The following is a 55,065-nucleotide window of genomic DNA, read 5'->3' as shown; positions in this document are numbered from 1 at the left end:
AGCAGCATGCACGCGGTGAGCACCGCGGCGGGCACGATGCCGGCGAGGATCAGCGCCGCGATCGACACTTTCCCGCCCGCCGCGAGCGTGTAGATGATCATGTTGTGGCTGGTGGGCATCAGCGCGCCGACCAGCGAGGCATGGGTCGTCACGTTGACCGCATAGTCCGCGTGGTAGCCCTCCTTCTTCATCATGGGGATCATCACCGCCCCCATGGCCGAGACGTCGGCGACCGGCGAGCCCGACACGCCGCCGAACAGCGTGCAGGCCACCACGTTGGACATGCCCAGGCCGCCGCGCACGTGCCCCACCAGGCTCTTGGCCAGGTCGACGATGCGGCCGGCGATGCCGCCGTACAGCATCAGCTCGCCGGCGAAGATGAAGAAGGGGATGGCCAGGAACGAGAACGCGTTCATGCCCGACGTCATCTGCTGGAAGCCCACCGCCAGCGGCAGCCCCTCGTAGAGCAGCGTGCCCAGGGCCGACAGCCCGATGGCGAAAGCCACCGGCACGCCCAGCACCAGCAGGCCCAGGAAACTGCCGGACAGGATCAACAGCGGGATGGTCATGACCAGGAGGGCTCCACTTCGCGGCCCTTCGCCAGGGCGATGAGGTGCTCGATCGAGAACAGCACGATCAGCACGCCGGCCAGGGTGGCCGGCACGTATTTCCAGCCTTCCGAGATGCCCAGGGTGGGCAACCGGTAGCTCCACACCGAATGCACGAGGAAGGCGCAGTTCCAGGCCATCGCCGCGCCGAACAGCAGCACCAGCAGGTGGATCAGCATCTCCATCTTCAGGCGCAGCGCGTCGGGTGCGAGCACGAGGAAGGACTCCAGGCCGATGTGGCCGGCGTCGCGCACGCCGACCGCCACGCCCAGCATGGTCACGTACAGCACCAGCAGCAGCGCCAGGCTCTCGGCCCAGGTCGGCGTGGCGTTGAGCACGTAGCGGCCGAACACCTGCCAGCTGACGGCGCACAGCAGCGCGGCCAGCCCGGCGATGCCCAGCCACATGCAGCCGCGGGCCAGGCGCCGGCAGGTGCGCGTGTACCAGCCGCCGGGCGCCGAAGGCTCGACGCCCTCGGTGCCCGCCGCCTGCGCGGCCTGGGCCGCTTCCAGAGGCATTGTTCCGGCCATGGCGTCAGCGCGTGTCCTGCACCCGCTTGATCATGGCCTTGAGCTTGTCGTCCTTGATGAAGCGGTCGTACACCGGCTTCATCGCGCTCTGGAACGAGGCCTTGTCCACCTGGATGATCTCGGCGCCACCGGCCTTCACCGCGGCCAGCGACTTCTCCTCGCGCTCGTCCCAGAGCTTGCGCATGTACGGCACCGACTCGCGCGCGGCCTGGCGCAGCGCCTTCTGGTCGTCGGGCGGGAGCGTGTCCCACACCCGCTTGGAGAACAGAAGCATCTCCGGGGCCATCGAGTGCTCGGTCACGGAGTAGAACTTCGCCACCTCGAAATGCCGCGAGCTCTCGTACGAGGGGTAGTTGTTCTCGGCGCCATCCACCAGCCCGGTCTTGAGCGCCGTGTACACCTCGCCGAACGGCATCGGCGTGGCATTGGCGCCCATGGCCTCCAGCAGCGCCACCCACAGGTCGGACTGCTGCACGCGCACTTTCATGCCCTTGGCGTCGGCCAGCGCCCGCACCGGCTTCTTGGCCGTGTACAGGTTGCGCGCGCCGCTGTCGTAGTAGGCCAGGCCCACGAAGCCCTGCGGCGCGCAGGCCGCCAGGATCTCCTCGCCCACCGGGCCGTCCAGCACCTTGCGCATGTGGTCCTTGCTGCGGAACAGGAACGGCATGGTGGGCACCTGCGTCTCGGGGCAGATGTTGTTCATCGGCGCGATGTTCACGCGCGTCATCGCCAGCGCGCCGATCTTGGTCTGCTCGATCGTGTCCTTCTCGCTGCCCAGCGCGCTGTTGTTGAACACGCGGATCGAGTGCTTGCCGTTGGTGAGCTGCTTGAGCCGCTCGCCCATGAACTTCACGGCCTCGACCGTGGGATAGCCGTCCGGGTGGATGTCGGAAGAGCGGAACTCGGCGGCCTGCGCCGCGAGGGTGGTCAGCAGCGCCGCGGCCGCGGCGGCGAGGATCTTGTGCTTCATGGTGTCTCCTGGTGTCGTGGGTCGGGCGAAGGGGTCAGCGGGATCGAGCAGGCCGGCTCCGGCAGCCCGCGCACGCCGGGCCGCAGGGCGAACACGCCGCCCGCGAGCGGCTGGTCGGACAGGTCGATGCCCGCCGGCCGGATCGAGGTCACGAAAAGGGTGTCCAGCCCCGCGCCGCCGAAGGCGCACATCGCGGGCTTCTTCACCGGCACGGGCAGCGACCGGTCGAGCCGGCCGTCGGGCGTGAAGCGGTGCACCAGGCCCGCGTCGTTGCCGCACACCCAGTAGCCGCCGTCCGCATCCACCGCGGCGCCGTCGGGCCGGCCCGGCACCGCGCGGAAGTCGGCGAACAGGCGGCGCGCGCCGGGCAGGCCGGTGGCCGTGTCGTAGTCGAAGGCCCAGACGGCCTGCACCGAGGGGTGCGAATCGCTCAGGTACAGGGTGCGCCCGTCCGGGCTGAACGCCATGCCGTTGGGCGTGACCAGTCCGGCCTGCAATTCGCGCAGGCCGTGCGGCTCCAGGGCGTAGAGCCGGCCGTCGGCCGCGGCCAGGCCCATGTCCATCACCATCGTGCCGGCCCGCAGGCGGCCCTGCCGGTCGCAGCGGCCGTCGTTGAAGCGCATGCCGGGGCGCGCGTGGCGCACGGCGGCCAGCGGGGTCGCCTGCACCTGGCCGCCCTCGCCCAGCGCGAGGTGGAACACGCCCGACTCCATGGCCGCGACCCAGCCGCCGCGCTCATGCGGCGCGATGCAGCCGGCCATCTCGGGCAAGGACCATTGCGCGTGCGCGCCGTCGGCCACGCGCCAGCGGTGCAAGCGGCGGGCCGGGATGTCGACCCAGTGCAGCGCCTGCCCGGCGGCGAGCCACACCGGGCTTTCGCCTACCGCATCGCGGGCATCGATGACGAGCTCGGCGTTCATGGGGTCAGGGCGTCTCGAAAGGCCCCTGGGTGACGAACGCGCCGCCCTGGTAGAGCAGCACCGGGTCGCCGTCGGCCGGGCGCGGCTGCTGCTCGACGCGGGCGCGGAACGGCTCGGAGCTGTCGCGTGGCACGAACCCCAGGTGCGCCGCGCCGGCGTTGTCCCACCACGAGTCGCGGTTGGCCGACACGCCGTACACGACGGTGTGCCCGAGCCGGGGCGCGAACAGGCAGCAACGGACCAGCTCGGCCAGGTCGTCGTAGCTGAGCCAGGTCGAAAGCATGCGGCGGTCCTTGGGCTCGGGGAACGACGAGCCGATGCGAAGGCACGCGGTCTCGATGCCGTAGCGGTCGAAGTAGAAGCGCGACAGGTCCTCGCCGAACGATTTGGACAGCCCGTAGTAGCCGTCCGGCCGCCTGGGCGCGTCCAGGTCCAGCCGCTCGGTCTGGCGGTGGAAGCCCACGACGTGGTTGGAACTCGCGAACACCAGCCGGCGCACGCCGTGCCGCCGCGCGGCCTCGTACACGTGGAAGGTGCCGCGGATGTTGGCCTCCAGGACCTCCTCGAACGGCCGCTCCACGGAGATGCCGCCCAGGTGCACGATGGCATCGCAGTCCTGCACCAGCCGGTCGACGGCCGCCTTGTCCGCCAGGTCGCAGGGCATCACTTCCTCGCCCTCGCCCGCCGGCGCCATCTCGGCGATGTCGGACACGCGGACGATGCCCGCATGCGCCTGCAGGCGGGGGCGCAGCACGCGCCCGAGGCCGCCGGCGGCGCCCGTCAGCAACAGCCGCCGCAGCGGTCGCGTGGGGGGAGACGGGGCTTGCGGTTCCTGCGTTGGCGGCCGGGGTTCGGGATGCACTGGCTCTCCTGGTCCATGGAAGATGAAACGTTTACCTTCGAGTGCCGATCGTCGGCGGTTCGACCTTGGCCTGGCCGCTAGTCCGGCTCTTCCGGTACACCGGAACCATCGAAGTTAAACGTTTACCTGAATGCCCCGAATCTTCGGATCCCGCCGGATCGGTGTCAATCCAGAAACGATCAGGGTTTGCCCGGATCCGGCGGCCTGGCGGTCGAGTCGCGCGCCACCAGGCGCGTCGCCACCGTCTCGTGCAGCGCGAGGTTCGGCTCGCCCGCGAGCAGCGCGAGCAGGTGGCGCGCCGCCACCTCGCCCGTGGCCTCGCTGCCGATGTCCACGCTGGTGAGCGAGGGCGTGACATAGCGGCCGTAGGCGATGTTGTCGAAGCCGGCGATCGACACCTGCTGCGGCACGCGGAACCCCAGCGCCCGCGCCTCCGACAGCAGGCCGAGCGCGAGCAGGTCGTTGTAGGCCACCACCGCCTCGGGCGTCTGCGCATCGAGCAGCACGCTGGAGGCGATCCGCTCGCCCTCCTCCGCCACCGGTGCGGGCACGTCGAAGTGGCGCAGCGAAGCCTGGGTGCCCTGGAACGCGTCGCGCAGCCCCTGCCACCGGTCCTCGCTCCAGCGCGCGGCGCTGAAGCCGACGTAGCTGATGCGGCGGTGGCCCAGCTCGCGCAGGTGCCGGCCCAGCATCAGGCCGCTGGCGTGGTTGTCGCAGCCCACGCTGTGCAGGCCCGGCTGCGGCGCGGGCCCGCCATAGAACACGACCGGCTTGCCCGCGGACTCGCGCAGCCAGTCCACGACGGCACCGGGCATCCGCGCGCTGACGATGAGGCCGTCCACCTGCGGGAACAGCGCCTGCAGCAGCGCCAGCTCCGGCTCGCGGCTCTCGGCCGCGTCGGCGAACAGCAGGTTCATCCCGGCCTCGGCCGCCACGCGGGAGGCGCCCTTCACGAGGCTGGTGAAGTGCGGGTTGCGGATGTCCAGGATGACGATGCCCAGGTTCCCCGTGCGGCCCGTGATCATTCCGCGCGCCAGCGGGTTGGTGCGGTAGCCCAGTTGCTGGATGGCCGCGGTGATGCGCGCTTCCACCTCGCGGCTGAAGCGCTGGCCGCCGTTGACGAACTTGGACACGGTCGCGGTGGACACGGCCGCCGCCTGGGCCACGTCGCGGATGGTGGCGGCCCGCCGGCGCGGCGGCTTGTCCGCGGCTTCGCCGCGCGAAAGGGGACCGACCGCCTTGCTCATGGGCGCCCACTGTAATCAATCCGGCCAGGCGGGGCCGGTTCCTAGAATCCGGCGATGGACCGACGCTTCGATCATCTTGGCCTGATGGTGCGCGAACTGGACGACGGCTCACGCGTCGTGGTGAGCCGGTATGGTGGACACGTTCTCTCCTGGACCGCAGGCGGCCGCGAAAGGCTCTACCTGAGTGGCAGCGCGGTCGCCGATGGGCGGCAGCCGATCCGCGGCGGCGTGCCGGTCTGCTTCCCGCAATTCGCGAGCCGGGGCGCCCTGCCCAAGCACGGATTCGCGCGCACCAGCGTGTGGTCCGAACTGCCGTCCGCGGACGCCGGCACGATCCACCTGCAGCTCGTGGAGAACGAGCAGAGCCTGCGCCTCTGGCCCCATGCCTTCGCCCTCGACCTGCAGGTGGCGCTGCAACCGCAGGCGCTGCGGATGGACCTCGAGATCCGCAATACCGGATCGCAGCCCTGGTCCTTCACGGGCGCGCTCCACACCTACCTGCGGGTCGACGACGTGGGCGCGACGCGGTTGCTCGGACTGCAGGGCCTGCGCCTGGAAGACGCCTTGCGCCACGAGTTTTCCACCGCCGCTGGAGAAAGCCCCGACCTCTCACGGCCGATCGACAGCGTCTACCACGGGATCACCGCTCCGCTCGAACTGCAAGGCCCCGGCGCGTCGCTTCGGATCGAGCAAGACGGCTTCGCGGACGCGGTCGTCTGGAATCCAGGGGATGAAGCGGCCGCCGCCATCGGCGACATCGGCCCGGGCGAGGCGCGCCGGTTCCTCTGCGTGGAAGCCGCCCAGGTGCAGACGCCCGTGCTGGTCGAGCCGGGACAAGCCTGGTCGGGCTCGCAGGTCCTGCGCCTTCCCTGAATTTTTTCTCAAGCTTCGAGCACGAGCGAGCACGCTCCCGATTCGGCCGCTCCTAGAATCGCCGCACCCCGGGCATCCGGGGCAACCCAACCTCACCAAGACGTATATGGCAACTGCGAAGAATGCGAAGAAGGCGGCCAAGGCTGCTCCGGTCAAGACCAAGGCCAAGCCCGCCGGCAAGGCGGGGGCGAAGGCCACCGGCTCGAAGCCGGCTGCCGGCCCGCTGAAGCCCATCAAGGAAGCGTTCAACAAGAGCGGCCTGGTCAGTCACCTTGCCGAGACGGCCGGCGTCGAGCCGAAGTCCGTCAAGGCGGTCATGGCGGCCCTGGAAAGCACGATGGTCGCTTCCATCAACCGCAAGGGCGCCGGCGCTTTCGTCCTTCCCGGCCTCCTGAAGGTCACCGCCGTGGCCGTTCCGGCCAAGAAGGCGCGCAAGGGCATCAACCCGTTCACCAAGGAAGAGACGGTCTTCAAGGCCAAGCCCGCCTCGGTGAAGCTGAAGGTCCGTCCGCTCAAGAAGCTCAAGGACGCCGCGGCGTAAGCGTCCTCATCGAGGATCCGGCGGCCGCCCGGTGCGGCCGTTCGGCAGCGTCTTCCCAACGCTGGCGCTGGCGCCGGTACGCCCCGCAGCTCTGCCCCGTCCACCGCTTGAATGCCCGCTGGAAAGCGTGTGTTGGCCGACGTAGCTCAGGAGCACCGCGGCGCTACCCTGCATGCTGTGCCGGTGTCGGTGCCCATCCGACGCCTACGCGGGCCGTGGACCTTCCCGGATCACGGTGGTCCGTCCGAAAATGGCGCCGCATGGGCCAAGAAGAAGACATAGGGTCATTGCGCTCCCGCGTCGCGGCGCTCGTCGAACAGGAGAGTGGTTTGCTCAACCAGGCTTTCGAACTCAGCCGAGCCGGTGGCGACCGTCGCGGCGTCGACGCCCTGTTCGCGCAAGTGCAGGCGATCCAGGTGGAGCGCAGCAGCCTGAAGAAGCAGATCGGGGAGCTCCTGGGCACGCGCCGGCTGCACATGGCATCGGAAGTCTGGCGGCCGGGCGTCTACGACTTTCGCGCCGCAGCGGGGGGCGACAGCGTGCGCGTGCGCGTCACGGCCGAGGCGCTGGGGCTGCGGGTCGCCCTCCCGGGCCGGGCGGAGGCCGTGCGCATCGAGAACCTCGAGGGCACTTTCGACGGCCCCCTGGCCGTGGACGACCCGGTGGCGCACCAGGACGCCACGGCGCAGGCCCCCGCCCGGGGACGACCTCCGAAGAAGAATCCAGCCTAGCCGCGGGCCCTGGCTTCGCGGCCCTTACCAGTGGAGAACGCCATGAAGATCCTGCTTGCCTGCGACGGCAGCGAATACACGCGCAAGATGATCGAGTACGTGCTGAACCAGCGGGGGCTCTTCGACCAGAGCCATGAGTACACCGCGTTCAACGCCCAGATCCCCCTGCCCAACCATGCAGCCTCCGTCGTCGGCAGCCATGCCACCCACGAGTACTACGAGGAAGAGGCGCGCAAGGTGATCGACCCCGTGGTGGAGCGGCTGCATGGCCAGGGCCTGAAGGCCACCAGTGCCTGGAAGGCCGGATCGCTGGGCGAAACCATTGCCGACTACGCGCAGAAGAACGGCTTCGCCCTGATCATCATGGGCTCGCACGGCCATGGCGCGTTCGGCCGCCTGGTCACGGGCTCCGTGGCCAACCGGGTGCTGGCGCACTGCACCGTGCCGGTGCTGCTGGTCCGCTGAGGAGCAGCGGCCCGGATCTCAGGCGGATTGCGTTTCCACCTGCAGGACGTCCAGCAGGTTGCGCGCGGCGCCCAGGCCCATGTTGACGTAGGCATCGCCGGTCACGCCGCCGATGTGCGGGCTCAGGATGATGTTGGGCTCGCCATGGAAGGGATGCGGCGCCGTCATCGGCTCCACCGCGAAGCTGTCCAGGCCCGCCGCCGCCACCTGCCCGGAGCGGACGGCCTCCAGCAGCGCGCCTTCGTCGACCAGGCCGCCCCGCGCGGTGTTCACCAGCATCACGCCGCGGCGGCAGGCCTGCAGGGTCCGCGCATTGACCATGCCGCGGTTCTCGGCGGTCAGCGGGCAGTGCAGGGAGATCGCATCGGACTCGCGCCAGATCGTGTCGATGTCGACGCTGCGGATGTAGGTCGGAAGCGAGCTGGCGAAAGGGTCGTGACCCAGCACGGTCATGCCCATCGCATCGCACATGCGCGCGAAACGCTGGCCGATGGCGCCCAGGCCCACCAGGCCGATGGTGCGGCCATTCAGTTCCACGCTCTTGTGCGTCGCCTTGTCCCAGTGGCCCGCGCGCATGCGCGCATCGAGCTGCACCACCGACTTGGCGCAGGCCAGCAGCAGCGCCAGCGCCTGCTCGGCCACCGCGGCGGCGTTGGCGCCGACGGCCGCACGCACCTGGATGCCGCGTGCCCTGGCCGCGTCCTGGTCGATGGTGTCGGTGCCGCTGCCGTGCTTGGAGATGACGCGCAGCGAGGGCGCCGCGTCCATCACGGCGCCGGGGATCTTTCCGTAGCGGACGATGATGGCGACCGGATCGTGCTTCCTGCACAGGGCCACCAGGTCCTCTTCCTGCGGGGCCTTGCCCGCGTAGACGACCTCGAAGCCTTGCAGCAGCGCGAGGGCCTGCGGCGCGAGGTCGGCGCCGGTGACGACGATGGTGCCGCGGCTCACAGGCTTTCCCCTTCCTTGAGCACGCCGGCCGTCCGCAGGGCGCCGGCCAGCCAGCCCGCGCTGGTGTGGCCCTGCTGGATCTGGGCGATGCGCGCGGCCTCGTCCTCCACCTTCCTGCGCGCCTGCGGCAGCAGGCCTTCGACGCGCTCGCGCTCGATCACCACGATGCCGTCGGCGTCGGCCACCACCAGGTCACCGGACCGCACGGTCACGCCGCCGCAGCTCACCGGGTGGCCGATGCGACCGGGCACGTTCTTGGTCGGTCCGTTGGGGTTGGTGCCGACGGAGAAGACGGGATAGTCCATCTCGTCGATCTCCAGGCTGTCGCGCACTGCGCCGTCGATCACGACGCCGGCGATGCCCAGCTGCTTGCACGCGGTCATCATGATCGTGCCCATGAGCGCGGAGGTCTGGTCCGCCTTGCCGTCGATCACGAGCACGTCGCCGGGCCTGGCCAGCGCGATGGCCGCGTGGATCATCAGGTTGTCGCCGGGACGCACGTCCACGGTGAGCGCCGGGCCGGCGAGTTTCATGCGGGGACGCAGCGCGGCGATGCGGCCATGCAGGGCGCCGCGGCGCCCCGCGACGTCGGCCAGGATGGCGGCCTGGAACTGCGCGGCCTGCTGGACGAGCTCGGGGGAAACGCGTTCGAAGTTGCGGACGATGTCGGTGGTCATGGGGGGATTGCAGGAAAGCGAAGGCAAAGAGGGGCCCGGGCCGGCGCCTAAGCGCGGCCGGGAGAGGCGGTTTGCAGCAGGATTGCGCCGTTCAGGCGCGGGGAAGGCCGGGGCCGGTCAGTCGACCTTCGCGCCCGATTCCTTGACGATCTTTCCCCAGCGGGCGATGTCGTCGCGGATCAGCCTGGCGAACTCTTCCGGCGTGCTGCCGGCGACGTCGGCGCCCTGGTCGCTCAACTTCTTCTGGACTTCCGCGTCCTTGAGCACCTTGTTGATGTCGGCGTTGAGCTTGGCGACCACGTCCTGGGGCAGGTTCGCCGGGCCGAGGATGCCGAACCAGGTGACGGCCTCGAAGCCCTTGTACGTCTCGGCGATCGTGGCCACCTGCGGCAGGTCGTCCGCGCGCTTGGCCGACGTCACGGCGATGGGGCGCATCTTGCCGCTCTTGATGTGGCCCAGCAGCGTGGGAATGGAAGACACGTACAGGTGCACCTGGCCGCTGATGACGTCGGTGGCCCCCTGCGCGGCACCCTTGTACGGGACATGCGTCAGCTTGACGTTGGCGGTCTTCTGGAACGACTCGGCGGCCAGGTGCGCGACGGTTCCGTTGCCCGAGGTCGCGTAGTTGATGCTGCCGGGCTTGGCCTTGGCGGCGTTGACGACGTCGGCCAGGGTCTTGTAGGGCGAATCGGCGCCGACCACGATCACCAGCGGCGCGCTGGCCACCAGGCTGATCGGCGTCAGGTCCTTGAGGGGGTCGTACGGGAGCTTGGAGTAGAGCGTCGGGTTGATCGCCAGGTTGCTGGTCTGGCCCATCACGAGCGTGTAGCCGTCGGCCGGCGACTTGGCCGCGGCGTCCACGCCCAGGTTGCCGCCGGAGCCGGGCTTGTTGTCCACCACGAAGCGGTAGCCGGTGGTGGTCAGCTTGTTGGCCACCTCGCGGGTGATGAGGTCGGTGCCCCCCCCGGCCGGGAACGGGACGACCAGGCGGACGGGCTTGTTGGGCCACGCCTGGGCCTGCAGGCTGCCGGCCAGCGCGGCGCCGGCGGCAAATACGAAGAGGGTGCGGCGGGAAAGCTGCATGGGGGTTTGTCTCCTTCTGGAGGGCGCACCATTCGCGCCCGATGGACGAACTGTAGGTGCGCGTTGCGCACCATACAATGCCGTTTCACACAGCGGACCACGGTGCAGCATGCGCAACACATCGATCGAGGAGCCCGGCGAGCCGGCCGGCGGCGTGGTCGCCGTGACGCGCGCACTCTCGCTGATGGAGGCATTCGCCGTCGGTGAATCCGCGCTCTCGCTGGCGGAGCTCAGTCGCCGCGCGGGCATGCACAAGACCACGGCCCTGCGGCTGGCCCGCACGCTGGCGCTCAGCCAGTACATGGTGCAGACCGAGGACGGGCAGTGGCGCCTGGGACCGGCCGCGGGCTGGCTGGGGGCGCGCTACCAGGCGGGCTTCGACGTCAACAACGTCGTGGAGCCCGCGCTGCACCAGCTGGTGAAGGAAACGGGCGAGAGCGCGTCCTTCTACGTGCGAGAGGGCGACATCCGCTCGTGCGTCGCGCGCGTCGAGGGCCCGCAGTCCGTGCGGCACAACGTGCGCATCGGCGAGCGGCTTCCCCTGAACAAGGGCGCGCCCGGCCGCGTCATCCTCGCCTTCAGCGGCGCCAGGGGCGAGCCCTATGAGGCCATCCGCGAGCGCGGCTACCAGATCTCCATGGGCGAGCGGGAAGCCGAGGTGTCCAGCGTGGCGGCGCCTGTCTTCGGTTTGAACTGGCGGCTGCTCGGGTCCATGTGCATCTCGGGGCCGAGCTCGCGCCTGACCAAGGCCAAACTGGAGAAGCACGCCAAGAGCGTGATCCGCGCGGCCAACCAGTTGTCCTATGCGCTGGCCGGAAGCCGGTCGTCGGCGACGCCGGCCGCCGTCTCCCGCTGGCACCCCTGACACCGGAGGTCGAAATGGGATCCAGACTTGCACGCTGGCTGGTGCGCGCGACCGTCATGCTGGCCGTGATCGTCGCCGTCGTGGTCGCGGCGGGGTGGGTGGTGTTGTCGCAACCGCAGTTCGGCGCGCCCATGGCCGGTGCGCGGCTGGAGCGCGCGCTGGCCAATCCCCAGTACCGCGACGGGCGCTTCGTCAACTTGGAACCGGAGGCGCCGAGCAGCCCCGCGGCGCTGGGCAACTACATCGTCAAGCAGTTCTCCGGCGACGAAGTGCGCGTGCCGCCGGCGCCGCCTCCCGTGCTGGCCGTCGACAAGGCGTCGCTGGCGGCGGCGCCGCCGTCCAGCGGCCTGCGGGCCTTCTGGATCGGCCACGCCAGCACCTACGTGGAGCTGGACGGGCTGCGCTTCCTGCTGGATCCGGTGTTCTCCGAACGCGTGTCGCCGCTGCCCGTCGGCCCCGGACGCTTCCATGCGCCACCCGTCGCGCTGGCGGACCTGCCCCGCATCGACGCCGTGCTCATCTCGCACGACCATTACGACCACCTGGACATGGACACCGTGCGCCACCTGGCGCGACGCGGCTCGAAGTTCTTCGTGCCCCTGGGCATCGGCGCCCATCTCGAGCGCTGGGGCGTGCCCGCCGCCCAGATCGAGGAACTCGAGTGGTGGCAGGAGCGCACGCTGGGCAGCGTGCGCATCGTGTGCACGCCCACGCGCCACTACTCGGGCCGCGGCCTGCGCGACCGCAGCAGCACGCTGTGGTCCAGCTGGTCGGTGGTCGGGCCGGACCACCGCTTCTTCTACAGCGGCGACACCGGCTATTCCAGGCTGTTCCAGGACATCGGCGCGCGCCTGGGCCCGTTCGACATCGCCTTCGTCAAGATCGGGGCCTACGGGCCCGGCGCCTCCTGGTTCGACATCCACATGCCGCCCGAGCAGGCCGTGCAGGTGCACCGCGACGTGCGCGGCAAGCGCATGTTCCCGGTCCACTGGTCGACCTTCAACCTCGCGTACCACGACTGGGACGAACCGATCCGCCGCACCCTGGCCGAAGCCGGCCGCACCGGCGTCGAGCTGGTGACGCCGCGCCTGGGCGAATGGGTGGACGCGGACCGGGAGTTCAAGTCCACCCGGTGGTGGGAAGCGGTGCGCTGAGGCGGGCGCCAGTCGCAGATGCGGCTTTCCCGGAAGGAAATCGATCCTGCGATGAAGCACCTGCAGCGCGCGCATTTCCATAGTCCGGAGGGGCTACTGCATCCGCCACGATTGCTCCTATGGTCCGTCAGGTCTGAACGGAGGAACCATGAGGGTGACGGTCAGGGCGGCGCTGGTCGTCGCTGCTACCTTGCTCTTGACCCGTTGTGGCGGCGGAGGTGGCGGTGAGGGTGGCGAGAGCGCGCCCCCGCCCCTGACGGGCAACGCGGCGGGGCCGGGTTCCACCAGCGTTCCGGTGCCCGGCGGCGGGGGCGGCGATGTGTTCCCGCAGGCCGGCGCCGCCACCGGCCAATGGACCCGGGCGCAGAACCTGCCGATCTCCCCGGTCCACAACGTGTACCTGCCCAACGGCCGGGTCATGCTGGTGGGCCGCGTCCACAACCAGGCCCTGTGGGACCCGGTGGCCCAGTCCTTCGCGGCACTGCCCAGCCCCGGCTACGACCTGTTCTGCGCCGGCCACGGCTTGCTGCCCGACGGCCGCGTGCTTTTCGCCGGCGGCCACATCGCCGACTTCGTCGGCCTGGCCCGCGCCTCGGTCTACGACCCGCGCAGCAACAGCTGGACTCCCGCGCCCGACATGAACGCGGGCCGCTGGTACCCGACGGTGACCACGCTTCCCAACGGCGACGCCCTCGTCGTGTCGGGGTCGATGGACACCTCGATGAGCATGAACACGCTCCCGCAGGTCTACCAGCCGGCCACCAACAGCTGGCGCAACCTCACGAGCGCGCAGCTGAGCCAGCCGATGTACCCGATGATGTTCGTGGCGCCCGACGGCCGCGTGGTGGACGTCGGTCCCAGCACGACGACCCGAACGCTCGACACCCGCGGCACCGGCAGCTGGTCGTTCGTGGCGAACCGCAACCACGGCTTTCGCGACTACGGCACGGCGGCCATGTATGCACCCGGCAAGATCCTGCTGGTCGGCGGAGGCGACCCGCCGCTCGCGTCGGCCGAGGTCATCGACCTGAACGAGGCCGACCCGGGCTGGCGCACCGTGCCCCCGATGTCGGCCGCGCGGCGCCACCACACCAGCACGCTGCTGCCCGACGGCACGGTGCTGGTGACGGGCGGAACCTCGGGACCGGGCCACAACAACCCGGACGCCCCGGTGCTGTCCGCCGAGCTGTGGGACCCCGCCACCGAAACCTGGACCACGCTGGCCAGCGGCTCGGTGCCGCGCCTGTACCACTCCGCGGCGATGCTGCTGGCGGACGGGCGGGTGGCCGTGATGGGCGGCGAGCGCAGCGCCAGCGACGTCTTCCCCGACGCCGAGTTCTTCTCCCCGCCCTACCTGTTCAAGGGCCCCCGCCCCGCCCTGGGCGGCGTGCCGGCGCAGGTGGCGTACGGCCAGCAGGTCACGGTGCAGAGCGCGCAGGCCGCCACCATCGCCAAGGTCACGCTGATCCGGCTGTCGGCCGTCACGCACGCCTTCAACATGGACCAGCGCATCAACGTGCTGCCCTTCGGTGCCGGCGCGGGCACGCTGGCCATCACGCTGCCGAGCAGTGCCAACCTGGCGCCGCCGGGCTTCTACATGCTGTTCCTGGTCGATGCCAACGGCGTGCCGTCGGTGGGCAGCGTCGTGCAGCTCGGCGCCACCGCGGACTCCGCCGGCTAGCGCGGCGACGCGCGTCGCACGCAAGCCACACCGCCGGGCGGACACGGCATCGCGGCCCGTAGACTCGCCCCCGCCCATCGGGGCCACAACCAAGAACGAAACAAGGGAATTCCCATGAAGATGATCGCCATCGCCGCGGCCTCCGCGCTGCTGCTGCTCGGCACCGCCCACGCACAGCAAGCCCGCTCCGCCCTTTCCGGCGGCTACGTGGAACTGGGCTACACCCAGCTGAAGATCAGCGACGACCAGGGCGGCTCCGATGCGAAGCCGGGCGCGCTTCGCGGCATCGCCGGCTACAACCTGCACCCCAACATCGCCGTCGAAGGCATGCTGGCCTTCGGCGTGCGCGACGACGAAGCCACCGAAACCGTGGCCACGGCCGTCGGCCCGGTGCCCGCCACCGCCGAGATCAAGCTGAAGAACGCGATCGGCCTGTACGTGAAGCCCAAGTTCAACGTCACCGACGCCTTCGAGGTCTTCGGCCGCGTGGGCTACACCCGCGCCAAGTTCGAGGGCACCGCCCGTGCCACCGTCCCCGGCCTGGGCACCGTGTCGGTGAGCGAAGACGACAGCGAGAGCGGCGCTTCCGTCGGCTTCGGCGCGAGCTACCGGTTCACGCCGAACGCCTACGTCGGCCTGGACTACATGCGCTACATCAAGAAGGATGGCGTGAAGACCGACGGCCTCACGCTCGGGGTCGGCTACCGCTTCTAAGGCGAAGTCAGCGCAACGAAATGCCCACCGCGAGGTGGGCATTTTCATTTGTGCGGCGAGATCAGGAAGGGCACCACCGCTGGATGATCTCGCCCAGCACGGCGGGCGGCACGGGCTTGGTCAGGTGCTGCGAGAAGCCCGCTTCCTGCGCCCGCCTGGCGTCGGCCGGCTGGCCCCAGCCCGTCAGGGCCACCAGGGGCATGGCCTCGCCCCAGCCGGTCTGCCGGATCTGCCGGGCGACCTCGTAGCCGCTCAGGTCCGGCATGCCGATGTCCAGGATGGCGAGCTGCGGCCGCACCCGCCCGGCCAGCTCCAGGGCCTCGCGGCCGTTCCGCGCCTTGAGCACCTGGTGGCCATCGAGCTCGAGCAGCACGGCCAGGCTCTCGAGCGCATCCGCGTTGTCGTCCGCCACCAGGACGGTGTGCCTGGTCGATTCGCGCCCGCCCGCGGGTTGGCTGCGCTTCACCGCCTCCGACTCCGACGCGGCCAGGGGGAGCGACAGCGTGAAGACGGAACCCCGGCCCAGGCCTTCGCTGTGGACGGCCAGCCGGCCCCCGTGCAGTTCGACCAGGCCCTTGCTGAGGGCCAGGCCGATGCCCAGGCCGCCTTCCGAGCGGTGCAGGGCGCTCGTCACCTGCGAGAACATCCCGAAGATCTCGTGCTGGGAAGCCGGCGACAGGCCGATGCCCGTGTCCCGAACCCGGACCGTCAACACGCCGTGGGCGGCCTGTGCCTCCAGGGTGATCTGGCCGTCCGGGTCGGTGTACTTGGCGGCGTTGGACAGCAGGTTGGACAGCACCTGCGCCAGCCGCACGGGGTCGCCGCGGAGCCGCACGGGCGCCTCGGGCAGCACGACCGACAGGCGATGCCGCCGGGACTGGATCAGCGGCTGCACCGATTCCAGGGCGGCATTCACCACGTCCTCCAGGACCACGGCCTCCACGCGCAGTTCGAGCCGGCCGCGGGAGATCCGCGAAACATCCAGCAGGTCTTCCAGCAGCACCGCCATGTGCGAGGCCTGGCGGTCGATGACCGCCATGGCCCAGGACTTCCGGGCCTCGTCGGCCTTGGGCGAGGCGGCGACCGCCACCGCCTGCCGGATCGGCGCCAGCGGGTTGCGCAGCTCGTGGGCCAGCGTCGCGAGGAACTCGTCCTTTCGCTGGTCGGCCTGCCTGAGCGCATTCACCGCGTGCACCTGCTCGGTCACGTCATGGCCCTGCGCGAAGATGCCGATCACCGCCCCGTCCGCGTCGCGCACGGGCTGGTACATCAGGTCCACGAAGCATTCCCGGACTTCGCCTTCGGGCGTCTCCTGCACGTTGAGCCGAAGCGCCCGGCCGATGAAGGGCTCGCCTGTCGTCAACACGCGCTGCAGCAGTTCCTCGTAGCCCTGGTTGCGGATGTCCGGAAGCGCCTCGAATGCAGGGCGGCCCACGATCTGGCGGTGGCCCACCAGCTGGAGGTAGGCGTCGTTCACCATGTCGAAGACGAACTCGGGGCCGCGCAGCAGCGCGACGAACCCGGGCGCCTGGTCGAACCAGGTCTTGAGCGTCACCACGGCATCCTGCGCCTCGCGCACCAGGCGGTCGCGCTCGCGCTCCGCGGCGATCCTGGCGGTTTCCTCCTGGCACGCGCAGAAGAGGCCGCCGATGGATCCGTCGTCGTTGAAGATGGGGCTGTACGACCAGGTGAAGTAGGTGTCCTCCGGGAATCCGTTGCGGTCCATGACCAGCAGGACGCTCTGGTTCCAGGTCGGTGAGCCGCGCTCGATGACCTGTTGCGCCTGCGGCCCGAGCACGTCCCAGACGTCGGCCCAGGTATCTCGCGCGGGCCTGCCGAAAGCTGCCGGATGCCGCCGGCCCAGCACCGGGATGTAGGCATCGTTGTAGAGATTGATGAGGGACGGCCCCCACCAGATGAACATCGGGAAACGCGAGTTCAGGCAGATGCCCAGCGCGATGCGAAGGCTGTGGGGCCAGCCGGCTTCGGGCCCGAGCGCGGTATCGCTCCAGTCGACCTGCCGCAACTGCTGGCCCATCGCTGTCGGGGGCACTCCACGGCTTTCGGCTCCCGCCAGCAAGATCGGGCGCGCGGCCTTGTTGTTCATCGGATCAGTGTAGGGGCCGCAGCGCAGGCCCTGGCCCCTGCTCAGCGTCGTCTCGACTTCGTCCTACGCGTGCCGTGGCGCGCTGGATGACCCGCCAGGCCGATGGCGTTCGTCCGTCGCGCGGCGGAGCGCTTTTCCTAGTGCATCGCGTTGGAAGGGCCTACAAGGGATGCAGGGCTGCATGGCCATCATGCGGGCTTGGTCAGGCCTGGAGACTCAGCGCAGGACCGCCTTGCAGGATGACGACAAGTGGCCTATCGGCAAATCTCCGCCCAGCTGAAATCGTGCGTGCAGCCCTCGCGGGCCGGCCTGATGGCGAGCCCGGCTTTCTGGCTGGCCGTCATCGCCTGCGTTGCGTTCTGGATCGTCGTGGGGCTGCTGCTGGTGCGGTGACACGCGTGCCCGCGTGATCCTGGCTGGCGCGGCGGGGCCCGGATAATCCCGCCCATGATCGAGCGACTGGACCTCCTGACGCTGCGCGTGGTGATCGCGGTGGCCGAGTCGGGATCGATCAGCGCCGGCAGCGACCGCCTGCAGCTGGCGGTGGCGGCCGCCAGCGCGCGCATCTCCTCGCTGGAGGCGGCGCTGGGCATCCGCATCTTCGAGCGCTCGCCGCGCGGCGTCGAACTCACCTCCGCCGGCCGGCTGCTGGTGCAACGCGGCCGCGAGCTGCTGGTCGATGCCGACCAGCTCGCCAACGACCTGCGCGACCTGAGCCTGGGCCTGGTGGGCCACGTGCGCATGCTGGCCAACGCCTCGGCGCTGCTGGAGGTGCTGCCCGCGCGCCTGCAGGCCTTCACCCGCAGCCACCCGGGCATCCGCGTCGACGTGGAAGAGCGCATCAGCCCCGAGATCTCCAGCGCGCTGCTGGAGGGCCGCACCGACGTGGGCGTGGTGGACACGCGCACGCTGTCGCCGGGGCTGGAGTTCCTGCCGTTCTTTCGCGACCGGCTGGCCCTGGTGGTGCCGCGCGGCCACCCGCTGGCCGGCGCCGGGCCCTTGCGCCTGGCGGACCTGGTGGACCAGAACTTCATCGTGCTGTCGGGCCCGAACGCGGTCAGCACGCGCCTGTTCAACGCGGCCACGGTGCTGGGGCACAGCCTCAAGGTGCGGCTGCAGATGCGCAGCTTCGACGCGGCCAGCCGCATGGTGGCCGCCGGCCTGGGCGTGGCCGTGCTGCCGCCCGACGCGATCGCGCCGCAGCTGCAGCACCTCGCGCTGGAGGCCCTGCCGCTGGCGGAGGACTGGGCCGAACGCACGCACTACCTCGTGCTGCGCACCGGCACCGACGCGCCGGCGGCCGCGCGCACGCTGGTGCAGGCGCTGCTGGACGGCAACTGAGCCACAGCCCCGGCGGAACCGGGCAAACCCTGATTTCGCCGCTGGCGAAAGCCGGGTTCGCGCTGTCCGCTTGCCAGGGCCGCCATGCGTCCGGACACTGGCTCGCCATGAAGATCGCCACCGTCCGCGCGACGCCGCTCAACCTGCCCGTCACGGTGGGCAGCGGCACCCGCACCAAGTCCACCTTCCTGTCCCTGTGCCTGGTCGAGGTCGCCCTCGACGACGGCCGCAGCGGCTGGGGCATCACCGCCATCACCGAGGAAGAGGTGGTCGCGTCCATCGTCAACGACATCGCGTCCCACGCGCTGGTGGGCATGGACCCGCTGCGCCACGAGCAGGTGTGGGACAGGCTGTTCTGGCTGCTCGCCCCGCGCGGCCAGTCCGGCTACGCCAGCCATGCGATCGCCGCGATCGACCTGGCGCTGTGGGACCTCAAGGGCCAGATCCTGGGCCAGCCCTGCTGGCGCCTGCTGGGCGGCGCGCGCGAGAGCGTGCCGGTGTACGCCACCTTCGGCTTCGCCTTCTTCGACCGCGACGAGCTCGCGGCGGCGGCGCGCAGCTGGGTCGAGCGCGGCTTCACGCGCCTGAAGATGACCGTGGGCCACCACGGCCTGCAGCGGCGCGACGAGCCGCGCCCGCTGGCCGACGTGATCCGCGAGGACGTGGAGCGCATCCGCGCCGTGCGCGAGGCGGTCGGCCCCGACGTGCAGCTCTACATCGACGCCAACTGCAGCCTGGACTACTTCCATGCGCAGGCCCTGGCCCAGCGCATCGAGGCGTTCGGCATCACCTTCTTCGAGGAGCCGGTGGCGCAGAACGACATCCCCAACCTGGTCAAGCTGCGCGCCAAGACCCGCATCCCGCTGGCCGCCGGCCAGAACGAGGGCCTGGCCAGCCGCTTCCGCGACATGCTGGCGGCGCAGGCGGTCGACGTGGTGCAGCCCAATGCGTGCATCACCGGCGGCTTCACGCAGTGCCAGAAGATCGCCGGCCTGGCCGCGGCCTTCAACACCAGCTTCGCCAACGGCGGCGCCTGGCCGCACCACAACATGCACCTGCATGCCGGCCTCGCGAACGGCAGCCTGGTGGAATACCACTCGGTCGCGGTCGAATGCTGCAAGCTGGTGTTCGACGACCTGCCCGAGCCCACCGGCGGCATGCTGGCGCTGCCCGGCGTGCCGGGGCTGGGCTTCCGGCCCAACCGCGAGCGCGTGGCGGAACTGGCCAAGCGCCCCGGCTCGCGCGGCGCCGGCAAGGCCTGAGCCCGGCCCGACAGAAAAGCATTCCAAGGAGACAAGCAGTGAACCGCAACCTTTGCACTTTCTCGCGGCGCGCCGTGCTCGCGGCGGCCGTGGCGCTGGCCGCGCCTTTCGCGGGCGCCCAGGCCTTCCCCGACAAGCCGATCCGCCTGCTGGTGGGCTACAACGCGGGCGGCGGCGTCGACGCGATGGCGCGGCTGCTGTCCGCGCGCCTGCCGGCCGTGCTGGGCCAGCAGGTGGTGGTGGAGAACCGCTCGGGCGCCAGCGGCATGATCGCCGCCGAGCTGGTGGCCAACTCGCCCCCGGACGGCCACACGCTGCTGCTGGGCGAAAGCGGCATGCTGATCACGTCGGTGCTGCAGCCGCGCGCCAACGTCGACCCGCTCAAGTCCTTCGCGCCCGTGGCCGGCGCCTTCGTCACGCCACTGCTGGTGGTGGCCAACAACAACCTGCCGGCCAGCAACCCCAAGGAGCTGATCGCGCTGCTCAAGGCCAAGCCCGGCACCTACTCGTACGCCACGTCGGGCGTGGGTACGGTGCACCACCTGGGCTTCGAGATGCTCAAGTCGCGGTCGCAGGCCTTCATCGTCCACATCCCCTACCGCGGCGCCTCGCAGATCGTCCCGGACGTGATGAGCGGACAGGTGCCCATCGGCGTGGTGAGCGCGGCGGCCGGCCTGGCGCAGGCCAACGCCGGCAAGCTCAAGGCCATCGGCATGATGAGCACTGGCAAGCTGCCCGGCGCCGAGAACGTGCCGGCCCTCGCCGACGCCCTGCCCGGCTTCGACGTGGCCCCGCGGCTGATGGTGCTGGCCCCCGCGGGCACGCCGGCGCCCGTGATCGAGAAACTCGACGAGGCGATGCGCAAGGTGCTGGCCAGCCCCGAGATGGCGCAGGCCGCCACCAAGGCCGGCGGCATCCCCGCGTACCTGCCGCCCGCGCAACTGGGTCGCGCGCTGGCGCAGGAGACGGCCGAGTGGTCCAGGCTGGTCAAGTCGCAGAAGATCGCCAACGAATGAAAAGCGGCATCCCCACGGTCGGCCTGATCGTGCCGCCCGGCCACGGCAAGGTGCCGCAGGACGGGCCCATGCTGTACGGCGACCGGGTGCGTTTCATCGCGCGCGGGCTGGGCATAGCCGGCGTGTCGCCGGAAGGCTTCGCGCCCGTCATCGACACCGTGCTCGATCGTGCGCGCGAGCTGCGGCAGGCCGGCGCCGAGGTCATCTCGCTGATGGGGACGTCCATCAGCTTCTACCGCGGCCCGGAGTTCACCGAGTCGCTGCGCGCGAGCATGCAGGAAGCCACCGGCGTGCCCTGCACCACCATGAGCCACGCCATCGTGTCGGCGCTCAAGGAACTGGGCATCCGCCGCGTCGCGGTGGCCACCTCCTACATCGACGAGCTGAACGACAAGCTGGTGGCCTACCTCACGCATGCCGGCTTCACCGTCACCGCGATCCAGGGCATGGCCATCACCGGGGTCAGGGAAGTCGGCGAGGTCACGACCGAAGCGCTGGTGCGCCTGTCGCACGAGGTGGTGGCGCGCGACCGCAGCGCCGACGGCGTCTTCATCTCCTGCGGAGGCCTGCTCACGCTGGACGCGATCCGGCAGCTCGAGCGCGAACTCGGGCTGCCGGTGACCGCCAGTTCCCCGGCGGGTTTCTGGGACGTGGTGCGCCTGGCCGGCGTGCCGCCCGGGTCACCGGGGTTCGGCCGCCTGTTCCAGGACTTCAGCGGCAGCTGAAGTTCTCCGCGCGCTCGATGTCGCCCGAGCCGCTGTACCGCGCCACGGCCGGATAGGGGCACAGCGGCCGGGTGCGGTCCGCGGCCCAGCCGGCGGGCACCAGGGCATTGACGCCGCCGGGGTTGCCTGCACCGCGGGCCTGGGCGACGATGCGGTCGGGCGCGACGCCGAACTCGACCCAGTTGACCAGGGCCTCCAGCGCGTCGTACTGGTCGGTCGCGATGCCGCCGCTGCTGTGGTTCATGCCCGGCACGCGGTAGAACCTGGCGAAGTCCGCGGCCTTGCCGCCGTTTTCGGTGTTCAGCTCGTCGTACCAGCGCTTGGTGTCGTCGATGGAGAACACGCCGTCCGATGCGCCCTGCACGACGATCATCTTGGCGCCGCGGTCGCGCAGCCGTTCCAGCTTGGTCGGGTTGGGCGGCGTCATGAAGGACATCGAGCTCTCCGTGTACGTCGCGTTCGTGGCGAACAGCTTCGGGTAGTCGAGGTCGAAGTTGTAGTTGAACGCGAAGTCGCGGCTGGCGGTCGCGACGGTCGGGTCCGGCGTCACCTGGAAGATGATGCCCACGGCGACCGGGTCGCGCGCATTGCCGACGGAAGCCGTGAACTTCCAGCTGGCCCAGCCCGCCGTGGCCAGCCCGGGGTCGTAGGGCTGGGTGGCGTAGAGCTGCTGCCCGCGGCTGTTGACCGGGCCGTAGTACATCGCGTCGACCGCGCTCTTCTGCGCCGCGGTCAGGCAGGTGCCGTCGCGCGCACCGGAGCAGGTGGGCACGTGGGCGAAGAGGTCGAAGGCTGTGCGGCAGGCTTCGATGTCCTGCACCAGGCCGTCGGTGGCGCCATCCAGCGCATCGCAGCGGTCCAGGATCTTCTGCGCGACCATCTGCCGCTCCACCAGCGTGAAGGCGGTTTCCAGGTCGTTCAGGTCGGTCGCGACGCGGCGCCACTGCTGCGCGGAATACAGCTGCGCCGCGGCGGCCTTGGGCAGGTTGAAGCCCGGGGAGTTGGCCAGCACGCCGTCGTACTCGCCCGGCAGCCGCGCGGCGGCCACCATCGCATGCCGGCCGCCGTTGGACGTGCCGCCGACATAGGAGCGGTCCGGCCCCTTGCCGTAGGCCGCCTTGACCAGCGCCTTGGCCATCGGCGTGAGCTTCTCGACGGCGCCGTAGCCGTAGTCGACGCGCGCGATCGGGTCCATGCCGAAGAGCGGGTTCTGCGCGGCGCTGTGGCCGGCATCGGAGGAGATCACGGCGAAGCCGCGGTTCAGCGCGTTGTTCAGGGGGCCGCCGCTGCCCGCCGAGCCGACCGCGTTGCTGACCGCCCCGTCGGTGCCGCCGTTGCCCTGGTACATGAAGCGGCCGCTCCATTGCAGGGGCAGGCGCATCTGGAAACCGATCGCGTACGTCTGGCCGTCCACCGCGCTCACGCGCTCATTCATCTTGCCGACCACCACGCAGTGCGAGGCGATGGGGTTGCCGGCCACGGTCAGGGCCCCCGCCGCGGCGGTGGTGACCGAGGTGATGACCGTGCCCGGGTAGGCGAAGGCGCCCAGGTCGGCGCAGGTGCCCTGCAGTTGCGCGCCCACGGCGGGGGCCAGTTGCGGGAGGGCCTGGGCTTGCGGGACCTGCACCGCGGTCGTGGGCGCGTCGGCCACGGGAGCCGAGCCGCCCCCTCCCCCGCAGGCGGCAAGCGCCAATCCCAGCGCCAGGGTGACGGCACCGCCGGCACCGAGAGGCGAGCTACGAAGTCTCATGAAATCTCCGATCAAAGGGCTGAGTCCGTTCCGGCCTGGCGGGGGCGACCTGCCAGGCAAATCGATTCATCGCAGAAACTACTTTTCGAGCGGAAGGCAGCAACCTCACAGACAGCGCCGCGCCTTCGAACCCGCCAAACAAGTTATCTACGTGAACTAATATAGGCCTCGACAGCGCCCGGCTCGGCTGGTGGAAACCCTTGTCCGCCGTGCTGCTCACTTAGACTCGGGCCGCAATGACAGGGAACGCGGACGACCACGAACTGCCGGGGGGCCTGGACCACTCGCGCATGCAGACCCTGCTGGGCTACAACCTGGCGCAGGCCTCGATCCCGACGCTGAAGGTCTTCGAGCGGCACATCGGCAAGCCGCTGGGCGTCACCCAGGTCGAATACACCGTGCTGGTCCTCATCGATTCCAACCCGGACGTGACGGGCAAGCAGCTGTGCGCCAGCCTGAGCACGGCCGCGGCGCGGATGTCCCTGATCCTCGATCGCCTGGCCGAGCGCGACCTGGTGGCCAAGAAGCAGGGCGACGACGACAAGCGCGTGCAGCACCTGAGACTGACGAAGTCGGGCAAGGCCTTCGTCGACAAGGCGCAGGGGATCGCCGCCACCATGGAGAACGACCTGCTGCGGCCCCTCACCGGCGTGGAGAAGGCGGTGCTGATGGAGCTGCTGCGCAAGGTCGCCGCGCAGCGCAAGGCCTGACCGGCCGCGAACCTGCGCCCCGCAAGGAGCTGCCCGACATGAACCCTTCCTCCGCCGAATCCTGGCTGGTCCGCAGCGCGCCCGTGCTCGCGGCGCAAACCGCCGGCCGGCCGCTGGTGGCGCTGGAGTCGACCATCGTCGCGCACGGCATGCCCTACCCGGAGAACGTGCGGACCGCACGCGAGGTCGAGGCGCTGATCCGCGGCCTCGGGGCCGAACCCGCCACGATCGCGGTGATCGGCGGGCGCATCCGCATCGGCCTGTCCGACGACGAACTGGAACTCCTGGGCCGCTCCGGCCAGGCCCGCAAGGTCAGCCGGCGCGACCTGCCCGCCGCGCTGGCCGACGGCGCCCTGGGCGCCACCACGGTGGCCGGCACGATGATCTGCGCGGCGCTGGCCGGCATCGAGGTCTTCGTCACCGGCGGGATCGGCGGCGTGCACCGGGGCGCGCAGGAGAGCTTCGACATCTCCGCCGACCTGCAGGAGCTGGCGCGCACGTCGGTGGCGGTCGTGTGCGCCGGCGCCAAGTCCATCCTGGACATCGGGCTCACGCTGGAATACCTGGAGACGCACGGCGTGCCGGTGCTCGCCTGCGGGCAGGACAATTTCGCCGCGTTCTACACGCGCGACAGCGGCTTTCGCGCGGACTTCCGCATCGACGACCCCGCGCAGCAGGCGCGCTTCATCCGCACCAAGTGGGACCTGGGCCTGGCCGGCGGCGTGGTGGTGAGCGTGCCGGTGCCCGAGCCGGCCGCCATGCCGGCGCAGGAGATCGAAGCCATGACGCGGCAGGCGCTCGCCGAAGCCGGCGAGCAGGGGATCACCGGCAAGGCGGTGACGCCCTTCCTGCTGTCGCGCATCAAGTCGCTGACGGGCGGGCGCAGCCTGGCGACCAACATCGCGCTGGTGAAGCACAACGCCGAAGCCGGCGCCCGCCTGGCCCTGGCGCTGGCGGACACCGCGCGTGGCGCGGGCCCGGCCTAGTCGACGCCGAAGGCGTCCTGGAACGCCTGGCAGAAAGCCGGCGAGCCGCTGAGCACCAGCGTCACGGTGGTAAGCGCATCGCCCAGGCTCGGGCCCGGCGACAGGGACACTTCGCCGCGGCCCGCTTCGTAGGCGATCTGCAGGGGCGTGCCGGGCTCCGCCACGGCCTGCAGCTCGTAGTCCCACTCGCCGTCGTCGTCCAGCGCGCCGGCCGGCCCGAAGGTGCGGTGCGACCACCGCATGACGGCGGCGATCTCGTCGAGCAGCGCGGCCCGGCGCTCGGGCGCCACCGAGGCCATGGCATCGAAGCTGCCGCGGCCCGAGTCTTCATCGCTGAAGTCGAAGACGAGGTAGTGCAGCGGCATGGCGCGGCCTCGCGTGGCCCGCGAAGGCTCAGGGCGCGAACCGCGCCACCTCGGCCAGGGTGGGCATGGAGGCCTGGGCCCCGGGTCGGGTGACGGACAACGCGGCGGCGCGGATGCCGTGCGCTATGGCATCGGCCATCGGGAGCTGGGCGGCCAGCCGTGCGGCCAGCGCGCCGATGAAGGTGTCGCCGGCGGCGGTGGTGTCGATCGCCTGGACGCGGACCGCGTCGAAGTGCTGGGTGCCGGCCGCGCTGGTCCACACCACGCCGTCGGCGCCGAGCGTGACGATCACGTGGTTCGGTCCGCGTTGCAGCAGGCGGGCGCCGACCCCGGCGGCCGACGACGCATCGACGCTCGCCTGGCCATCGAGCATCCCGGCCTCGGTCTCGTTGAGCACCAGGATGTCGACCAGCGGCCAGAGCGCGGCGGGCAGCGCGTGCGCGGGAGCGGGGTTGAGCACGACGGTGGCGCCGCGCTCGCGGGCCACGGCGGCGGCGCGCTGCACGGCGTCCATCGGCACCTCCAGCTGCAGCAGCAGCAGGTCGCCGGGGCCCAGCCGCTCGACCAGCGCCTGCGCATCGGCCGGGCCCACCTGCGCGTTGGCGCCGGCGATGACGGCGATGCAGTTCTGCGCCCCGTCGTCCACCAGGATCATGGCCACGCCCGTGGGCGCCTCGGCCGTCGCGCGAACGTCCGTGACGTCCACGCCGTTGTCATGCAGGGCCGTGCCCAGCTCGGCACCGAAGGCATCGGCGCCGACCTGGCCCACCATGGCGACCTGCGCGCCCTGGCGGGCCGCGGCCACGGCCTGGTTGGCGCCCTTGCCGCCGGCATTGGAGAAGAAGCCGTGTCCCGCCAGCGTCTCGCCCGGCCCGGGCATGCGCGGCACCCGGGCCACCAGGTCCATGTTCAGGCTGCCGAACACGACGATCCGGCCGCCTGCGTGGACAGGTTTCACTTGAACCCGGAGTCCATCTGGTGGAGCTTGTCGACCCGGCGGCGGTAGTCCTCGTTGTCCTCGAACTCCGCTTCCAGGAAGGACTCGACCAGATCGTTGGCCAGCCAGGGGCCGACGATCTGGGCCCCGATGCACATGACGTTGACGTCGTCGTGCTCCACGCTCTGGTGGGCCGAGTGCACGTCGTGGCACACGGCGGCGCGGATGCCGCGCACCTTGTTGGCCGCGATGGACGCGCCCACGCCGGTGCCGCAGACCATGATGCCGCGCTGCGCCTCGCCGGACAGCACCTTGGCGGTGAGCGCCTGGGCGATGTCCGGGAAGTCCACGGGCTTGGGATCGTGGCTGCCCACGTCCACCACCTCGTGGCCCAGCTCCTTGATGTGGGCGATCACGCCCCCCTTGAGTGCCCAGCCTGCGTGGTCCGAGCCGATGACGATCTTCATGTGCTTCCCTTCGTCCCGAAGGATCAGTTGGTCATGGCGGCGGGCAGTGCCACGCCGTAGTACTTCTTGTAGATGTCGCTGAGCTTGCCGTTCTTCAGGTTGGCCGAGACCCACTCGTTGAGCTTGGCCTGCAGGCGCGGCTCGCCCTGCTTGGTGCCGATGGCCAGGTCGAAGTTGCGGATCACGAACTTCGGCTCCCAGGGCTTCTGCGGGTTCTTGGCGGTGATGGCGTTGACCAGCGCCACCGAGGTGGCGACCACGTCGGCCTGGCCGGTGGCGCCGGCGGTGACCATGGTGGCGTCGTCGTCGTAGCGCACGACCTTGTAGCCGCGCTCATTGGCCATGGCGCTCAGCTCGGTGTCCTGGGTGGTGCCGCGGGTGACGGTGACGTTCTTGCCCTTGAGGTCGGCCCAGTCCTTGATGGCGGCCGTCTTGGGCGCGCCCACCACCGACTGCAGCACGGCGTAGGGCTTGGAGAAGTCGATCACCTTGGCGCGCTCGGGCGTCACCGACAGCGTGGAGATGATGATGTCGGCCTTGCCGGTGTTGACGTTGGGGATGCGGGTGGCGCCGGTGGTGGGCACCCACTCGATCTCCAGGCCCCAGTCCTTGGCCAGCAGCTGCGCCGTCTCCACGTCGGAGCCGGTGGGCTTCATGCTGCTGTCCATCATGCCGGCCGGCGGGATCGCCATGTCGGTCGAGATGCGGATCTTCTTGGCCTTCATGATGTCGTCCAGCAGGTCGGCCTGCGCGGCCGCGGCGGCGAGGGTGAGGCAGGTCGCCACGAAGGCGGTACGGAACAGGGTCATGGTTGTCTCCTGGGTCTCTCTTGGGGTTGGAAAAAAACTAGAGGTCGCTCTGCACGAACTGGCGCAGCTCGGGAGTCCGGGGGGCGCTGAGGATGTCGGAGCTGCCCTGCTCCCACACGCGGCCGGCGTTCATGAACACCACCTGGTCGGCGATGCGGCGGGCGAAGGCCATCTCGTGCGTGACCATCACCATCGTCATGCCGCCGGCGGCCAGCTCCTCGATCACCTTGAGCACCTCGCCCGTGAGTTCCGGATCGAGCGCCGAGGTGACCTCGTCGAACAGCATCACCTTGGGCTGCATGGCCAGCGAGCGGGCGATCGCCACCCGCTGCTGCTGGCCGCCGGACAGCTGCTCGGGATAGGCCGAGGCCTTCTCGCCCAGGCCCACGCGGGCCAGCACGGCATGGGCCAGCTCGCGCGCCTGCGCCTTGTCCACGCCCTTGGCGGCGCGCGGCGCCAGCATGATGTTCTCCTCGATGGAGAGGTGCGGGAACAGGTTGTAGCTCTGGAACACGATGCCCACGTCCAGGCGCAGCGCCTTCAGGTCCACGTGCGGGTCGTCGACGCGGCGGCCGCAGACGGTGATCTCGCCGCTGTCCACGGTTTCCAGCCGGTCGATGCAGCGCAGCGCCGTGCTCTTGCCCGAGCCGCTGCGGCCGATGATGGCGGTGACCTGGCCGCGCTGCGCCTGCAGGTCGACGCCGGACAGCACCTTGTGGCTACCGAAGCTCTTGTGCACGTCGCGCAGCACCACGGCCGCCTCGCTGTTGGGGGTCGGATTCGTCATGTGATGGAAAGGGCTGCGGGCTGCGCGATCACCGCGTCGGCGGGGCGCTGCGCCGGGCTGACGCGGCGCTCCAGGCGCTGGCTCCAGCGCGAGAGCGGGAAGCACAGCGAGAAGTAGATCGCCGCGATGATCAGGTAGACCAGGAAGGGCTCGAACACCGAGTTGTTGAGGATCTGGCCGGCCCGCGCCAGTTCGACGAAGCCGACCACCGACGCCAGCGAGGTGTTCTTGACGATCTGCACCATGAAGCCCACGGTGGGCGGCGTCGCGATGCGGATGGCCTGCGGCAGCACCACCAGGCGCATGCGCTGCGTCCGCGTGAGCGCCAGGCACTCGGCCGCCTCCCACTGCGCGCGCGGCACCGACTGGATGCTGCCGCGCCAGATCTCGCCCAGGTAGGCCGAGACGTAGAGGGTGAGCGACAGGCCGGCCGCGGCCAGCGGCGACATCTTCACGCCCAGCGCCGGCAGGCCGAAGAACGTCATGAACAGGATCACCAGCAGCGGCGTGCCCTGGATCAGCTGCACGTAGCCGGCGGTGGCGATGCGCACCAGCTTCACGGGCGAGATGCGCAGCAGCGCCACCACCAGCCCGAGCAGGCCGCCGCCCACGAAGGCGATCAGCGACAGGCCCAGCGTCCAGCCTGCACCCTGCAGCAGGTACAGCAGGTGGTTGGCGTTGAGGGCGGTGCTCACAATGCGGTCCCCAGCCGGCGCCGGCGCGGGAAGAGCGCCAGCCCCAGCCCCCAGAAGCCCGCGCGCATCAGCAGCGAGAGCAGCACGTAGGCCAGGCCCACGATGGCGTAGGTCTCGAAGGGGCGGTAGGTGTCCGACTGCACGAAGTTGGCCACCGCCGTCAGCTCCTCGGCGGAGATCTGCGAGCACACGGACGAGGCCAGCATCAGCAGCACGAACTGGCTGGTGAGCGCGGGGTACACCCGCTCCATGGCCGGCAGCAGCACCACGTGCCAGTACACCTGGCGGCGGCTGAGGGCCAGGCATTCGGCCGCCTCGATCTGGCCCTTGTGGATGGAGTCGAAGCCGGCCCGCATGATCTCGGTGGCGTACGCGCCCACGTTGATGGTGAGCGCCGCGAGGGCGACGGAGAAGGCGGGCAGCTTGAGGCCCAGGCTGGCCAGGCCGAAGTACACCAGGAAGATCTGCACCAGCAGCGGCGTGTTGCGGATCACCTCGACGTAGAACGTGCTGGCGCGCCGCGCCCAGCCCAGGTTGCTGCGCCGGCCGATCGCGCACAGCGTGCCGATGGCGAAGCCGATCAGCGTCGCGCCCACGGCGAGCTTCAGGGTCATGGCGGCGCCGTCGAGGAACATCGGCCAGCGCGCCGCGACCGCGGCGAAGTCCAGAGTCATCCGCGCTCCTGCCCGCTCATCCGGTCGTAGACCCGGAACAGCGCCTGGTTGCCGTTGCTGCCCTCCCCGTGCGCGCGCGCATCCAGGTACTGCGTGGTCACCAGTGCGGTGGCCGGCAGCGGCACGTTGCTGGCCTGGGCCTGCTGCTGCACCAGGCGCAGGTCCTTGAGCATCAGGTCGATGCGAAAGCCGGCCGAGGCGTCGCCGTCGATCATCTGCGGGCCCAGCTTGTCCAGCATCCAGGACGCCGCCGAGCCGCCCAGCAGCACCTTGCGCAGCTGGTGCAGGTCGACGCCGTTGGCGCGGCCCAGGGCCAGCGCCTCGCAGATGGCCTGGATGTTGATGCCGCAGATCAGCTGGTTGCACAGCTTGACGGTCTGGCCGGCGCCGCTCTCGCCCACGTGCGTGATGGTGGTGCCCATGCCGGCGAAGAAGGGCCGGGCCTTCTCGAACGCCGCGGCGTCGCCGCCGGCCATGATGGAAAGCGCGGCGTTCTTGGCGCCCACCGGTCCGCCGGACACCGGCGCATCGATGAAGGCCACGCCGGCCTTGGCGCAGTCGGCATGCATGCGGCGAACGGCGTCCGGCGCGATGGTGCTCATGTCCACGATGAGCCGGCCTTCCGGCGGGTTGGCCAGGAGGCCGGCCTCGCCATAGACCACGGCTTCCACGTCGGGCGTGTCGGGCAGCATGGTGATCACCACGTCGGCCCCGCGCGCCGCATCCGCGATGCTGGTGGCCGCGCGGATGCCGCCGCCGGCGAGCGCCTGCGCCGCCTCGGGCCGCACGTCGTGCACGGCCACGCGGAAGCCCGCCTTGGCCAGGTTGAGCGCCATCTCGCGCCCCATGGTGCCGATGCCGATGAAGCCGACGGTGCCGGCGCTTTTCTTTTCCGAAGTCATGGGGTTGCTTCCCGGAGGGTCTGGGCGGCGGCCTGGGCGGCCAGCGTCGCCTTGCTGGGCGCGAGCGCCATCTGGCGCCGCAGTTCGTCGCCGATGCGGAAGTGCTGCCGCAGGGCCTGGTCGGCCGCATCCTCGTCGCCGCCGATCACGGCCTCGAGCAGCCGGCGGTGGTCCTCGACCACCGTGCGCTTCATCGCTTCGTCATGGTGGTGCTCCACCAGCGCGCGGCGGTCGCGGTGGGACCGCGTGAGCAGCCCGGCCATGGCGCCGTAGAGCTGGACCATGGTGTCCGAGCGGCTGGCCCGCACCAGGGCCATGTGGAATTCGAAGTCGGCCAGGCCCCCGCCGTCGGCATCGTTCACGGTGGCCTCGATCGCGTCGAGCGCCCCGCGCATGCGTTCGATGTCGGCGGTGGTGGCGCGCTGGCAGGCCAGGCGGATGGCCTGGCACTCCAGCGCGATGCGGGCCTGCATCACGTCGTCGATGGCGTCGGGCACCTGCGCCAGGGAGAAGGCGAAGACGTCGCCCAGCACCGAGACGTCGGGCTGGCGCACCACGGTGCCCACCCGCTCACGGATCTCCACCACGCCCATCATCGACAGCGCCCGCAATGCCTCCCGCACGATGGGGCGGCTCACGCCCATCTGCAGGGCCAGCTCGCGCTCGGGCAGCAGCCGGTCGCCGCTGCGGATGCGGCCTTCCAGCAGCTGCTCGCGCAGGAAGTCGAACACCTTCGCGAAGCCCGTGCCCTGGCTCTCCGGGTCGGAACGGGTGATGCTGGGCGTTTGCCCTGTCCTTGTCATGCCGTGGTTTTACCAGCGGCTTACCAGAAGCGAGGAGGGGAGTTTCCCGGGGGGTGCGCCGCTGAGGTGCCGGACCGGTGGCCGTCAGCGGCCGAGCCGCAGCAACCTGCCGCTGTCGGTCAGCAGGTACAGCGCGCCGTCCGGGCCCGCCTCCACGTCCCGGATGCGCTCGCCCAGCGGCGCAAGGAGCCGCTGCTGGGCGGTGACGGTGTCGCCGCTGACCGTGAGGCGCCACAGGGCCTGGCCGGCCAGGGCGCCGACGAAAAGGCTGCCGCGCCATTCCGGGATGGCGGTGCCGTCGTAGAAGGCGATGCCGGACGGCGCGATGGAGGACTTGGCGCCGCCGGTCCAGGCGCTGCCGTCGATCCTTTCCCAGAACCAGACCGGGTCTTCCATGCCGGCCAGCGAGTTGGGGCCGACCGGCGTGAGGGTCTCGTACTCCTGGCTGCGGCTCGCCACCGGCCAGCCGAAGTTGAGGCCCGGTCGCAGCCGGTTGATCTCGTCGCCGCCCTGCGCGCCGTGTTCGCTGATCCACAGCTCGCCGGTGGCCGGGTTCAGGGCCGCGCCCTGAACGTTGCGGTGGCCGAACGTCCAGATCTCCGGCTGGGCCCCCGCGCCGAGCGCCGGGTTGCCCGGCGCGGCCGCGCCGTCCGTGGTGATGCGGAACACCTTGCCGTGGCCGCGCGTCAGGTCCTGGGCGAAGACGCGCTCGCTGTCGGCCAGGCGCTCGCCGGTGGTGACGAACAGCTGGCCGCTGCGGTCGAAGGCGAGGCGCGAGCCGAAGTGCCCGGCCGACGCCACCTTGGGCAGTTGGCGGAAGATGACCACCGCCTGGCTGAGCGCGCGCGCATCGGGGTCGAGCACGGCCCGCCCGACCGCGGTGCCGTTGAGCGAGGGGTTGGCGGCGTCGGCTTCGGCGAAGGAAAAGAAGATTCGGCGGTTGGTCGCGAAGGCGGGATCGAGCACCACGTCCAGCAGCCCGCCCTGGCCGAAGTTGAGGACGGGCGGCACGCCGCTCACCTCGCCCAGGCGGCCGCCGGCGGCATCGAACAGCTGCATGCGCCCGGACTTCTCGGTCACCAGCAGCCGGCCGTCGGGCAGGAAGGCCATGCCCCAGGGGCCGGCGAGGCCGCTGGCGCGCTCCCGCAGGGTCACGCCCGCCGGCGCGCCGCCCAGGGGATCGGCGCCGAGGGCGCTGGGCGCTGCACCACCACCCCCGCCTCCCCCGCCGCCGCAGGCGGCCAGCATGAACACGAGGGCCGCGCCGACGAGGGCCGCCAGCGGTCGGGGGACGGGTGCAGCAGCAGCCATGGAGGACTCCTTGGCTCGGGAAGAAGACGGAGGAAAGTGCCATCTTCGGACGGTCCTCCCCTCCGTGAAAAGAGGTAGTCCGAAGGAGCCAGCCACCCCCGTTACCAAACCCAACCATTCGGTACGGGGCTGTTCCAGGCGATGGGGCGCCGTCCTACATACATGCCAGCGGCCACCGATAACCTGTGCCGCAGGTGTCGCCCGGGTGGACGGCCGGCGGTGGGTACGCAAGCCCAGCCCCCGGCCCCCTGACAACCACCCTTTCGACGGGCGGCGCCACAGAACGAAAAAGGCAGTAGAGCCAAGGAGGCCTTGCATGACCCCCGCCGACTACCGGATCGAGAGCAGCCACCCCATCCAGCACCCGTGGTTGCCCGTGAGAGAAGCCCAGCAGCATTTCGTCAGCGACCGCGCCCTGGCGGTCACCATGGCCGCCAAGAGCACGACCCTTCCAAGCGGCAAGGAGATCCGCGTGGTGCACGTGCCCACCGGCGAGGTCGTGTTCCGCAAACCCGCGGCCCCGCGGACCGAGTGGTCCGACGAGGTCTGACCGGGACCCCGCCCTTCAGGCGCGCCGAACCGAGCGGCTCAGCAGCAGCACCGGCAGCAATCCGACCAGCACCAGGGCCAGGGACGGCAGGGCCGCCTCGCCCAGGCGCTCGTCGCGCGCCAGCTGGTAGGCGACCACCGCCAGCGTGTCCGTGTTGAACGGCCTCAGCAGCAGCGTGGCCGGCAGCTCCTTCATCACGTCCACGAAGACCAGCAGTCCGGCGGCGGCGGCGGAACCGCGCAGCAGCGGCCAGTGCACGCGCACCAGCAGCGCGAGCCGGCCGGTGCCCAGCATTCGCGCCGAATCGTCGAAGCTCACCGGGATGCGGGCGTAGCCGCTCTGCACCGACTGCAGCGCCACCGACATGAAGCGCACCAGGTAGGCCCAGACCACGCCCAGCACCGTGCCGGTGACCCAGTAGACGGCGGGCACCTGCGGCGCGGCCGCCTGCAGCCAGCCGACCGGCAGCAGCAGGCCCACCACGATGACGGCGCCGGGGATCGCGTAGCCCAGGCCGGCCAGCCGCACCACGCCGCGGGTGATCGCATCGCCTCCCCGGCGCAGGCTGGCGGCCAGCAGCAGGGCGGCGGCCACCGCCAGCACCGCGCTCAGGACGCCCAGCCGCACGCTGTTCCAGGCCCATTGGAGGAAGCGATCCCACGGCAGCACCGACCAGTCGGACGCCAGCGGCCGCAGCATGAAGAGCACCGGCAGCACGAAACCGCCCAGGATCGGCAGGCTGCACAGCACGACCGCGGCGAAGGCCCGGCGGCCGGAAAGTCGCGCCGGCTGGGCTTCGGCCGAGCCGGACCGTGCGCCCCGCGAGCCGGCGAAACGCATGCGCCGCTGGGCCCGGTGCTCCAGCGCGAGCAGCACCACCACCACGGCCAGCAGGCTGGTGGCCAGCTGGGCGGCGGCGACGCGGTTGTCCATGGCCAGCCAGGCCTTGTAGATGCCGGTGGTGAAGGTCTGGATGCCGAAGTAGCTGGCCACGCCGAAGTCGGCCAGCGTTTCCATCAGCGCGAGCGCGACGCCGGCCGCGACCGCCGGCCGTGCCAGCGGCAACGCCACCCGCAGCACGCGCGTGGCCAGCGGCGCGCCCAGCAGGCGGGCCGCCTCCATCAGGTGGGCCGCGCGTTCGGCCAGCGCGGCGCGCGCCAGCAAGTAGACGTAAGGGTAGAGCGTGAAGACGAACACCACGGCCGCGCCTGCGGTGTTGCGCACCTCCGGGAACATGCGCCCTTCCCGCCCGGTGACCTCGCGCAGCCAGCCCTGCAGCGGCCCGCTGAACTGCAGGAAGTCGGTGTACGCATAGGCCACGACGTAGGCCGGCATGGCCAGCGGCAGCAGGAGCGCCCATTCGAAGAAGCGGCGGCCGGGGAAGTCAAACAGCGTGACCGCCGCCGCCGACGCCGTGCCGACGAGCGCGACGCCCAGCGCCACGGCGGCGCACAGGAGCAGGCTGGTGAGCGCGTAGCCGGGCAGCACCGTGGCCGCCATCTCGCGCAGGATGCCCGCCGTCTGCGCATCCCACTCCAGCCAGGAGCCGAGCACCGCCGCGACCGGCAGCACGATCAGCGCAGCCACCGCCAGCAACAGCAGGTCACGGGGCCGCGGCAGCGTCAGCGAGCTGGGCGCGGCAGGAGTATGGTGAGGGGCGGACAATGCAAATGAGAATTGTACGCATCTACAATCAAAGCCCATGCATGTCGAACTCACCCGGCTGAGCGTCCGCTACGGCGGGCAGGCGCGTCCCGCGGTCGACGAGGTCTCGTTCGGCCTGCCGGCCGGCGCCATCGGCGTGCTGATCGGGCCTTCGGGCTGCGGCAAGACCACGCTGCTGCGCGCGGTGGCGGGGCTGGAGCGTGCCAATGCCGGCGAGGTCCGCATCTCCGGCCAGGTGGTGGAGAGCCCGCAGGTCCATGTGCCGGCCGAGAGCCGCCGCATCGGCATGGTGTTTCAGGACTACGCGCTGTTCCCGCACCTCGACGTGGGCCGCAACGTGGGCTTCGGGCTCAGCCAGTTGCCGCGCGGCGAGCGCCGCGACCGGGTCGCCGAAGTGCTGGCGCTGGTGGGCCTGGCGGGCAGCGAGCAGCGCATGCCGCATGAGCTGTCGGGCGGTCAGCAGCAGCGTGTCGCGCTGGCCCGCGCGCTGGCCCCGCAGCCCCAGCTGCTGCTGCTGGACGAGCCGTTTTCCAACCTCGACGTGGAGCTGCGCGAGCGGCTCGCGCACGAGATCCGCGGCATCCTCAAGGCCGCCGGCGCCACCGCCCTCTTCGTCACGCACGACCAGCTGGAGGCCTTCGCGATCGGCGACAGCATCGGCGTGATGCACCAGGGCCGGCTGCACCAGTGGGACGACGCGTACACGCTGTACCACCGGCCCGCCACGCGCTTCGTCGCCGACTTCATCGGCCATGGCGTCTTCACGCCGGCGCTCGTGCGCGAAGTCGACGGCCAGGTGGTGGTGGACACGCCGCTGGGCGCGCTGACCGACGTGGCCGAATGCCCGCTGCCCACCGCCTTCGCCACCGGCGAGTGCGAGGTGCTGCTGCGCGCCGACGACATCGTCCACGACGACGCGGCGCCGGTGAAGGCGCAGATCCTGCGCAAGGCTTTCCGCGGCTCGGAGTTCCTCTACACGCTGCGGCTTCGCACCGGTGAGACGATCATGGCCCACGTGCCCAGCCACCACGACCACAAGGTCGGCGAGTGGATCGGCATCCGGCCGGAGGTGGACCACGTGGTCACGTTCGAGCGCGGGTCCGGCGCGGGCGCGCCGCCGATGTCGCCCTGAAGTCTTGCTCCCTCGCACGCCCATCGCATTTTTCTGCCCCCCGTCATCCCCGCGAAGGCGGGGATCCAGTGCTTCCGGCTTCTTCGAGCATCGGGGGCGCGCTGCGCTGGATTCCCGCCTACGCGGGAATGACGGCAAGGGGGGCAGCGGCGCTAGCCCTTCAGGTCCTGCACCGCCTCGCGCAAATCCACCGCCCACCTGCGCCGGTCACGCCCTTCCGCCCGCTGCGGCTCCCCGAACGTGACCACCGCGCTGATCGGCTCGGCCGTGACCGTGCGCCAGAGGGAAGCGAGCAGCGTGTCGTCGCCGATGTAGCAGGGCGCGAGGCTCACGCGGCCGGTGGCGGTCTCCACGAACTGCAGCGCGACGGGCTGCGCCGGCACCTGCGCGGCGATGGCGGCCTGGACCAGGTTGGCATGGAAAGGCAGCAGGGCGACACCGTCGCTGGTCGTGCCTTCGGGGAACACGGCCAGGATGTCGCCGGCCTGCAGGCGCTCGGCCATGTGGTGCACCACCCGCATCGCATCGCGCCGCGATTCGCGTTCGATGTAGAGGGTGCCCGCGCCGGTGGCCAGCGCGCCGATCAGCGGCCAGCGCTTCACGTCGGCCTTGGACACAAAGCGGCAGTAGCGCGCCGCGTGCACCACCAGGATGTCGAGCCAGGAGATGTGGTTGGCCACCAGCAGCATCGGCCCCTGCGCCGGCGGCTGGCCGCGCACCTCCAGGCCGATGCCCAGCACCGCCAGCATGCGGCGCGCCCACGCCTGCACCCTCGCCTGGCGCTGCGCTTGCGAGAGCCGGGGGAAGAGAAAAACGATGGTGAGCAGGCCGCCCAGCGCATGCCACAGGGCGTGCGCCAGCCGCCACACCGCGCGCAGGCCGCGCACGATCAGCGCGCCGCGCCCGAGTCCCAGGCCACCTGGCCGGCGGCGATGGTGCAACGCACGCGGCCGGGCAGCTCGTAGCCGGAGAACGGCGTGTGCTTGCCCTGGCTGCGCAGAGCGCCCGGCTCCACCGTCCAGTGCTCGGCGGGATCGAAAACGCACAGGTCGGCGACGCCGCCTTCGACCAGGCGGCCGCAGCTGGCCTGCAAGGTGCCGAGCGCCGCGCCCAGCACGTTGGCCGGCTCGCTGGTGAGCACCGCCAGCGCACGCGTGAGGCCGACGCCGCTTTCCTGGCCCCATTTGAGCGCCATCGACAGCAGCAGCTCGAGGCCGGTGGCGCCGGGTTCGGCTTCGGCGAACGGCAGCGTCTTGGCGTCTTCGTCGACCGGCGTGTGGTCGGACACCAGCGCGTCCACCGTGCCGTCGGCCAGGCCTTCGCGCAGCGCATCGCGGTCGCGCTGCTGGCGCAGCGGCGGCGACAGTCGCATGCGGCTGTCGAAGTAGCCGATGTCCTGGTCGGTCAGGTGCAGCGAGTTGATGCTGACGTCGCAGGTGACGGGCAGGCCCAGGTCCTTGCCGCGACGCACCAGTTCCAGTCCGGCCGCGCTGCTGATGCGGCACAGGTGGACCCGCGCGCCGGTGGCCTTCATCAGCTCCAGCAGGGTGTGCACGGCGATGGTCTCGGCCGCCACCGGCACGCCCGACAAACCCAGCCGCGTGGCCAGCGGCCCGCTGGCGGCGACGCCCTTGCCCAGGTACAGCTCCTGCGGGCGCAGCCACACGGCGTAGCCGTAGGTCGCGGCGTACTGCATCGCGCGCATCATCACCTGGGTGTTGGCCAGCCCGGTCTCGGCCTGGCTGAAGCCCACGCAGCCGGCCTCGGTGAGTTCGGCCATCTCGGTGAGCACCTCGCCGGCCAGGCCGCGGGTGAGCGCGCCGAGCGGGAACACGCGCGCCTGGTGCAGCTTCTCGGCGCGCATCTTGAGCATCTCGACCAGGCCCGGCTCGTCCAGCACGGGATCGGTGTCGGGCGGGCACACCAGGCTGGTCACGCCGCCGGCGACGGCCGCGGCCATCTCGGACTCCAGCATGCCCTCGTGCTCGTGGCCGGGCTCGCGCAGCCGCACCGCCAGGTCCACCAGGCCGGGCGCGACGATGCAGCCGCTGGCATCGATGACCCGGCTGGCGTTGAAGCCCTCGGGCGTGCCGCCGATGGCGACCACGCGGCCGGCGGCCAGGGCGACGTCGGCGATCTCGTCGCGGTTCGAGCCCGGGTCGATCACCCGCCCGTTCTTGATCAGGATCTTCATGGGGTCGTGTCTTCTTGTTCTACGCTTCGTTGCCCGCCACGATGCTCATCACGGCCATGCGCACCGCGATGCCGAAGGTGACCTGCGGGAGGATCACGCTCTGCTTGCCGTCGACCACCGACGAGTCGATCTCCACGCCCCGGTTGATCGGCCCCGGGTGCATCACGATGGCGTCGGGCTTGGCCAGCTGCAGCTTCTCGGGCGTGAGGCCGAAGCTCTTGAAGAACTCCTGCGACGAGGGCAGCAGCGCGCCGCTCATGCGCTCGTTCTGCAGCCGCAGCATGATCACCACGTCGCAGCCGCGGATGCCCTCCTCCAGCGTGTGGCACACGCGCACGCCCATCTGCGCCATGTCGGCCGGCACCAGCGTCTTGGGGCCGACCACGCGCACCTCGGCGCAGCCCAGCGTGGTGAGCGCATGGATGTCCGAGCGCGCCACGCGCGAATGCAGCACGTCGCCGACGATCGCCACCGTGAGGTTGGAGAAATCCTTCTTGTAGTGGCGGATGGTGTACATGTCGAGCAGCCCCTGCGTGGGGTGCGCATGCCGGCCGTCGCCCGCGTTGATGACATGCACGTGCGGCGCGACGTGCTGCGCGATCAGGTAGGGCGCACCCGATTCGCCGTGCCGCACCACGAACATGTCGGCCGCCATCGCCGACAGGTTGGCGATGGTGTCCAGCAGCGACTCGCCCTTGCTGGCCGAGGAGCGCGCGATGTCCAGGTTGATGACGTCGGCCGACAGCCGCGTGGCCGCGATCTCGAAGGTGGTGCGGGTGCGGGTGCTGTTCTCGAAGAACAGGTTGAACACGCTCTTGCCGCGCAGCAGCGGCACCTTCTTGACCTCGCGGTCGCTCACGCCCACGAACCGGGCCGCGGTGTCCAGGATCTGGGTGACGATCTCGCGCGGCAGGCCCTCGATGGACAGCAGGTGGACCAGCTCGCCGTTCTTGTTCAGCTGTGGGTTGCGCTTGTAGAGCATCAGGCCACCTTGAATGTGAAGCGCCCCTGCGCGTCGCGCGCCAGTTCCAGCGACTGCGCATCGGGCAGGCTCACGCGGGCGGCGGCGTAGTCGGCCTGCACCGGCAGTTCGCGCCCGCCCCGGTCCACCAGCACGGCCAGCTTCACGCTGGCGGGCCGGCCGTAGTCGAACAGCTCGTTGAGCACGGCGCGGATGGTGCGGCCGGTGTAGAGCACGTCGTCCAGCAGCACGATGTGCGCGTCGTTGACGTCGAACGGCAGCTGGGTCTGCGCGCTCGAGGCGGACAAGCCGCGCTGCGCGAAGTCGTCGCGGTGCATGGAAGAGGAGATGGTGCCCGCCTCGCCCTCCAGGCGCAGGTCCTGCTGCAGTCGCTGCGCAAGCCAGGCGCCGCCGGAGGTGATGCCCACCAGGCGGCCCTGCGGCCCGCGCAACGCAGGCACGCCGCGCAGCAGCTCGCCATACAGCGCCTCGGCATCCAGCCGCAAGTCAGACATGGGAAACCTCCGCGCTACGCGTTGCGGTGCGAGCCCCTTCGGGCGGCCGTGCGGGCCTCATTCGATACTCCTCAAGAACTGTTCCAGGATGATGCAGGCCGCGCCGGCATCGGGGTCCGCCGCGCCACCGGACTGCGCCTCGGTGGTGCTGTAGCGCTCGTCCACTTCGTAGACGACCAGCTTCACGCGGGCGGCGAGCTGGCGGCCGAAGCGGCGGGCGCGCTCGGTATTTTCGTGCGGCGCGCCGTCGGGGTGGAAAGGCACGCCGACCACCAGTGCGTCGGGCTGCCACTCGCCGACCCGCAGGGCAGCCGCGTCGAGCCGCGCGCGGCCTTCCGCGCGGATGGTGGCCTGCGGGGTCGCGGTGCGAAGCAGCCGGTTGCCCACGGCGACGCCGGTGCGCTTGGCCCCGTAATCGAAAGCAAGAAAGGTGGTGAAGTGGCGGGGGACGTCGGGCCGCTCGATCACGCTCATGCGTGCCCGGCGTGCGGCGAGAGCATCCACGCCTGGAGGCCCAGCAGCGACAGCGCCTTGTCGTAGCGCTGTTCGACCGGCGTATCGAAGATCACCTGGGGATCGGCCTCCACGGTGAGCCAGCTGTTCTCGGCCAGTTCCGATTCGAGCTGGCCTTCGCCCCACGCGGAGTAGCCGAGCGAGACCAGCACCTTGCGCGGGCCGGCGCCGGTGGAGAGCGCTTCCAGGACGTCCTTGGAGGTCGTCATCTCCAATCCGCCGGGGATGGTCATGGTGGACGCGTACACGGGTTCGTCGGGCTTGGCCTCGCCGGCCAGCACGGCTTCGTGCAGCACGAAACCCCGCTCGGTCTGCACCGGGCCGCCGTGGAAGACGGGGGCGCCCGCGAGATCGTCGCGATCGAGCGGCAGATCGACCTTCTCGAACAGGTTCTTCAGCTTGATGTCGCTGGGCTTGTTGATCACGAGGCCCAGGGCGCCGCGCGCGCTGTGCTCGCACAGGTACACCACGCTGCGAGCGAAGGAAGCATCCTCCAGGCCCGGCATCGCGATCAGGAAGTGATGCGTCAGGTTCATGGTGGACGGCTCGGCGGGCATGATGCAATTTTAACGACCACCATGGAAAAGCCCTATCCCGCCGGACTGGTGTGGTTTCGGCGGGACCTGCGGGTGCAGGACCATGCCGCGCTCTACCACGCACTGCGCAGCTGCAAGCAGGTGCATTGCGCCTTCGTTCTCGACACCGGCATCCTCGATCTGCTGCCCAGGCGCGACCGGCGCGTGCAGTTCATCCGTGAGACGCTGGTGGAACTGGACGATGCACTGCGGCGGCTCGCTGGGCGTCGCGATGCCGGGCTGATCGTCGTCCACGGCCGGGCTGTCGAGGAGGTGCCGAGGCTGGCGCAGCGGCTGGGCGTGATGTCGGTTTTCGCGAGCCACGACTACGAGCCGGGGGCGATCGCGCGCGATGCCCGTGTGAAGGAAGCGCTGGCCGAAATGGGCATCGCGCTGCACACGAGCAAGGACCAGGCGGTCTTCGACCGCGACGAACTGCTGACCCAGGCCGGCCGGCCCTACGCCGTCTTCACGCCTTACAAGCGGGCCTGGCTCGCCAAGGTCGATCCGTTCTACCTGAAGGCTTACCCGGTCGAGAAGCATGCCGGCGCGCTCGCTGCGCGGCCCGAGCCCCTTCGGCGCGAGGTTCCGGCGCTGGCCGACTTCGGGTTCGAGGCGACCGACCTGTCGGTGCTGCCCACGCAGCCGGGCGCGCGCGGCGCGGCGCGACTGCTGGACGATTTCCTGCCGCGCATCGACCGCTACGACGTCGCACGCGACTTCCCGGCCACCGCGGGAACGAGCTGCCTCAGCGTGCACCTGCGCTTCGGCACGGTGTCGATCCGCACGCTGGCGCGGGAAGCCCACGCGCTTGCGCAAACCGGGCAGGCGGGCGCAGCGACCTGGCTGAGCGAGCTCATCTGGCGCGACTTCTACTTCCAGGTGCTGGCGAACTTCCCGCACGTGGCCGACGAAGAGGGCCAGGGCCGCAGCTTCCGCCGCGAGTACGACGCCATCGCCTGGGAGACGGGCCCGCGCGCCGAGGCCCTGTTCGCGGCCTGGTGCGAAGGCCGCACCGGCTACCCGCTGGTGGATGCGGCCATGCACCAGTTGAACCAGACCGGCTTCATGCACAACCGCCTGCGCATGGTCACCGCCAGCTTCCTGTGCAAGGACCTGGGGATCGACTGGCGCCGGGGCGAGCGCTACTTCGCGCGGCAGCTGAACGACTACGACTTGGCCGCCAACAACGGCGGCTGGCAGTGGGCCAGTTCCTCCGGTTGCGACGCGCAGCCGTGGTTTCGCATCTTCAATCCGGTGAGCCAGAGCCGGAAGTTCGATCCGCAGGGCCGGTTCATCCTGCGCTACCTGCCGCAGCTTCGCCGCCTGCCGCCGGCCGCGTTGCATGAGCCCTGGCTGGCGCGGCCGGTGGACCTGGAAGCAGCAGGCGTGGTGCTGGGGCGCGACTACCCGCTGCCGGTGGTCGACCACGCCCAGGCGCGCGAGGCGACGCTCAGGCGTTATTCGGTGGTGAAGAAAGCCGGCGCCGCGGAAGGCGCCGGCTGACCGCGATCAGGCCGCGACCGCGGCCGTGCAGTAGTGCTTGACCAGGCTGAGCAGCTCTTCTTCGGAGTAGGGCTTGCCCAGGTAGTGGTTGACGCCCAGCTCGCGCGCGTGCTCGCGGTGCTTCTCGGCGATGCGCGAGGTGATCATCACGATCGGCAGCTGGCCCCAGCGCTCGTCGGCGCGGATGTTGCGGGCCAGGTCGAAGCCGTCCATGCGGGGCATCTCGATGTCCGACAGCACGACGGCGGGCTTCTCCTCGGCCAGCCGCTCCAGCGCCTGCAGGCCGTCGGCCGCCAGCGCGACGCGGTAGCCCTCGCGCTGCAGCAGGCGCTGCGTGACGCGCCGCACGGTGATGGAGTCGTCGACCACCAGCACCAGCGGGATCTGCGGCGCGGCGGGCGCCAGCTGGGGCACGGCCGGCTGCCCGGCCTGCTCCAGCATCTCGGGCTGGGCGTGGTCGGCGCTGAGCCGGCGGGCGCGTTCGCCGTACACCGACGACAGTGCCACCGGGTTGTAGATCAGGACCACCGCACCGGACGCCAGCACCGTCATGCCGGCCAGGCCCGGCAGTCGGGCCAGCTGCGGGCCGAGGTTCTTCACCACCACTTCCTGGTTGCCCAGCACCTCGTCCACGTGCACGGCCACGCGCTGGGCCGCGCTGCGGAACACCACCACGGGCAGCGTCTTGGCCTGCGGCTCGGCGCTGCGCTGCGAAGACTGCAGCAGCGCGCCGGACCAGTAGAACGGCACCTGCTCGCCGCCGAAGTCGAACACGCCGCTGTTGTAGGCCTGCTGGACTTCCCTGGCCGGCGCGCGGCGCACGACCTCGATCAGGTTGGCCGGCACGCCGATGCTCAGGTTGCCGCTGCGGATCATCACGACCTGCGTCACCGCGGTGGTCAGCGGCAGGACCAGCCTGAAGCTGGTGCCGCGGCCGGCCTGGGTGCTGGTCTCGATGCGGCCGCCGAGGGCGTTGACCTCGGACCGCACCACGTCCATCCCGATCCCGCGGCCGGCCAGCTCGGTGACCTGGGCGGCGGTGGAGAAGCCGGGCGTGAAGATCAGGTTGGCGGCATCCGCGTCGCTCAGCTGCTGGTCGGGCGTGACCAGGCCTTGCTGCAGTGCCTTCTCGCGAATGCGCGCGAGGTTGAGGCCGGCGCCGTCGTCGCGGAATTCGACCGAGACGTCGTTGCCCTCCTGCCGCACGTCGATCAGGATCGTGCCGGCCGCATCCTTGCCGGCCGCCTGGCGGACGGCCACGTCTTCGATGCCGTGCGCCACACAGTTGCGCAGCAGGTGCTCGAAGGCCGGCGTCATGCGGTCCAGCACGCCGCGGTCCATTTCGATGGAGCCGCCGGTGATGTCCAGCTTGACCTGCCTGGCGCTTTCCTTGGACGCGAGCCGCACCACGCGGTACAGGCGATCGGAGATGCCTTCGAACTCCACCATGCGCGTGCGCAGCAGGTCGCGCTGCAGCTCGCGCGTCTGGCGCGCCTGGGCGATCAGGTCGTCCTCGGTGGCTTCCACCGTGCGCTGCAGGTTGCGCTGCACGGTGGCCACGTCGTTGACGGACTCGGCCATCATGCGGGTGAGTTCCTGCACGCGGGTGAAGCGGTCGAACTCCAGCGGGTCGAAGCCGGCCGAGTCCTTGGCCTGTGCGAGCCGCGACTGCATCTGCGTCTCGGCCTGCAGCTCGATGTCGCGCAGCTGCGAGCGGAGGCGGTCCAGGTTGCCGGTGAGGTCGTTGAGCGAACCGCGCAGGTTGCGCAGCTCGTTCTCCAGGCGCGAACGGGTGATCATCACCTCGCCGGCCTGGTTCATCAGGCGGTCGAGCAGCTGGGAGCGCACGCGCACGGCCTGGTTGGCGGCGGCGCGCTGCGGGGTCAGCGTGGTGGTGACCGGCGCGGCGAGGAGGGCGCGTTGGGGCGCCGGCTGCTGCACCGAAGGCTGCGGCATCGCTTGTTGCAAAGCCACCGGCGCGATCTCGACCGGCGCCTGCGGTTGCGCGGCGGGTGCGGGCTCCGCTTCCGGTTCCGAAGCGCGCACGCGCAGCGTGTCGAAGGCGCCTTGCAGGTCGTCGAACCGCTGCAACAGCGGCTCGAGGTCGGCGGCCGGCGTCTCGGCCGGCAGGCCCTCGATGGCCGACTCCATGCGGTGGGCCATCTCGCCCAGTCGCAGCGCGCCGGCCAGCCGGGCGCTGCCCTTGAGCGTGTGCAGCACACGCAGAACCTCGTCGCGGCCTTCGCGCACGCCCTGCTGCGCCCACTGGCGCAGGCCGGCGCCGAGCTTGGGCAGCAGGTCGACGGCCTCTTCCTCGAAGATCGGGAACAGGTCGGGATCGATGGCATCGACCGCGTCGATGTCGTCGTCGCCGGACAGGCGGCTGCCCTGGGCCGCGGCCCCGGGCGCAGCGGTCGCGGCCGCGGCGTGCAGGGTCGGGAAGTGAACGACCTTCGAGGCCGGCTTCGCAAGGGGCGCCGCCGGCGCCTCTTCCACCGGCGCGGCGAAGTCCATGCCCTCGAGTTCACCGGAGCCGCTGTCGCGCAGCTCGGCGCGCTTGGGCAGCTGCAGCGCTTCGAGCGCCTGCAGCGACTGGGTGATGCCCGGGTCGGCCTCCTTCAGGAAACCGGCGGCGAACTGGTGCAGCAGGCGGCGGATCTCCTCGGCCGCCTCGACGAAGGCGCGGCCGTGCTGCGGCGTGCCCCAGGCCAGCGTCTGCGCGTGCTGCAGCGAGTTTTCGAGCGCGCGGGCGATGTCCGAGAGCGCGTGGAAGCCGACGGTGGCCGAGCTGCCCGCCAGCGCATGCGCCAGGCCGACGGCGGTATCGGACAGCGGCTCCTTGAGCTCGAGCGCCCACTCGGCCAGTTCCTGCGAGAGCCGGCGCGACCACTCGTCCGCCTCGTTCAGGTAGACGTTGTAGAGCGGAATGCCGATGCGAAGTCCGCCGATGACCTTGATCTGGTCGTCGACCGGCATCTGCGAGTCGACGAAAGCGGAGTCGGATGCGAGGGGCTCCGGCTCCGGTTCCGGCGCGGCGGTTGCGGTCGCGACGGTCGGCGGCAGATCGAATTCAGGCAGATCGAACGACGGCGCCTCGGGCGCCTCGGGCGCCTCGGGCAGGAGCTCGGGCGCTTGCGCAAGCGCCAGCGCGCTCAGGCTGTCGAAGTCGACGGCGCTGATCTCTGCTTCTGCCGGCGAAGTCGTCGGCGCGAGGTCGCCCACCGGTGCGGCAGGTCCGAGTTCCGCGGCGAAATCGGCCGGCAGTTCGTCCAGCGTGATCTCTTCCGCCACCACGGCCTGGCCGCGGATGACGTGCGTGTTGCCGAAGGCTTCGGCGTCGTCCTGTGCAGCGGCGGCTTCGGCGATCACCAGGTCGAAGTCGGCCAACGGGTCGGCTTGGGCCGGCACCAGCGCCACCGGCTCGGCGGACACCGGCTCGGAAGGGGTCAGGTCGAAATCGAACGAAGGCACCGAGAGCTCGATCGCCTCCGGAGCGGCCTGCGGCGCGAGGTCCAGCGACTCCAGCGCAGGCTCGATTGCCGCGGCGGGCGCGCCGAAGTCGATCTCCAGCGCGGGCAGGCCGCCCTGCGCGGTCGCCGCTTCGACGGCCGCACCGGGGAAAGGGAATGGCAGCACGCGGCCTTCGGTGCGAAGGACGTCGGCCGGGCCGCGGAACATGCCGGACTTCCAGCCGGCGTCGGTGCCGGCGGCGATGTCCTCGATCCAGCGACCGAAGCCGCGCAGCGCTTCGGCGGACACGGTGCGCAGGTCTTCGCTCGCCGGCTTCTGGTCGGCCAGCCAGGTGTTGAGCACCTGCTCCAGGGCCCAGCCGGCTTCCCCGAATTCGTTCAGGCCCACCATGCGCGAGCTGCCCTTGAGCGTGTGGAACGCGCGGCGCAGGGTGGTGAGTTCGGCCACGTCGCTGGGCTGGGCGGCGAGCGCCTCGACGGCGGCCAGGCCATTGCCCACGACTTCGCGCGCTTCCTCCAGGAAGATCTCGCGCAGTTCGTCGTCCGTTTCGTCGGCCCCGGTGTCGGCGGCAGCGGGGGCCATGGGCGCGGCACCAGCAACTGCAGGGGCAGGCGGCACAGCAACCGGCACCTGCGGGGCCACGGCGATCGCCGCAGCGGGCGCAACAAGCTCAACGGCGGGCGCGATCTCCAGCGAGGGCAGCTCCGTGGGCAATGCGAAGGTCGGCTTGGCCGCTTCGGCTCGCCCCATGAGCGGCCGCAGCTCGCCTCGGGTGTCGTCGAAGATGAACAGCTTTTTCACCAGCGCAGGCTGGTAGTTCAGCATGTCGATCAGGAAGCCGAGCGCGCCGAGGTTGTTGCCCAGCTTGTCGAACGTGCTGGCACGCAGGACCGCGTCTTCGTCGAAGTCACCGATCAGGATCTGCTCGACCGTCTCGCGCATCCGCGCGACAGCGTGCGCGGCCTGGTCGAGGCCCAGCACCGACAGCACGCCGCGCATCTGCAACAGGTGGGTGGGCGCGTTCTTCAGCGGCCCCTTCTCCTGCGGGCTGCGGAAGAAGGCATCCAGCAGCTTCTCCAGCTCGCCGAGCGTACCGCGCAGTTCGCCGACCACGCTGCCCATGGTCTGGCGGTCGCTGACGCGGCGGTAAAGCTCCTCCATCCAGGCTTCCAGCGCCTCGGCCTGGCCGCCCTGGCGGACGCCATCCAGCCGCTCGGCCAGGCGCGCCGTGCGCAACGCGAGCTGCGAATCGGCGGGATCGAGGTCCTGGAACGCCGCCTCGAGGTAGAGCACCGCCGTGGCCACTTCCATCGCGACTTCGGCTCGCGGGGGCTGGGCCGAGCGCACCACGGTGTCGACGGTGGCCACCAGGCTCTGGGCCAGCGGCGCGCTGGGGGCATGCAGCTTGGTGAGCGACTCACCGATCAGGTGGAACTGCTCGCCGAGGACCTTGAACTTGGTGACGTCGCCGCCCGAGGCGGCCGACCAGCTTTCCTTGGCGGCGGTGATGCGCTTGCGCGCCTGGGTCAGCAGCACCGGGTCGAAGCGGCCGTAGTGCGGCGTGCCGTAATCGATCGGCGTGAAGCGCTGCAGCGCGTACGACGCGCGAACGCCGGCCAGCACCGGGCCGTCCACCACCCGCGGCGGCACGGCCTGGGCACAGAAGAACAACAGGTCCTGGGCCAGGCGGTCGGAGACGCCCAGCTCGCCCTTGGCCAGCGTGGCGTACTGCGTCAGCACGCGCGAAGCCGCGCGCTTGACGTACAGGTCGGCCGGCAGCAGGCCGAGCGCGAGCGCCTCGAAGTAACCGGCGGCGATCTTCCAGAAGATGCGGGGCTGGCGGGCTTCCTGGCCGGCGGCCAGGCCGAGGCAGCATTCGGCCAGCTCTTTGCCCGCGGCCGGATCGGTGGTCTTGACGACGCGCAGCACGGCCTGGTCCATGCGCGAGCGCAGCGCAGGGTCGTACACCAGCTTCCGGGCGACGGCAGGCGTCTCCGCCTCGACCCAGCGCCAGTCGAAGGGCCACAGGTCGGCCGGGTGGATGCGGTCGCTGCCTGCCAGCTCCTGCACATCCTTGTATTGGGGGAACAGCGCCACCGGCGAGGCAGCCTTGCCCAGCAGCACGCCTTCCAGGTATTCGGTCAGCGCGAAGCCGGCGCGCTCCACCTTGGCGGCGGCCGGTTCGCTGCACAGCTCGGGCCGCTCGACGAACTTCTGCACCGACGCTTCCATCGCGCGCAGGATCAGCGCCGGCGCGCCCAGGCCCACCATTTCCAGCGCACCCACCGCCTGGTGGAGCTGCTGGCGGGCGATGCGCAATTGGCCGGTGTCGACCGAGGCCATGTCCTGGCCGCGCGCCAGGCCGGCGTCCCGCACGAAACGCCGCAGCGCGGCGGAGGCCGATTCGAGCGACTTGCGCAGCTCGTCCAGCACCCAGGCCAGCGGGCCCAGGTCATTGGTCGCCAGGTCGAGATCGTTGTCGTTGGCTTGCATGGGAGAACTCTGTCTCTGGCAGGACGGGCGGGGCCAAACTCGCGCTGACGCGCGTCAGGCGATCTTGAATCGGGACACCGACTGGCGCAGTTCCTCGGCCATCCGCGACAGCTCGCGCACCTGCTGGGCCGTCGAGCGCGTGCCCTCGCCGGTCTGCTCGGTCACGGCGAAGATGTGCTGGATGTTGCCGGCCACCACGTTGGCCGATTCGGCCTCCTTGGCGGTGGTGGCGGAGATCTGCTCGATCAGCTCGGCGAGGCGGCGCGACACCTGGTCGATCTCGGTGAGGGCGGTGCCGGCGTTGTCGGACAGCTTGGCCCCTTCCACCACGCCCTGCGTGGAGCGCTCCATGGCGGCCACCGCGTCCTGCGTGTCGGTCTGAATCGCCTTCACCAGCGCCGAGATCTGGCGCGTGGCGTCGGCCGAGCGTTCGGCCAGGCGCTGCACTTCTTCCGCCACCACCGAGAAGCCGCGGCCGGCTTCACCGGCGGACGCGGCCTGGATGGCGGCGTTCAGGGCCAGCACGTTGGTCTGTTCGGTAATGTCGGAAATCAGTTCGGTGATTTCCCCGATCTCCTGCGACGACTCGCCCAGCCGCTTGATCCGCTTGGAGGTCTCCTGGATCTGGTCGCGGATGGAGTTCATGCCGCCGATGGCGTTCTGCACGGCATGCAGGCCCGACTCGGCGGCCATCAGCGACTGGCGGGCCACCTGGGCCGACTCCTGCGCCTGCCCGGACACCTGGTTGATTCGCGAGGCCATGTCCAGCACCGACTGGCCGGTTTCGCGGATCTCGCGCAGCTGCTCGGTGGACGCGGCCAGCAGTTCGGTGGAGGTGCTCTCCACCTGGGCCGTGGTCTGCGCCACCTTGGTGGCCGTGTTCTGCACGTTGCCCACCAGCTGGCGAAGTTCTTCCACCGTGTAGTTCACCGAGTCGGCGATGGCGCCGGTGATGTCCTCGGTCACGGTGGCTTCCTGCGTAAGGTCGCCTTCGGCCACCGTCTGCAGTTCGTTCATCAGCCGCAGAATGGCCGCCTGGTTGGCGTCGTTGACGCGCTTGGCTTCCTGCTCCTGGCGTTCGGCTTCGTGGCGCTGCACTTCGGCCACTTCCTGGCGCTTGCGGCTGTCCTGCAGCTGGACGTAGGCCAGGCCGACCGAGCAGGCGATGGCGAACAGGGCGGCGATGGCCAGCGCGGCGAAGGCGCCCAGGCCCAGGCCGGTCTGCAGCGACAGCTTGTTCTGCAGGCCTTCCAGCGCGGTGCGCAGCGGCTCGGAGTCGGCAATGATGCCGGCCTGCGCTTCACGCGCGGACACCAGGCCCTGCAGGTTGCCCAGGATGGCGCTGGCCTGCGTGCGCGTCTCTTCGTAGACCTTGAGCAGCGACTCCAGGCGCTCGCGCGTCTGCGCATCCTTGGAGCCGGTCAGGCGCAGCTCGGGGCTGCCCTCCAGCAGGCCCTGCGCGATCTCCTTGAAGGAGTTCAGGTCCTTGCCCAGCAGGAACACGGCTTCGGGCGACAGGCCTTCGCTGGCCGTCATGAACTCGTTGGCCGACTTGCCGATGCGCTGGGTCAGCATCACCAGCTGGCCGGCGGCGGAGATTTCGGCGGCCGAGGCGTTCTGCTGCAGCTTGAGCGAGGACACCGTCTCGGCGATTTCCAGCAGGTCGGACGACTGGCGGTTGATGGTGCGCAGCGCGGCGCCCACCTGGGTCAGGATCTTCTGCTGGCCCATGACCACGGCGGCGTTGCGCTCGGCCTTTTCCATCAGGGGCACGATCCCGTCGACGTCGCCCTGGAACTCGGTGGCCACCGGGGCCAGGCGCAGCACTTCGTCGCCGGCCTTCAGGCCGCGCACCGAGCGGGCCAGCACGCTGGCGCTGTCCTTCACCTCGGTGAAGGCCTGGTTGCTGCCGACCAGCGCCTGCGTGACCGACTTGGCCAGGCGCTGCGACTGCGTGAGCGATTCGCCGGTGTTTCGCACCTGCTGGGCCACCTTGTCGGCCTGGTTCACCGCGTACACCGCCACCGAGCCCAGCACCGCCAGCGAGGCGGCCAGCGCCGCGAACAGGATGCGCTGGTGCGACACGCTGCTGCGGCGGCCCAGCAAGGGCACCGACACCAGCTCGGCATCGGGCACCTGGTCGCCGTTGATCGACTCGGGATCGTCGATGCTGTCCGGGCCGGGCAGCGGCATCGCCGCGGTGGGCTCGTTCTGGATCACCGGGTCCATCGAGGCCTCCGGCGAGCCCAGGCTCAGGTCTCCGGTGGTTTCGCCGTCGGCGGACTTCTTCTTGGCGAACAGGTTCTTCAGTTGGGCGGCGACGGACATGGTTGCTAAGCCTTCCGGGAATGCATCAAGCGCTGATGCTCAGGAACTGGGGTTGCTGGGAAAGGGCCTGCAGGTTGATCTCCTGCCAGTAGGCGCCGTTGGCGTCGGTGTAGCCGCTGCCGAACCAGGCGGGCGAGCCCTCGGGCGCGTCGGCGGAGGACGTGAAGGCCTCGAGGTTGCGAAGGCCGGCCAGGCGATCGATCAGCAGGGCGCAGTTGACTTCCAGCGCCGCGTTCAACGCCACCAGCCGCGACTCGGCGCGGCCGGCGTCCGTGCGCGCGACCGGCGGACCGCCGGAGACGAATCCGGCCAGGTCCACCACGCCGTACAGGCCACCGCGCAGGTTGGCCACGCCCAGGAACCACTGCTGCGTGTAGGGCACGGACTGCGCGCTGGCGAAGGGGAAGATCTCGCCGGACTGGGCCAGCGGGAAGAGGTAGCGGGCGCCGGCAGCTTCCACCGCCAGCCACGAGGCCTGCACGCCCTCGGCGCGCGCCGCCTGGAGGCGGTGGGCCAGCCGGGTCTGGAGTTCTCGCAGGGCTTCGCGGTTGGCCATCGTGTGCTGCGGCGCCGGATCAGCCCAGGGCCTTGATCTTGGCCATCAGCTCGGAGGCTTCCACCGGCTTGGTGATGTAGTCGCGCGCGCCCTGGCGCATGCCCCACACCCTGTCGGTCTCCTGGTTCTTGCTCGTGCACATGATGATGGGCACGTCGGCATAGAGCGGATCTCGCGTGATGGCCCGCGTGAGCTGGAAGCCGTTCTGGCCGGGCATCACCACGTCCATCAGGATCAGGTCGGGCTTGTCCTCGGCCAGACGCCGGAAGGCGTCCTCGGCGTTCTCCGCCGTCTTGACCGCGAAGCCGTTCTTCTGCAGCAGGTCCGTCATGAACATCAGCTCGGTCTTGGAATCGTCCACCACGAGCACTTTCTGGATCGCCATCGCGAGCTCCTACTCTCTATCTAGTTATTCATTGCGCCTGTTGGGCGGCCGCGCCGAACTGCTGCACGGTCTGCAGCAGCTGGTCCTTGGTGAAAGGCTTGGTGAGGTAGTCCTGCGAGCCGACCATCCGGCCGCGCGCCTTGTCGAAGACGCCATCCTTGGAGGACAGCATCACCACCGGGGTGCCGGCGAACCTGGCGTTGCGTTTGATGATGGCGCAGGTCTGGTAGCCATCCAGGCGCGGCATCAGGATGTCGCAGAAGATCAGGTCGGGCTGGTAGTCGTTGACCTTGGCCAGCGCGTCGAAGCCATCCTCGGCCAGCATGACCTCGTGGCCGCCCTGCTTCAGGAAGATCTCCGCACTGCGCCGGATCGTGTTGCTGTCGTCGATCACCAGCACCTTGAACCCAGTCGTGCTCACTTGACGCTGCTCCTCATTCGTAACTGCCGCGGGACTGCGTCGTCATCTCGCGACCGTCTCCGAAGCCCCCTCAAATCTGAACCATCTCGAAGTCTTCCTTGCGCGCGCCGCACTCGGGGCAGGTCCAGTTCATGGGAACCTGGTCCCAGGGTGTCCCAGGTGGGATTCCGTGGTCGGGGGCGCCGGTGGCTTCGTCGTAGATCCACCCGCAGATCAGACACATCCAGGTCTTCGCTTCAGTCACAGCTTAAAGGGCCTTCGAATAGAATGCAACGATTGTATCGAGGGCACCTGCGGAGAAACGTCACGGTGCCGATGCCTGGAAGATTCAGGCTTATGACAAACCCCGACCCCACCCACACAGCGCCCGGCGCCGAAGAAAACGACGACGCCGGACCCGCGTGCGTGATGGTGTTCAACGCCAGCGATCCGAGCGGCGCCGGCGGCCTCGCCGCCGACGTCACCGCCATCGCTTCGGTGGGCGCGCACGCGTTGCCGGTCGTCACCGGCGCTTACGCACGGGACACCGCCGAAGTGCTGGATCATTTCCCGTTCGACGAGGAAGCGGTCACCGAGCAGGCCCGCGCCATCCTCGAGGACACGCCGGCGCAGGTCTTCAAGGTCGGCTTCCTCGGCAGCCCCGAGGCGATCAGCGCGGTGGCCGAGATCTGCTCCGACTACGCCGATGTCCCGGTGATCGCGTACATGCCCAACCTCTCCTGGTGGGACGAGTCGCAGATCGACCTGTACCTGGACGCTTTCCGCGAACTGATGCTGCCGCAGACCACCGTGCTGGTGGGCAACCACAGCACGCTCTGGCGCTGGCTGTTGCCCGACTGGAGCAACGAGCGCAGCCCGGGCGCGCGCGACATCGCCAAGGCGGCCGCCGACATGGGAGTTGCCTATACGCTGGTGACAGGAATTCCCCTACCCGACCAGTACCTGGACAACGTGTTGGCCACGCCACAGGCGGTGCTGGGCAGCGAGAAGTTCGAGCGCTTCGAGGCCGTGTTCTCCGGCGCCGGCGACACGCTGTCGGCCGCGCTGGCCGCCTTGGTGGCCAGCGGCAGCGACCTGGCCTCCGCCACCACCGAGGCGCTCTCCTATCTCGACCGCTGCCTGGACGCCGGTTTCCGTCCGGGCATGGGCAACGTGGTGCCCGACCGCCTGTTCTGGGCCCAGCCCGAGGGCGAGACCGAGGAACTCACGCAGGAAGAAGCCCAGGCCCTGCAGGTCCTGGACATGCCGGCCCATGACACCAAGCACTGATCGCAACGAACAACTCTTCGAACGCGCCCGCCGCGTGATCCCCGGCGGCGTGAACTCGCCGGTGCGCGCCTTCCGCGCAGTCGGCGGCACGCCACGCTTCGTGCAGCGCGCACAGGGGGCCTACTTCTGGGACGCCGCCGGCAAGCGCTACATCGACTACATCGGCTCCTGGGGTCCGATGATCCTGGGCCACGGCCACCCCGCGGTGGTCGAGGCGGTGCAGCGCGCGGTGCTGGACGGCTTCTCGTTCGGCGCACCGACCGAACGCGAGATCGAACTGGCCGAAGCCATCGTGCAGGCCATGCCCGGGCTCGAGATGGTCCGGCTGGTCAGCTCCGGCACCGAGGCGGCGATGAGCGCCATCCGCCTGGCGCGCGGCGCAACCGGCCGCAGCAAGCTGGTGAAGTTCGAAGGCTGCTACCACGGCCACGCCGACGCCCTGCTGGTCAAGGCCGGCTCCGGCCTCGCCACCTTCGGCAATCCCACCAGCGCGGGCGTGCCGCCCGAGGTGGTGCAGCATACGCTGGTCCTCGAATACAACAACGTGCAGCAGCTGGAGCAAGCCTTCGAGCAGCACGGCCGCGACCTCGCCTGCCTGATGATCGAGCCGATCGCCGGCAACATGAACTTCGTGCGGGCCGACGTGGACTTCATGCGCCGCTGCCGCGAGCTGTGCACGCAGCACGGCGCGCTGCTGGTGTTCGACGAGGTGATGACGGGCTTTCGCGTCGCACTCGGCGGCGCGCAGGCGCACTACGCCTCGAAGATCCCGGGCTTCCGCCCGGACCTCACAGTGCTGGGCAAGGTGATCGGCGGCGGCATGCCGCTGGCGGCCTTCGGTGGCCCGCGCGCCACGATGGAACAGCTGGCGCCGCTCGGCCCGGTCTACCAGGCCGGCACGCTCTCGGGCAACCCGGTGGCCACCGCCTGCGGCCTGGCGACGCTGCGCGAGATCAGCCGCCCCGGCTTCTACGACGCGCTGGCGGCGAAGACCCGGTCGCTGACCGAAGGCCTGGCCGGCGCCGCGAAGGCCGCGGGCGTGCCGTTCTGCGCCGACAGCGAAGGCGGCATGTTCGGCTTCTTCCTGCTGCCGCAGCTGCCGCACAACTACGCGCAGGTGATGAAGACCGAAGGCGCGCGTTTCAACAAGCTTTTCCACGGGCTGCTGGACCGCGGCGTGTACATCGCGCCGGCGCTGTACGAGGCGGGGTTCGTGAGCGCCGCGCACAGCGATCAGGACATCGCGGAGACGGTGGCGGCGGCGCGCGAAGTTTTCGCGACCCTCTAGTCCGCCTTCACCCCGTCACCGGCCCCCGGCCTCAATGCCGGAAGTGCCGCACCCCCGTGAGCACCATCGCCACGCCCCGCTCGTTCGCCGCGGCGATCACCTCGTCGTCCCGCATGCTCCCGCCCGGCTGCGCGACGCAGGCCGCGCCCGCATCCACCACCACGTCCAGCCCGTCACGGAACGGGAAGAACGCATCGCTCGCCACCACGCTGCCGGCCAATGACAGACCCGCGTTCGCGGCCTTGATGCTGGCGATCCGAGCCGAATCGATGCGGCTCATCTGCCCGGCGCCAACGCCCAGCGTCATGCCGTCCTTGCAGAACACGATGGCGTTGGACTTGACGAACTTGGCCACGGTCCAGGCGAACAGCAGGTCCTGCAGCTCCTGCGGCGTCGGCTGCTTCGCCGTGACGACCTTCAGCTCGCCGAGCTTCAACTCGCGGTTGTCGGCGGTCTGCATCAGCAGGCCCGAGCCGACCCGCTTGACGTCCATCATGTTGCGGCCGTTCTCCCAGTCGCTCTGGCCGCCGGGCGGCAGGTCGATCTGCAGCAGGCGCACGTTGGCCTTGGCCTTGAACACCTCCAGCGCCTCGGGCGCGAAGGCGGGTGCCATCAGCACCTCGACGAACTGCTTGGCCACCACTTGCGCGGCCGCGCCGTCCAGCGGACGGTTGAACGCGATGATCCCGCCGAAGGCCGAGGTCGGGTCGGTCTTGAAGGCCTT

General features: G+C 70.4%; 55 protein-coding genes (2 of these 55 cut by a window edge). 20 read left to right on the top strand and 35 right to left on the bottom strand.

Annotated features, from left to right (window positions below; genetic code table 11):
• The 6 genes from ASG30_RS01035 to ASG30_RS01010 all read right to left on the bottom strand — a co-directional run.
• Positions 1–569, bottom strand: partial view of a TRAP transporter large permease gene (locus ASG30_RS01035; RefSeq protein WP_055891273.1) — the beginning only. It extends 724 nt beyond the left edge of the window; the window shows 569 of its 1,293 coding nt (coding positions 1–569); its start codon is at positions 567–569; its stop codon lies off the left edge, out of view.
• Positions 566–1,015, bottom strand: coding sequence for a TRAP transporter small permease (locus tag ASG30_RS01030; protein WP_055891907.1), 450 nt, complete (start codon positions 1,013–1,015; stop codon positions 566–568). Before ASG30_RS01030 ends, ASG30_RS01035 begins: the two co-directional genes overlap by 4 nt.
• 127 nt (positions 1,016–1,142) lie before the next feature.
• A complete protein-coding gene (locus ASG30_RS01025) occupies positions 1,143–2,108 on the bottom strand; it encodes a TRAP transporter substrate-binding protein (RefSeq protein WP_055891269.1) in 966 nt (321 codons plus the stop codon).
• Positions 2,105–3,028, bottom strand: coding sequence for an SMP-30/gluconolactonase/LRE family protein (locus ASG30_RS01020; protein ID WP_055891266.1), 924 nt, complete (start codon positions 3,026–3,028; stop codon positions 2,105–2,107). Before ASG30_RS01020 ends, ASG30_RS01025 begins: the two co-directional genes overlap by 4 nt.
• A 4-nt stretch (positions 3,029–3,032) precedes the next feature.
• Positions 3,033–3,827 carry an NAD-dependent epimerase/dehydratase family protein gene (locus ASG30_RS01015; protein WP_055891903.1) on the bottom strand — a complete coding sequence of 265 codons (795 nt, stop codon included), beginning with the start codon at positions 3,825–3,827 and terminating at the stop codon, positions 3,033–3,035.
• Between the two features lie 242 nt (positions 3,828–4,069).
• The gene (locus ASG30_RS01010) at positions 4,070–5,137 is read right to left on the bottom strand and encodes a LacI family DNA-binding transcriptional regulator (RefSeq protein ID WP_055891263.1); all 1,068 of its coding nucleotides are present in this window, start codon (positions 5,135–5,137) and stop codon (positions 4,070–4,072) included.
• 54 nt (positions 5,138–5,191) lie between these two features.
• Here ASG30_RS01010 and ASG30_RS01005 point away from each other — a divergent pair, with 54 nt between their 5' ends.
• From ASG30_RS01005 to ASG30_RS00990, 4 genes are all read left to right on the top strand, one after another.
• A complete protein-coding gene (locus ASG30_RS01005; RefSeq protein ID WP_082521802.1) occupies positions 5,192–6,010 on the top strand; it encodes a D-hexose-6-phosphate mutarotase in 819 nt (272 codons plus the stop codon).
• A 106-nt stretch (positions 6,011–6,116) separates the two neighbouring features.
• Positions 6,117–6,551, top strand: coding sequence for an HU family DNA-binding protein (locus ASG30_RS01000; protein WP_055891259.1), 435 nt, complete (start codon positions 6,117–6,119; stop codon positions 6,549–6,551).
• Positions 6,552–6,880: 329 nt separating this feature from the next.
• Positions 6,881–7,282 (top strand): hypothetical protein, encoded by a 402-nt coding sequence (locus ASG30_RS00995; protein WP_055891256.1) that lies wholly within the window; start codon positions 6,881–6,883, stop codon positions 7,280–7,282.
• A 42-nt stretch (positions 7,283–7,324) separates the two neighbouring features.
• Positions 7,325–7,747 (top strand): universal stress protein, encoded by a 423-nt coding sequence (locus tag ASG30_RS00990; protein ID WP_055891253.1) that lies wholly within the window; start codon positions 7,325–7,327, stop codon positions 7,745–7,747.
• 18 nt (positions 7,748–7,765) lie between these two features.
• On the opposite strand, the gene ASG30_RS00985 is transcribed toward ASG30_RS00990, so the two are convergent.
• The 3 genes from ASG30_RS00985 to ASG30_RS00975 form a co-directional block, all read right to left on the bottom strand.
• Positions 7,766–8,698, bottom strand: a complete 933-nt coding sequence (locus ASG30_RS00985; RefSeq protein ID WP_055891249.1) for a hydroxyacid dehydrogenase — start codon at positions 8,696–8,698, stop codon at positions 7,766–7,768.
• Positions 8,695–9,375, bottom strand: coding sequence for an RraA family protein (locus ASG30_RS00980; RefSeq protein ID WP_055891247.1), 681 nt, complete (start codon positions 9,373–9,375; stop codon positions 8,695–8,697). Before ASG30_RS00980 ends, ASG30_RS00985 begins: the two co-directional genes overlap by 4 nt.
• Before the next feature lie 117 nt (positions 9,376–9,492).
• Entirely contained in the window at positions 9,493–10,458 is a 966-nt protein-coding gene (locus ASG30_RS00975) for a Bug family tripartite tricarboxylate transporter substrate binding protein (protein ID WP_055891244.1), read from the bottom strand.
• Between the two features lie 109 nt (positions 10,459–10,567).
• Here ASG30_RS00975 and ASG30_RS00970 point away from each other — a divergent pair, with 109 nt between their 5' ends.
• The 4 genes from ASG30_RS00970 (at position 10,568) to ASG30_RS00955 (ending at position 14,872) form a co-directional block, all read left to right on the top strand.
• On the top strand, positions 10,568–11,323 hold the full coding sequence (locus ASG30_RS00970; RefSeq protein ID WP_055891241.1) for an IclR family transcriptional regulator: 756 nt from the start codon (positions 10,568–10,570) through the stop codon (positions 11,321–11,323).
• A gap of 14 nt (positions 11,324–11,337) precedes the next feature.
• A complete protein-coding gene (locus ASG30_RS00965) occupies positions 11,338–12,477 on the top strand; it encodes an MBL fold metallo-hydrolase (protein ID WP_055891238.1) in 1,140 nt (379 codons plus the stop codon).
• Between the two features lie 148 nt (positions 12,478–12,625).
• Complete coding sequence (locus tag ASG30_RS00960; protein WP_082521801.1) at positions 12,626–14,158, top strand: galactose oxidase-like domain-containing protein; 1,533 nt, start codon at positions 12,626–12,628, stop codon at positions 14,156–14,158.
• 114 nt (positions 14,159–14,272) lie between these two features.
• Positions 14,273–14,872 (top strand): porin family protein, encoded by a 600-nt coding sequence (locus ASG30_RS00955; protein ID WP_055891232.1) that lies wholly within the window; start codon positions 14,273–14,275, stop codon positions 14,870–14,872.
• Between the two features lie 61 nt (positions 14,873–14,933).
• Here ASG30_RS00955 and ASG30_RS00950 read toward each other — a convergent pair whose 3' ends face one another.
• Positions 14,934–16,979 carry a hybrid sensor histidine kinase/response regulator gene (locus ASG30_RS00950; protein ID WP_082521800.1) on the bottom strand — a complete coding sequence of 682 codons (2,046 nt, stop codon included), beginning with the start codon at positions 16,977–16,979 and terminating at the stop codon, positions 14,934–14,936.
• Positions 16,980–17,228: 249 nt separating this feature from the next.
• On the opposite strand from ASG30_RS00950, the gene ASG30_RS22310 reads away from it, so the two are divergent.
• The 5 genes from ASG30_RS22310 (at position 17,229) to ASG30_RS00930 (ending at position 21,323) form a co-directional block, all read left to right on the top strand.
• Positions 17,229–17,372 carry a hypothetical protein gene (locus ASG30_RS22310; protein WP_156385369.1) on the top strand — a complete coding sequence of 48 codons (144 nt, stop codon included), beginning with the start codon at positions 17,229–17,231 and terminating at the stop codon, positions 17,370–17,372.
• Positions 17,373–17,426: 54 nt separating this feature from the next.
• On the top strand, positions 17,427–18,320 hold the full coding sequence (locus ASG30_RS00945; RefSeq protein ID WP_055891228.1) for a LysR family transcriptional regulator: 894 nt from the start codon (positions 17,427–17,429) through the stop codon (positions 18,318–18,320).
• 107 nt (positions 18,321–18,427) lie between these two features.
• Positions 18,428–19,582 carry a mandelate racemase/muconate lactonizing enzyme family protein gene (locus ASG30_RS00940; protein WP_055891224.1) on the top strand — a complete coding sequence of 385 codons (1,155 nt, stop codon included), beginning with the start codon at positions 18,428–18,430 and terminating at the stop codon, positions 19,580–19,582.
• 38 nt (positions 19,583–19,620) lie between these two features.
• Positions 19,621–20,598 (top strand): Bug family tripartite tricarboxylate transporter substrate binding protein, encoded by a 978-nt coding sequence (locus ASG30_RS00935; protein ID WP_055891221.1) that lies wholly within the window; start codon positions 19,621–19,623, stop codon positions 20,596–20,598.
• Complete coding sequence (locus tag ASG30_RS00930; protein ID WP_055891218.1) at positions 20,595–21,323, top strand: aspartate/glutamate racemase family protein; 729 nt, start codon at positions 20,595–20,597, stop codon at positions 21,321–21,323. The genes ASG30_RS00935 and ASG30_RS00930 overlap by 4 nt, the downstream gene beginning before the upstream one ends.
• On the opposite strand, the gene ASG30_RS00925 is transcribed toward ASG30_RS00930, so the two are convergent.
• Positions 21,310–23,073, bottom strand: a complete 1,764-nt coding sequence (locus ASG30_RS00925; RefSeq protein WP_082521799.1) for a tannase/feruloyl esterase family alpha/beta hydrolase — start codon at positions 23,071–23,073, stop codon at positions 21,310–21,312. The genes ASG30_RS00930 and ASG30_RS00925 overlap by 14 nt on opposite strands.
• Positions 23,074–23,309: 236 nt before the next feature.
• Between ASG30_RS00925 and ASG30_RS00920 the strand changes: the two genes are divergently transcribed.
• Both ASG30_RS00920 and ASG30_RS00915 read left to right on the top strand, forming a co-directional pair.
• A complete protein-coding gene (locus ASG30_RS00920) occupies positions 23,310–23,783 on the top strand; it encodes a MarR family winged helix-turn-helix transcriptional regulator (RefSeq protein ID WP_082521798.1) in 474 nt (157 codons plus the stop codon).
• A gap of 38 nt (positions 23,784–23,821) precedes the next feature.
• Complete coding sequence (locus ASG30_RS00915) at positions 23,822–24,769, top strand: pseudouridine-5'-phosphate glycosidase (protein ID WP_055891212.1); 948 nt, start codon at positions 23,822–23,824, stop codon at positions 24,767–24,769.
• Here the strand turns inward: ASG30_RS00915 and ASG30_RS00910 are convergent.
• The 10 genes from ASG30_RS00910 to ASG30_RS00865 form a co-directional block, all read right to left on the bottom strand.
• Complete coding sequence (locus tag ASG30_RS00910) at positions 24,766–25,134, bottom strand: hypothetical protein (protein WP_055891204.1); 369 nt, start codon at positions 25,132–25,134, stop codon at positions 24,766–24,768. The genes ASG30_RS00915 and ASG30_RS00910 overlap by 4 nt on opposite strands.
• Positions 25,135–25,162: 28 nt before the next feature.
• A complete protein-coding gene (rbsK, locus tag ASG30_RS00905; RefSeq protein WP_268793556.1) occupies positions 25,163–26,092 on the bottom strand; it encodes a ribokinase in 930 nt (309 codons plus the stop codon).
• Positions 26,089–26,538 (bottom strand): ribose 5-phosphate isomerase B, encoded by a 450-nt coding sequence (gene rpiB, locus ASG30_RS00900; RefSeq protein ID WP_055891201.1) that lies wholly within the window; start codon positions 26,536–26,538, stop codon positions 26,089–26,091. Before rpiB ends, rbsK begins: the two co-directional genes overlap by 4 nt.
• A 23-nt stretch (positions 26,539–26,561) precedes the next feature.
• Positions 26,562–27,347, bottom strand: coding sequence for a transporter substrate-binding domain-containing protein (locus tag ASG30_RS00895; protein ID WP_055891199.1), 786 nt, complete (start codon positions 27,345–27,347; stop codon positions 26,562–26,564).
• A 37-nt stretch (positions 27,348–27,384) separates the two neighbouring features.
• The gene (locus ASG30_RS00890; RefSeq protein WP_055891197.1) at positions 27,385–28,134 is read right to left on the bottom strand and encodes an amino acid ABC transporter ATP-binding protein; all 750 of its coding nucleotides are present in this window, start codon (positions 28,132–28,134) and stop codon (positions 27,385–27,387) included.
• Positions 28,131–28,829, bottom strand: a complete 699-nt coding sequence (locus ASG30_RS00885; protein WP_055891194.1) for an amino acid ABC transporter permease — start codon at positions 28,827–28,829, stop codon at positions 28,131–28,133. Before ASG30_RS00885 ends, ASG30_RS00890 begins: the two co-directional genes overlap by 4 nt.
• Complete coding sequence (locus ASG30_RS22900; protein ID WP_055891193.1) at positions 28,826–29,503, bottom strand: amino acid ABC transporter permease; 678 nt, start codon at positions 29,501–29,503, stop codon at positions 28,826–28,828. Before ASG30_RS22900 ends, ASG30_RS00885 begins: the two co-directional genes overlap by 4 nt.
• Positions 29,500–30,405 (bottom strand): NAD(P)-dependent oxidoreductase, encoded by a 906-nt coding sequence (locus ASG30_RS00875; protein WP_055891190.1) that lies wholly within the window; start codon positions 30,403–30,405, stop codon positions 29,500–29,502. Before ASG30_RS00875 ends, ASG30_RS22900 begins: the two co-directional genes overlap by 4 nt.
• Positions 30,402–31,208: a FadR/GntR family transcriptional regulator gene (locus ASG30_RS00870; RefSeq protein ID WP_055891188.1), complete on the bottom strand. Its 807-nt coding sequence runs from the start codon at positions 31,206–31,208 to the stop codon at positions 30,402–30,404. The genes ASG30_RS00875 and ASG30_RS00870 overlap by 4 nt, the downstream gene beginning before the upstream one ends.
• 84 nt (positions 31,209–31,292) lie before the next feature.
• Positions 31,293–32,519 (bottom strand): PQQ-dependent sugar dehydrogenase, encoded by a 1,227-nt coding sequence (locus ASG30_RS00865; RefSeq protein WP_082521797.1) that lies wholly within the window; start codon positions 32,517–32,519, stop codon positions 31,293–31,295.
• Between the two features lie 316 nt (positions 32,520–32,835).
• Between ASG30_RS00865 and ASG30_RS00860 the strand changes: the two genes are divergently transcribed.
• Positions 32,836–33,069: a hypothetical protein gene (locus tag ASG30_RS00860; RefSeq protein ID WP_055891186.1), complete on the top strand. Its 234-nt coding sequence runs from the start codon at positions 32,836–32,838 to the stop codon at positions 33,067–33,069.
• A 15-nt stretch (positions 33,070–33,084) separates the two neighbouring features.
• Here ASG30_RS00860 and ASG30_RS00855 read toward each other — a convergent pair whose 3' ends face one another.
• Positions 33,085–34,689 (bottom strand): ABC transporter permease, encoded by a 1,605-nt coding sequence (locus tag ASG30_RS00855; protein WP_055891893.1) that lies wholly within the window; start codon positions 34,687–34,689, stop codon positions 33,085–33,087.
• 82 nt (positions 34,690–34,771) lie between these two features.
• Between ASG30_RS00855 and ASG30_RS00850 the strand changes: the two genes are divergently transcribed.
• The gene (locus ASG30_RS00850; RefSeq protein ID WP_055891184.1) at positions 34,772–35,866 is read left to right on the top strand and encodes an ABC transporter ATP-binding protein; all 1,095 of its coding nucleotides are present in this window, start codon (positions 34,772–34,774) and stop codon (positions 35,864–35,866) included.
• A 152-nt stretch (positions 35,867–36,018) separates the two neighbouring features.
• On the opposite strand, the gene ASG30_RS00845 is transcribed toward ASG30_RS00850, so the two are convergent.
• The 6 genes from ASG30_RS00845 to ASG30_RS00820 are packed head-to-tail and all read right to left on the bottom strand — an operon-like array spanning position 36,019 to position 40,606.
• On the bottom strand, positions 36,019–36,756 hold the full coding sequence (locus ASG30_RS00845; protein ID WP_055891891.1) for a lysophospholipid acyltransferase family protein: 738 nt from the start codon (positions 36,754–36,756) through the stop codon (positions 36,019–36,021).
• On the bottom strand, positions 36,756–38,060 hold the full coding sequence (locus tag ASG30_RS00840; RefSeq protein ID WP_055891181.1) for a dihydroorotase: 1,305 nt from the start codon (positions 38,058–38,060) through the stop codon (positions 36,756–36,758). Before ASG30_RS00840 ends, ASG30_RS00845 begins: the two co-directional genes overlap by 1 nt.
• A gap of 19 nt (positions 38,061–38,079) precedes the next feature.
• Positions 38,080–39,042, bottom strand: a complete 963-nt coding sequence (locus tag ASG30_RS00835; RefSeq protein ID WP_055891178.1) for an aspartate carbamoyltransferase catalytic subunit — start codon at positions 39,040–39,042, stop codon at positions 38,080–38,082.
• Entirely contained in the window at positions 39,042–39,536 is a 495-nt protein-coding gene (pyrR, locus tag ASG30_RS00830) for a bifunctional pyr operon transcriptional regulator/uracil phosphoribosyltransferase PyrR (RefSeq protein WP_055891176.1), read from the bottom strand. Before pyrR ends, ASG30_RS00835 begins: the two co-directional genes overlap by 1 nt.
• 57 nt (positions 39,537–39,593) lie before the next feature.
• Positions 39,594–40,010 (bottom strand): Holliday junction resolvase RuvX, encoded by a 417-nt coding sequence (ruvX, locus tag ASG30_RS00825; RefSeq protein WP_055891173.1) that lies wholly within the window; start codon positions 40,008–40,010, stop codon positions 39,594–39,596.
• The gene (locus tag ASG30_RS00820) at positions 40,007–40,606 is read right to left on the bottom strand and encodes a YqgE/AlgH family protein (protein ID WP_055891170.1); all 600 of its coding nucleotides are present in this window, start codon (positions 40,604–40,606) and stop codon (positions 40,007–40,009) included. The genes ruvX and ASG30_RS00820 overlap by 4 nt, the downstream gene beginning before the upstream one ends.
• A 21-nt stretch (positions 40,607–40,627) precedes the next feature.
• On the opposite strand from ASG30_RS00820, the gene ASG30_RS00815 reads away from it, so the two are divergent.
• Positions 40,628–42,130 (top strand): cryptochrome/photolyase family protein, encoded by a 1,503-nt coding sequence (locus ASG30_RS00815; protein ID WP_055891168.1) that lies wholly within the window; start codon positions 40,628–40,630, stop codon positions 42,128–42,130.
• Positions 42,131–42,136: 6 nt separating this feature from the next.
• Here the strand turns inward: ASG30_RS00815 and ASG30_RS00810 are convergent, their stop codons facing one another.
• The 6 genes from ASG30_RS00810 to ASG30_RS00785 all read right to left on the bottom strand — a co-directional run bounded on the left by ASG30_RS00810 (position 42,137) and on the right by ASG30_RS00785 (position 52,007).
• The gene (locus ASG30_RS00810; protein WP_055891165.1) at positions 42,137–48,094 is read right to left on the bottom strand and encodes an Hpt domain-containing protein; all 5,958 of its coding nucleotides are present in this window, start codon (positions 48,092–48,094) and stop codon (positions 42,137–42,139) included.
• A gap of 54 nt (positions 48,095–48,148) precedes the next feature.
• Entirely contained in the window at positions 48,149–50,422 is a 2,274-nt protein-coding gene (locus ASG30_RS00805; RefSeq protein ID WP_055891163.1) for a methyl-accepting chemotaxis protein, read from the bottom strand.
• 25 nt (positions 50,423–50,447) lie between these two features.
• Entirely contained in the window at positions 50,448–50,978 is a 531-nt protein-coding gene (locus ASG30_RS00800) for a chemotaxis protein CheW (protein ID WP_055891159.1), read from the bottom strand.
• 19 nt (positions 50,979–50,997) lie between these two features.
• Positions 50,998–51,363, bottom strand: coding sequence for a response regulator transcription factor (locus tag ASG30_RS00795; RefSeq protein ID WP_055891156.1), 366 nt, complete (start codon positions 51,361–51,363; stop codon positions 50,998–51,000).
• Positions 51,364–51,391: 28 nt separating this feature from the next.
• On the bottom strand, positions 51,392–51,784 hold the full coding sequence (locus ASG30_RS00790; RefSeq protein ID WP_055891153.1) for a response regulator: 393 nt from the start codon (positions 51,782–51,784) through the stop codon (positions 51,392–51,394).
• Between the two features lie 70 nt (positions 51,785–51,854).
• Positions 51,855–52,007 (bottom strand): rubredoxin, encoded by a 153-nt coding sequence (locus tag ASG30_RS00785; RefSeq protein ID WP_055891151.1) that lies wholly within the window; start codon positions 52,005–52,007, stop codon positions 51,855–51,857.
• A 113-nt stretch (positions 52,008–52,120) separates the two neighbouring features.
• Here ASG30_RS00785 and thiD point away from each other — a divergent pair, with 113 nt between their 5' ends.
• Both thiD and hemL read left to right on the top strand, forming a co-directional pair.
• Positions 52,121–53,053, top strand: a complete 933-nt coding sequence (gene thiD, locus ASG30_RS00780) for a bifunctional hydroxymethylpyrimidine kinase/phosphomethylpyrimidine kinase (RefSeq protein ID WP_055891148.1) — start codon at positions 52,121–52,123, stop codon at positions 53,051–53,053.
• Positions 53,037–54,341, top strand: coding sequence for a glutamate-1-semialdehyde 2,1-aminomutase (hemL, locus tag ASG30_RS00775; RefSeq protein WP_055891146.1), 1,305 nt, complete (start codon positions 53,037–53,039; stop codon positions 54,339–54,341). The genes thiD and hemL overlap by 17 nt, the downstream gene beginning before the upstream one ends.
• A gap of 31 nt (positions 54,342–54,372) precedes the next feature.
• Here the strand turns inward: hemL and purH are convergent, their stop codons facing one another.
• A protein-coding gene (gene purH, locus ASG30_RS00770) for a bifunctional phosphoribosylaminoimidazolecarboxamide formyltransferase/IMP cyclohydrolase (protein ID WP_055891143.1) crosses the window boundary here: on the bottom strand, positions 54,373–55,065 show its 3' portion. The gene runs 879 nt beyond the window's last position; only the last 693 of its 1,572 coding nucleotides appear in the window; the start codon falls outside the window, past its right edge; the stop codon is at positions 54,373–54,375.

Source organism: Ramlibacter sp. Leaf400 (assembly GCF_001424545.1).
GTDB lineage: Bacteria > Pseudomonadota > Gammaproteobacteria > Burkholderiales > Burkholderiaceae_C > Ramlibacter.
This window is presented reverse-complemented; position numbering and strand designations above follow the sequence as displayed.

Bases quoted from the DNA above. Each gene is read 5' to 3' on its own strand.
- ASG30_RS01005 (WP_082521802.1), top strand. From the start codon at position 5,192: ATGGACCGACGCTTCGATCATCTTGGCCTGATGGTGCGCGAACTGGAC.
- ASG30_RS00930 (WP_055891218.1), top strand. From the start codon at position 20,595: ATGAAAAGCGGCATCCCCACGGTCGGCCTGATCGTGCCGCCCGGCCAC.
- ASG30_RS00865 (WP_082521797.1), bottom strand. From the start codon at position 32,519: ATGGCTGCTGCTGCACCCGTCCCCCGACCGCTGGCGGCCCTCGTCGGC.
- ASG30_RS01025 (WP_055891269.1), bottom strand. From the start codon at position 2,108: ATGAAGCACAAGATCCTCGCCGCCGCGGCCGCGGCGCTGCTGACCACC.
- ASG30_RS00795 (WP_055891156.1), bottom strand. From the start codon at position 51,363: ATGGCGATCCAGAAAGTGCTCGTGGTGGACGATTCCAAGACCGAGCTG.
- ASG30_RS00835 (WP_055891178.1), bottom strand. From the start codon at position 39,042: ATGCTCTACAAGCGCAACCCACAGCTGAACAAGAACGGCGAGCTGGTC.
- ASG30_RS22900 (WP_055891193.1), bottom strand. From the start codon at position 29,503: ATGACTCTGGACTTCGCCGCGGTCGCGGCGCGCTGGCCGATGTTCCTC.
- ASG30_RS00870 (WP_055891188.1), bottom strand. From the start codon at position 31,208: ATGACAAGGACAGGGCAAACGCCCAGCATCACCCGTTCCGACCCGGAG.
- ASG30_RS00915 (WP_055891212.1), top strand. From the start codon at position 23,822: ATGAACCCTTCCTCCGCCGAATCCTGGCTGGTCCGCAGCGCGCCCGTG.
- ASG30_RS00815 (WP_055891168.1), top strand. From the start codon at position 40,628: ATGGAAAAGCCCTATCCCGCCGGACTGGTGTGGTTTCGGCGGGACCTG.
- ASG30_RS00860 (WP_055891186.1), top strand. From the start codon at position 32,836: ATGACCCCCGCCGACTACCGGATCGAGAGCAGCCACCCCATCCAGCAC.
- ASG30_RS00895 (WP_055891199.1), bottom strand. From the start codon at position 27,347: ATGACCCTGTTCCGTACCGCCTTCGTGGCGACCTGCCTCACCCTCGCC.
- ASG30_RS00805 (WP_055891163.1), bottom strand. From the start codon at position 50,422: ATGTCCGTCGCCGCCCAACTGAAGAACCTGTTCGCCAAGAAGAAGTCC.
- ASG30_RS01000 (WP_055891259.1), top strand. From the start codon at position 6,117: ATGGCAACTGCGAAGAATGCGAAGAAGGCGGCCAAGGCTGCTCCGGTC.
- ASG30_RS00925 (WP_082521799.1), bottom strand. From the start codon at position 23,073: ATGAGACTTCGTAGCTCGCCTCTCGGTGCCGGCGGTGCCGTCACCCTG.
- ASG30_RS00955 (WP_055891232.1), top strand. From the start codon at position 14,273: ATGAAGATGATCGCCATCGCCGCGGCCTCCGCGCTGCTGCTGCTCGGC.
- pyrR (WP_055891176.1), bottom strand. From the start codon at position 39,536: ATGTCTGACTTGCGGCTGGATGCCGAGGCGCTGTATGGCGAGCTGCTG.
- ASG30_RS00910 (WP_055891204.1), bottom strand. From the start codon at position 25,134: ATGCCGCTGCACTACCTCGTCTTCGACTTCAGCGATGAAGACTCGGGC.
- ASG30_RS00990 (WP_055891253.1), top strand. From the start codon at position 7,325: ATGAAGATCCTGCTTGCCTGCGACGGCAGCGAATACACGCGCAAGATG.
- ASG30_RS00980 (WP_055891247.1), bottom strand. From the start codon at position 9,375: ATGACCACCGACATCGTCCGCAACTTCGAACGCGTTTCCCCCGAGCTC.
- ASG30_RS00960 (WP_082521801.1), top strand. From the start codon at position 12,626: ATGAGGGTGACGGTCAGGGCGGCGCTGGTCGTCGCTGCTACCTTGCTC.
- ASG30_RS01020 (WP_055891266.1), bottom strand. From the start codon at position 3,028: ATGAACGCCGAGCTCGTCATCGATGCCCGCGATGCGGTAGGCGAAAGC.
- ASG30_RS00970 (WP_055891241.1), top strand. From the start codon at position 10,568: ATGCGCAACACATCGATCGAGGAGCCCGGCGAGCCGGCCGGCGGCGTG.
- ASG30_RS00945 (WP_055891228.1), top strand. From the start codon at position 17,427: ATGATCGAGCGACTGGACCTCCTGACGCTGCGCGTGGTGATCGCGGTG.
- ASG30_RS00890 (WP_055891197.1), bottom strand. From the start codon at position 28,134: ATGACGAATCCGACCCCCAACAGCGAGGCGGCCGTGGTGCTGCGCGAC.
- ruvX (WP_055891173.1), bottom strand. From the start codon at position 40,010: ATGAGCGTGATCGAGCGGCCCGACGTCCCCCGCCACTTCACCACCTTT.
- ASG30_RS00965 (WP_055891238.1), top strand. From the start codon at position 11,338: ATGGGATCCAGACTTGCACGCTGGCTGGTGCGCGCGACCGTCATGCTG.
- thiD (WP_055891148.1), top strand. From the start codon at position 52,121: ATGACAAACCCCGACCCCACCCACACAGCGCCCGGCGCCGAAGAAAAC.
- ASG30_RS00810 (WP_055891165.1), bottom strand. From the start codon at position 48,094: ATGCAAGCCAACGACAACGATCTCGACCTGGCGACCAATGACCTGGGC.
- ASG30_RS00800 (WP_055891159.1), bottom strand. From the start codon at position 50,978: ATGGCCAACCGCGAAGCCCTGCGAGAACTCCAGACCCGGCTGGCCCAC.
- ASG30_RS00975 (WP_055891244.1), bottom strand. From the start codon at position 10,458: ATGCAGCTTTCCCGCCGCACCCTCTTCGTATTTGCCGCCGGCGCCGCG.
- ASG30_RS00920 (WP_082521798.1), top strand. From the start codon at position 23,310: ATGACAGGGAACGCGGACGACCACGAACTGCCGGGGGGCCTGGACCAC.
- ASG30_RS00950 (WP_082521800.1), bottom strand. From the start codon at position 16,979: ATGAACAACAAGGCCGCGCGCCCGATCTTGCTGGCGGGAGCCGAAAGC.
- ASG30_RS00850 (WP_055891184.1), top strand. From the start codon at position 34,772: ATGCATGTCGAACTCACCCGGCTGAGCGTCCGCTACGGCGGGCAGGCG.
- ASG30_RS01010 (WP_055891263.1), bottom strand. From the start codon at position 5,137: ATGAGCAAGGCGGTCGGTCCCCTTTCGCGCGGCGAAGCCGCGGACAAG.
- ASG30_RS00940 (WP_055891224.1), top strand. From the start codon at position 18,428: ATGAAGATCGCCACCGTCCGCGCGACGCCGCTCAACCTGCCCGTCACG.
- hemL (WP_055891146.1), top strand. From the start codon at position 53,037: ATGACACCAAGCACTGATCGCAACGAACAACTCTTCGAACGCGCCCGC.
- ASG30_RS00840 (WP_055891181.1), bottom strand. From the start codon at position 38,060: ATGAAGATCCTGATCAAGAACGGGCGGGTGATCGACCCGGGCTCGAAC.
- ASG30_RS00875 (WP_055891190.1), bottom strand. From the start codon at position 30,405: ATGACTTCGGAAAAGAAAAGCGCCGGCACCGTCGGCTTCATCGGCATC.
- ASG30_RS00785 (WP_055891151.1), bottom strand. From the start codon at position 52,007: ATGTGTCTGATCTGCGGGTGGATCTACGACGAAGCCACCGGCGCCCCC.
- ASG30_RS01030 (WP_055891907.1), bottom strand. From the start codon at position 1,015: ATGTGGCTGGGCATCGCCGGGCTGGCCGCGCTGCTGTGCGCCGTCAGC.
- ASG30_RS00820 (WP_055891170.1), bottom strand. From the start codon at position 40,606: ATGCCCGCCGAGCCGTCCACCATGAACCTGACGCATCACTTCCTGATC.
- rpiB (WP_055891201.1), bottom strand. From the start codon at position 26,538: ATGAAGATCGTCATCGGCTCGGACCACGCAGGCTGGGCACTCAAGGGG.